Here is a 57,671-nt window from a genome sequence, read left to right as displayed (position 1 = left end):
CTGTGTAAATGGACCGTGTTCTGTATGAAATTCGGTTGATGTATTTTGATGAGAAAACTCATGAGAAAAGTTGAGAACAAGTGCTTTTTGTGGATAATTCCACTGTTTGACACTTATCCCTGCTGCGGCACGTGTAAGAGAGTGACGTCCATCAGCTGCAATAACAAGTGGTGCTTGAATGACTCTACAATCAGCAAGAGTAATACATACATGTTTTTTTGTGTGATGAACAGATTTGGCTGCAGAAACAAATCTTGTAATATTGGGCGTATGTGTAACAGCATCGACTAAAGCACTGTTCAATTTTACATTAGGTATATTATAGCCAAAAGCTTTTTCACCAATTTCAGCAGAAGAAAAATGCACCGTAGGAGCATGCACAATTCTAGAAGTTATATCTATAATTCTCATGGAAGATAAAGCTGCTGCATGTTTTTGAAGATTATCCCAAATATTGAGTTTTTGAAGCATGCGTATTGCAGGCATCATAAGAGCAGTTGTCCGTAACTCATCTGTATGAGCAGGGGGCCCAACAAGAAAAACAGAAAGCCCCTCATGTGCAAGACTCAGCGCCGCTAACATTCCGACAGGGCCTGCACCAATAACAGCAATATCTTTATGCTCTTCCTTTTCAAATATCACAATGACTTGAACCTTTCTCCATTGAGAAAATATTTTAACATTTCCAAATGATCGCTCTCTTTTTATTATATGAAGCTCTTCTATTATAGTATGTAATAAATAATGCGATATAAAAAAGTAACCTTTTTATGATTTTTTAAAATGCTGAGTTATATCATCGGTAAAAAATGGCGTATTGATAGATGGTTGAAGACTTTAAAAACGAGGATAAGAAAAACTTGAAACGTAAACTAACAAAGAAAATCAAAACAAATGCTAAATTATTACGCCATAAAAAAGTAACAATGCCACAAGCAAAGGCCTTTTCTGTTCATTTACTAACAGCTTCGGGATCATTTTTAGCGTTTCTTTCTCTTATATCAGCCTCTCAAAAAGAATGGACAGCTATGTTCTGTTGGCTTGGGCTTGCTCTTCTCGTTGATGGTATAGATGGACCAATTGCACGTAAACTTGATGTTAAATACGTTCTTCCAACATGGTCTGGAGAGCTGTTAGATAATATTATTGATTACGTGACTTATGTCTTAATTCCTGCCTTTGCACTCTATCAAAGTGGTTTTATGGGGGTAGGGTTATCATTTTCATTGAGTGCAATTATTGTTATTTCATCTGCTATTTATTATGCAGATACTAGTATGAAAACCAAAGAAAATTTTTTTAAAGGATTTCCTGTTGTTTGGAATATGATGATTTTTACGCTTTTTGTCGTCAGACCAGGAGAGTGGATTACTTTTATCATTATTGTTTTATCGGCGATTATATCTTTTTTGCCAATTTATTTTATTCATCCAGTAAGAGTCCTTCGTTTACGTAGGGTTAATTTTCCCATTTTTCTCTTATGGTGTTTTTTTGGTATTTCTGCCTTCTTTTATCAACTAGAGGCTCCCTATTGGATTAAAATAGGAATTTCGGTAACAGGAATTTATATATATTGTATTGGTGCAATCATGCAAATATTTCCTCAACTTGGGGCAAAAAATATAAAAAAACAATGAAATAGTTGTTTTAAGAAGGGTGTGAGATGCAAATTAATTTTGGAGCAGATGATGATATTTCTTTTACGAAAGAAGGGCGGGCTGGTATTATAAAGCTCACACGTTCTTCAGCATTAAACGCTCTTAATCAACGAATGGTTTCAGCTTTAAAAAAAGCTCTCAGAACATGGGAAACAGATGATAATGTTTCTTGTGTCTTAATTGAAGGGGAGGGGCGTGCTTTTTGTGCTGGTGGAGATGTTGTAGAAATCTATCATATGGGGAAAAGTGTTGCTGCTTGTCAATACTTTAGGGATGAATATAGCTTAAATGCTTATATCAAACATTTTTCAAAGCCCTACATTTCTTTCTTAAACGGTATTTGGATGGGAGGAGGGGTCGGTATTTCTCTCTATGGTTCGCATCGAATTGTTACAGAAAATACAGTTTTTGCTATGCCAGAAGGTGCGATTGGATTTTTCCCAGATGTAGGTGCAAGTTTTTTCTTACCATCTCTTCCCAATCATTTTGGCATCTATCTTGCATTAACGGGCGCACGCATAAAGTGGGGAGATTGCTTAAATTTAGGATTAGCAACACACGCCGTTGCTGAAACTGAATTCGATATGATTAGAAAAGCTGTTATTGAGCAAGGAGATCCCACTTTAGCTTTAAACGAGCGAGCAATTACAAAAGACTATGAAACAAGTCATGAAATACGTTGTATTATTAACAGTTGTTTTAGTGCCCATAGCTTAGAAGAATGTCTTGAGTTGCTACATAAAAAAAGCAATGAAGATGTTTTATTTGCTAAAGAATGTTATGATATTTTGCAGTCACGTTCCCCGACAAGTTTAAAAGTTATCTGGAAACAAATGAAACAAAATTCATCTCAAACGTTGGAAGATTGTATGAAAATTGAAAACCGCATAGCGCATCATATGATTCATTCACATGATTTTTATGAAGGTATACGTGCTATGTTAATCGATAAGGATAAAAGACCTCAATGGCAGCCAGATAAACTTTCAAATGTGACAGATGAAATGGTAGATTCTTACTTCCAACCTGTTGAACAAGAGTTATTATTGTGAAAAATAATTCTCACAAACATATTTCAAAAATCAATTTAATCTATAACTGTTACTTACGGTTTTTGGCACTTATTTGCTTAGTTCTAGGTATTTGTTATTGGATACGCCTTGTTGGTGTTTTTCCAGGTATTCTATGGCGTTTTGATCTTATGCCTTGGCAGTGGCAATTTGCATCAGCTATATTGGCTATTCTCTATCCTATTGCCTTAGTTGGACTTTGGATGTATTCACTATGGGGCATCATTGTGTGGTGTATTGCAGCATTGATTGAAGCAATAACAATGTATTATTCCGATTTTATTTATCAGCCATTTGTACCATTATTTCATGGAATATTGTTTTTAGCTTTTATAGCACTACAAATTGTGATGATTTTTTTTAAAAGAGTAAAAAATAAAAAAACATTGTGATTGAAATTTTCGAGCCAGAATAACAGGCTCGATTTTCAATCTTAGCTAATTTAAGTAGCTCATTTTAAAGATTCATTCTTCAAAGCGCTGATGCTAGATATACTATTTCTATAAAGTTCCATAATATATATTATGCGATAACATGATACAGAAGATAAATCCTTTATCCCAAAAGAAAACCCTCCTTTAAAACATCATCATATTTATATCATACAATTTACTTTTAAAATAAAATTTGGTCTTTAAAGTACATTCCTTAAAGACCAAAAAATGAAATTACGTATAATAAAACTAAGAAAAATTATTGTGCTATTTGACAACGTTTCGTACGTGCAAGATCATTCAAAACAGCATTACGGTTATTTAAAGCTGAAATTTCATTACTTTCACTGGATTTAGGATCTATAAAAAACAAAGCAGGAAGAAATACAAGACTTGTTGCTGCTAAAGCCGCATTTTTATTTCTTGCTTTATAACGCTCTCTAATTGTAGCATCGATTTGGCGCTTATTAGCAAAAAATTCCCGTTGAATATCAGAACAACTCATTGTTCCATCATGTAATGTGGTAACTGGAATATTTTTTTCTAAACGCCCCCCACATGCTGTCAAAAAAAACGCTAAAACGACAATACATACACCCCATTTAAAATTTTCTTTATACATAAAAACCTCACTTTTAACACAAAATGTTTTTAATGAGATTTAAATAGAGCAAAAGTAAGATTAAAATTTTAACAAATATACTATCAACAAAAATATATTTCGTTAATAAGTTCACGCATCTGTTTAAAAAGTAAGACCTTGATATGCAGGTTTTACATAGGATGGGACGTAATTTGCGACCACATTGTAATCCAGCGATCTATCCATATGTGTGAGTATTGCTTGTTTTGGCTTTAAATATTCTATCCATTGTAATGCTTGATCAACAGAAAAATGACTTGGGTGAGATTTAAATTGAAGAGCTTCAATGATGAGAACATCCAAACCCATTAATTTGGATAACGTTTTTTCAGGAAACTCACTAACATCTGTGCAATTGGTCTTTAAAGTACATTCCTTAAAGACCAAAAATAGTGATAATGAAATTACGTATAATAAAATAAGGAAAATTATTGCATTATTTTACAACGTTTCATACGTGCAAGATCACTCAAAACAGCATTACGATTGTTTAAAGCCGAAATTTCATTACTTTCACTGGATTTAGTATCCATAAAAAACAAAGCAGGTACAAATACAACACTTGCTGCTGCTAAAGCCACGTTCTTATTTCTTGCTTTAGAACGCTCTGCAATTGTATCATTAATCTGACGTTTATTAGCAAAAAACTCCCGTTGAATATCGGCACAACTCATTGATCCGTCATGTAATGTTGTCGTTGCAATATTTTTTTCTAAACGCCCCCCACATGCTGTTAAGGAAACCGCTAAAACCACAATACATACACCCCGCTTAAAATTCTTATACATAAAAGCCTCATTTTTGACATAAAAAACACTAAATATGTCAGAAATGAAATAAAATAAAGGATAAATTTAAAAGTATTTTATTTAACTTAAAATATTGCGCATAATAAGCTTATGCATCTGTTTCAAAAGTAAGACCTTGATATGCAGGTTTTACATAGGATGGAACGTAATTTATAACCTTATTGTAATCCAGCGATCTGTCCATATGTGTGAGTATTGCTTGTTTTGGCTTTAAATATTCTATCCACTGTAATGCTTGATCAACAGAAAAATGACTCGGATGGGATTTAAATTGAAGAGCTTCAATGATGAGAACATCCAAATCCATTAATTTGGATAAAGTTTTTTCAGGAAATTTACTAACATCCGTACAATAGGCAACATTCCCAATCCGAAAACCTAAGGAATGAATGTTTCCGTGGTGTTGTAAATGTGTATTGACGCTTATTTCTCCGCCCTGCCCCTGAATAATAAATTGGCTATCTTCATTGATAAGATGCTCTTTTAAAATGGGAGAATAAGATGAATCTTTTGGAGTTTGAAAACAATATCCGAAAGCACTTTTGAGATGCTCTAGTGTAAATCTGTCGGCATAGATATCTATTAAACATTTTTGTGCAAGTGCATAGCTGCGTAAATCATCAATACCGTGGATATGGTCTGCATGAGAATGCGTGTAAAGAGCAGCATCAAGATGGCTTACACGCGCATCGATCATTTGTGAGCGAAAATCTGGACCTGTATCAATAACGATCGTTGTTTTGCCTCCTGAAGGTTTAATACGTTCAACTAATAAAGAACTTCTGTAGCGTTTATTTTTAGGGTTATTCGGATCACATGTTCCCCAATCACCATTAGGTCTTGGCACTCCTGGAGAAGGACCACAACCTAATATTGTAAATCGGTATTGATCACACATATCTTTTGCCTTATTTCATTTTGCTAAATAAACGAAAAGCATTACGCGTTGTTATTTGAGCTGTTTCTTCAATGCTTAAGCCAATTGTTTCAGCCAAAACAGCTGCTGTATAACATACAAAAGATGGTTCATTTGTTTTGCCCCGATGGGGACTAGGTGCTAAAAATGGAGCATCTGTTTCCACTAACAAATGCTCATGGGGCACAATTTTTGCTATTTCACGGATTTCAAATGCGTTTTTAAAAGTAAGAATACCTGAAAAAGAAATATAACCACCAAGTTCAATTCCAGCACGAGCAAGTTGCATTCCAGACGAATAACAATGAAGGATAAAGGGAAAAGCTCCTTCTTTTGTCTGTTCACGTAATATTTTCTCCATATCGATATCGGCATTGCGTGAATGTATAACAAGAGGAATCTGTGTTTCTCGAGAAGCAATGATATGTTCATGAAAAACTTTCTTTTGCTCTTCTGGAGTAGAATAATCATAATGATAATCAAGTCCCCCTTCCCCAAACGCAACAATTTTAGGGTGATTCGAGAGCTGTATAAGCTCTTCCGCTGTAATATTTTGTTCTTCATGCGCATGATTGGGGTGTGTTCCAACGGAACAAAAGACTTGATCATAGCTTTGCGCAATGGCTAACAGCTTATCTAACTTATAAACATGGGTTGAAATTGTTATCATACGTTTAACGTCAGCATCTAAAGCCCGTTGGATAACATTATCCAAATCTTGTGAAAAATCTTCAAAATCAAGATGACAATGTGTATCAATCAACATGATGAGTATCTTCTTTCTTCAAGATATAACGAGGAAAAATTGGTTCTGGTGGTGGAAGATCAAGCCCTTCTTGAATTTTTGAATGACTTATATGATACAATAACCGATCATCTTCAGCAACCGCAAGGCTATCAAGAAGTTTCGCTGCTGATTGGGGTATGAAAGGCAAAAGCATAATTCCTATTCTCCGCAAGATTTCTACAGTTATATAAAGAACTGTAGAAAATCGCTCTCGATCATTTTTACGTAAACTCCAAGGTTGTTCGTTGGCAAAATAGCGATTGGCATCTGCTACAATTGAAAAAATAGCTGAAAGTGCTAAATGCATACTATAAGAAGACATAGCTTGGTGTACAGTTTCAAGTACTTGAAGAGATTGTTCTAAAAGCTGTTTATCTTGAGCTGAAAATGAAGCTGGTTTCGGGACTTGTGCATTACAATTTTTGGCAATCATAGACAAACAGCGCTGTGCTAAATTACCAAGATCATTAGCAAGATCAGCATTAATACGGTTCACAAGGCTTTCATGACTATAACTACCATCTTGTCCGAATGGCACTTCACGGAGAAGGAAATAACGGACCTGATCAAGACCATAGTGTTCAACCATTTCAAAAGGATCAACGACATTTCCAATAGATTTTGACATTTTTGCACCACGATTAAGTAAAAAACCATGTGCAAAAATATTTTTAGGCAATTCAATTCCAGCAGACATTAAAAATGCCGGCCAATAGACTGCATGAAAACGAATAATATCCTTACCAATAATATGCGTATTTGCAGGCCAAAAATCACGTTTTTTTGAATTTTCATTGAAAAAACCTATTGCTGATAGATAATTTGTAAGCGCATCAACCCAGACATACATCACGTGCTTTGGATTCTCAGGAACAGCAATTCCCCAGTTAAAACTTGCGCGTGAAATAGAGATATCTTTTAAACCTGATTTGATAAAACTTATAATTTCATTACGCCGCTCAAATGGAGCAATAAAATCAGGATGTTTTTCATAATATTCAAGAAGAGCCTTTTCATAATGAGAAAGTCTAAAAAAATAACTTTCTTCTTCATTCCATTCAACTGGAGAGCCTAATTCCTTCTCACGACGGATGTTGTCTGGTCCAACTTCCGTATCTTTTTCTTCATAATAGGCTTCTTGGCGAACCGAATACCACCCCGTATAACGACCGAGATAAATATCGCCATTTGCTTCCATCTTTTTCCAAATTTCTTGACAAGCTTGATAATGGCGTTCTTCTGTCGTACGGATAAAATCATCGTTAGAACAATTTAATACTGCAAGCATTTTTTGAAACACCGCACTATTACGATCTGCAAGCTGCTGAGGTGTCATGCCTAATGCAGCTGCTGTTTGTTGCATCTTGAGACCATGCTCATCTGTACCAGAAAGAAAAAATACATTTTTTCCGTTTAACCGTTGAAAGCGGGCTAAAACATCGCTTGCAATTGCACTATAAGCATGTCCAATATGTGGAGCACCATTAGGATAAAAAATGGGAGTTGTTATGTAATATGTGTCACGCATGTCATACTCGTTGTAAAACGCTATAAATAAAAGATATTATGACATAACGTTTGTTTATCGCATTGTCACGGAAAAACTAATCCTCATGAATGATCTTATGAACTTTAAAAAGCAAGTTAATAACAAACTGCTTTTTATCGAGATTAAACAGTTGTATTTCCTCTATTTCTTGATGAATCTCCCGCCATTTTTCCGCATATTTTTTTGAGAGAAATAAGTCTCCCTTTTCAACGAGCATGATAGCTTTTTTTTGAATTTTATTAAGAATTTCATCACAAAATTGTTGAAATTGGAATGTAGAAGAAACAGATGAAAATGTTTGTGCAAGAGTATGTACAATCATTGCGTTACAAACAGGTTTCTCTAGGAGAGCATCAATTGTTTTAATAATTTCAAAACCGCCATGGCAAACAAGTAAAGCAGCTTTTCGAGGACTTCCTTTAGATTTTTCAATAATCATTTCAATTGTTTTCTCATCAGGTAAATCCTGATTGGCGAAAATATGTGTAATAACTTTTTTCATTTCATCGTTATTCAAGGGACGAAAAGAGATTTTTTGACACCGTGAATGGATTGTTGGAAGCAATTTGCCAGAAGAATGCGCGATAATAACAAATAACGTTTTTGTAGGTGGTTCTTCAAGTATTTTAAGAATTGCATTTGATGCATTTCTATTCATATCATCTGCAGAATCAACAATAACTATACGCCATCCATTTTCTTGTGATGTTCGGCTTAAAAAATGCATAATATCACGGATATCATCAACGAGTATTCCTGTTTTAAACTTTTGCGTTTTCACATCAAATCGACGTGAAATATACAAAAGACCAGGGTGACTTCCTTGTGTAATTTGGCGCCATGGGGTAGAATAAGGATCGGGTTTCAAGAAAGCACTCTGTTGAAAACTTAAAATGTTCCAAGCAAGATGAAAGGCTAATGTAGCCTTTCCAATCCCATATTCTCCTTCAAATAATAATGCATGATGTAAACGCTCTTCTTTAAGCATTTGTGTCAAAAAATGACGCACATCCTCATGACCAAAGATAACATTGTTCTGGGATGGTGATAAAATTGTATCAATATCATCATATTGGCGTAAGGTATTTACATTACTCATGAAAGCTGATCCAACAATACCTGATGACAAATATTTTTTATTTGATGAGCAATGGCTTCCACTGAGCCAGTGGCATCAATAACTCGAAATCTATGGGGTTCCTGTTTGGCCAATTGAAGAAAAGCCTGACGCCTTTGTTCTTGAATTTCCAACAGATCTTTTTCAAAATAATCAATTTCTTCTGTTTTTTTTCTTCGCAAATTTGCACGCTTCATACCACACATTGCAGGCATATCTAATAAAAATGTTAAATGAGGCAAAATACCATTGAGCGCAATACACTCTAAAACAGAAAGAAGAGAAGAACTGACGGTATCATTGAGTCCTTGATAAACGCGTGTAGAATCAATAAAGCGGTCACATAAAACGATTTTACCTTTTTGCAAAGAAGGTGCGATAACCTCAGTAACATGGTCGACACGTGCAGCTGTAAACAAAACAGCTTCAATCAACGGTCCATACTGTCGCGCCTGCCCCGACAACAAAATATGCCGGATTGCTTCTGCTCCTGGTGTTCCTCCTGGTTCTCGTGTTGTGACAACATCATAACCTTGGTGTGAGAGAGACTCAGCAAGTAAAGAAATCTGCACCGTTTTCCCTACCCCGTCCCCTCCTTCAAATGTAATAAAATAACCTGACACGTATGATCTTAACCTTATTAGCGCGTAACTACAAATATTTTCGTAACCATCCAATTGTTATTTCATAGAATGCATTTTTTACTTTTGCAAAGAAACTTCCTTCCTGAACATTCATTCCGGCAAAAACTGGTTTTTCCAGAAGAACCTTTTTATCTTCTAAAATTTGAATAACGCCAACTGATTGCCCAGAAACGATGGGAGCTTTCAATGGACCATGATATTTAATTTTTGCTTTAACATTTACTTTTTTTTCATTCGAAAGCATAAAACTTATTGGTGTTTTAACAATGAGTGGAACAAAATTTTGTTTACCACCATAAACAGAAGCACGACCAACCGTTTCTTCTTTTGTAAAAATCGTTTTGAGATCAAAAGCCGTCATTCCCCATTGAAGAATGCGTTCTATTTCTTTTGTATATTTTTTACCATCTTGCAAACCATTGATTGCTAAAAAAAGACGTCGATGATTTTTAGAAATGGTGGTAACCATTGAAAAACCTTCTTTTTCACTGTAGCCAAAACCAAATCCTTCTACACCAATTTCCTTAGAAATAAGAGGATTTTTATTACGTTGAAAAATATTATTCCATGTAAAATGAGGCTCACAATAAAGTGCATAATAGTCCGGATATTCCTGAACAATATGACGTGCTAATATAATCATATCACGCACAGTTACAAATTGTCCCTCTTCGGGTAACCCTGTTGCATTAACAAAATGACTCTGAGATAATCCGATTATTTTTGCGCGCTGATTCATCAACTTTGTGAAATGAGCTTCATCTCCCGATATTCCTTCAGCAAGAATAATAGCAGCATCATTTCCATTCACAATAATTAAACCACGCAACAGATCAGAAACACTGATTTCTGTTTTTATCTTTGCAAACATAGTGGTTGTACCGGAAGGTGCTCCACCCTTGCGCCAAGCATTTTCACTGACCTTAAATTTCTGCGTACTTTTTAATAATCCTTTTTTTAATTGATGAAATACAACTTCTGCTGTCATCAATTTTACTAATGAAGCAGGAAAAAAAGGAATAGCACTTTGTTTTTCATAAAGTATTGTCTCTGTATCATCATCGAGTAATAACAATTGTGAAGCAGAAATTTGAAAATCTTCTGCTTTCCCCCACATGACAAATACCAATATCCCCCATAAGGTCAATAAGATCCTTAATATTGTGTACATAGCTGCTCCTCCCATCCCAAAGATCAACATAAAGAATCTTATATAGGAAAAAACTTTTTTATTTCCGCAAATTGAGGAATTATTGATGACTCAAGAAAAGATTTTATTTTTATTCAGCGTTAGTAAAAGTAAAATGATGCACTTCTTATCTTCCACCTAGATTCAATTTTATGTTTTAAAGCATGAGAGACAAAAAATTTTTTTTATTTGTTGTTTTATATTGATAGTATATTGATTTATTATGATAAATTATAATCTTTTAACGTGGATCTGATTCAAAATACTGTAAGATTCTTTCGTTATATTTCCTCTCATATTGAATTCAATAAAATCGCTTGCTTACGCATCATAAGTAGGGTTCGTATATAGATAAAAATTATTAAAAAAGAGAGTAAAAATACTTCTTATCAACCTCTCAAGTGTTAAGAATTATCGCATAAAACATTGGGGCTTGCAAAGTGTATGACGGTGTCGGTTTATATCTTCATAAGTGTGAAGATGGTGATATCTAAAGGCGTTACAGTTATGCCATTCACAGGCGCTGTCGTAAAATAGACCTGTAGCGTGTTGAAGTATGTCTCTTTTAAATAAGTCCGTGAATTGGCAATGTAAGCGTATTTTGTTTGAGACGCTCTGTTTTTCGTGAGGGAACTTACTCCATTAAAGAACATGATAAACAAAAGCATGAGGTAATATATAATCTCTTCATAAGATATTACCGTGGATACTTTGGAAAGATGCAAGGCCGAATCAAAAGAAAATATTTTTTTACTTGTTAAGCTTTTTATTCCTCTCAAATCGATTGTACAGTTGTTTTGGAGATTACACAAACAGACTGATACAATAATCTACCTTCGTCTAGCAAAAGCTATTACAGTAAGAAAAGTACGCGCTTTATTAAGCAAGCAATATCATAAAACGACGAATAGACCAGCAATGGAGTAGAAAGGCCGTACTGAATTTATAATAATAGCACCCCACCACGCTTTTTGAAAAGGACAACGCGCTTTAAGATGAAAATCTTACACTAAATCCGTAAGTTCTTACCTTTTTTACTAGAAAATTATATAGATAAAAAATCAATGCATTTTTTCTTAAAACAGTTGTAGCCAATTGACCTTTGTTTTTTTGTTTAGCTTATTTATAGAAGCAACTTGATCAAATGGTATCGGCTTATCAACCATGATAGGACCAATTTCTGGCAATTTAACTGCAACAGTTTTATTACGTTGTTCTTGTTCAACAGCAGCTGCTTTAGCTAATTCTTTTTTGTTTCCTGTATTGCGCTGCTCTTTTAACAAAACAGTTTCTCTTTTTTTCGCAATATTTTCCGACGCTAATGAATATGGGGCAGCATTTCCAGGAGTATAAGAGGACATTAAATATGCACCATCATAATAGCCAACAGGTGCTTCAGCAATATATTCTACTTTAACATCTGCAACACCCCTATCTACATACCCCAGTATTGTCGCAGCTTGCCTTGATAAATCAATGATTCTGTCTTTCATAAAAGGTCCGCGATCATTCACTCTAACAACGATTGAAGATCCATTTTTCAAATTAGTAACACGAGCATAGCTAGGTAAAGGCATTGTAGGATGAGCAGCAGTCAAAAGATTCATGTCATAAATTTCACCGTTGGCAGTTAAACGTCCATGAAAATCTGAACCATACCATGATGCTTCGCCAACACGTTTATAAGTTGGATCACTTTGAGGATAATACCACTTTCCTTTTATTTGATAAGGTTTACCAACAATCGCTCGTCCACGCTTTTTTTCTTCCGATTGATTCTTCTTATTAGATACTTGTTGAGGTAGTACAGAAGTGTTTACGTTAATTGGTTTATTATGATAGGAATCTTTTATTGAAAAATTCATAGTTTGGCTTGCGCAACAAGATACCAGTGACTGAGAAATGACGATCATAGAAAACAATTGAAGTGTTGGTTTAATCATAAAAGTAAATTTCTTTTTTCTATTTGAAGGCATCTATTCAGTCCACTTATTTCTGTTAAGTACTACTGTAAAAACCACGTCACGCTTTTTGTACGCAACGGAAGAATTTACGTTTTTAAATGATTCCCCTCGCGCATATACCACTCTTGAATTGGCCCCTTCTATCAAGAAATTAACGTATTGTTAACCTTTTTATGATCTTCATAAGAAATAAATGTACTATAGTAGATGTTAAAAAGAGTAAAAATTAAATAAATCAACATCTTATAGAAAAGTCATTTCATAATATAAAGTGTGAATAAGTGGTGATTTTAGCAACTTGTTTTGCGAATCATGTAATGCAGTGGGTATTAAAAAATCAACCTATAGATTGAGAAAATTAGAAACCACATGTGCTGCCAACGCAGGTACAATCCTATCGTAATCTTAAAGCTCTTTTTTGTTGGACAGGAGACAGCATAGCATCGCTCTATTTCAAAACAGCTGATAGAAAATGACAGGTTATAGAATCAACAAAAAACTTCAAAAAGAATAAAAACAAGAAAGATTCTTAAATTTTTTATAGCCTATTGATATTAATTTAAATTTGGTGAGCGCGCAGGGATTCGAACCCTGGACCTACTGATTAAAAGTCAGTTGCTCTACCAGCTGAGCTACGCGCTCTCATACAAGCTATCTAGTTTGCACACTATCTAATTTGTAGAAAGTGAAGGGAACATACGGTTGACTTTCCATTTGGTCAACACCTTTTGGAGAAAAATATTATTATTTTCTTCAATTATCAATAATTTTTCGTTTTCACCCCTTTACTTCATCATTGTATAAGTACTCTTTAATCTTATTTTTGAAGTTTCAATAAAGGAAAAATTTCACTGCAAAATATTGCATAGATTCGAAGCGTTAAAATTATGAGAAATTACCCCCTTCCCCTCACATGGGTTGTTGAGCATAATGGGTAGAGAAGAAAAAATACCTTTTATTATAATATTATTTTTTATATCTTTATATCTTAGTGTTCAATTTTCAAATATAAATACAGATTTATAAGATAATATATTGATTTATAATAATTTATCATTTTTTCACTTGAGTGATAAGTCTCAAATACTGTAAGCTTATCTCATTTCAAATCTTTTTTATATTGAAACAATAAAAAGCATTTTCTTGACCAATATAAGTGAGAGAATAAAACTATAAAAAAGAAATGAAAATACCTTTTATGCCTCCTTTCAATAATCAAAATTTATCGTAACATTAGGGTTCATGAAAATAGTATATAGCAGTTGACACGTGAGACCTGAAAATGGAACAATGAGCAACAATGGCATTTTGAGAGTATAATTTTATTTATGCATAATGAATATATAACGAAAGCCAGTTTATCCTATAGAATAAAGTAGATATGAAGCAAAAATTTAGTCTCATTGAAAATATCCCGAATGACTATAAATTGTGTTCACTATTAGAGCTGTAGATAATTTTACTAAGAATAAAAAAGCAGAAATAATATGCAGTATGTAAAATGATTTTAAATACCCATAGAGAGTTCTAAATATATAGAATGCCTTCTATTTAACTTTTTTATATCAGAAATTACAAAACATGTAGATATATTTTTAGAAGAAAAGGATAATACTGGTCATAAAATTTGGTGTTAGATAATTCAGTCAGAACTATAAAGTATTTTATACATTATTTAATATTAATGTAGCTATATAGTATATAAATAATAATTTAAATATATCTATAAATAAACATATTGCTTTATTAAAATATAAGATCAAAAACAAAGAAAATAATTTTGATTTGGCGATAAAAATTGTAAAAATGTTATATATACATGTATTTTTACTTTACTAATTTTTATTATTTTGATTGGAATATTGAATGCTAACATGTAAACAGTATGAGCTACTCTTGTTTATTCATAACCATATAAAAGAAACTGGTGTTCCTCCTTCTTTTGAAGAAATGAAAAATGCATTAGAACTTTCTTCAAAGTCTGGTATTCATAAGCTCATTATAGCCTTAGAACAAAGAGGTTTTATACGTCGTTTGCCCAATCGTGCTCGTGCTGTGGAGGTAATTCGACTTCCTGAGAAAATAACATTTAACCTTTCTTTAGCACGTAAAATTTCTCCCAGTATAATAGAAAGAAATAAAAGGGAAATATCAAAAAGCTTGAGTCCCTTTGATGAAGAAGAAAAAAAAAATATCACCATTCCTATTATGGGACGTATTTCTGCAAGCGTACCCGCCTCTGCTATACTGCAGCAAATAAACAGCCTTTCTCTTCCACTCGATATGGTTAATACAGGTGAGCACTACGCATTAGAAGTTAAAGATGATTCTATGATGGAGGCTGGTATCTTTGATAAAGATACGATCATTGTGAAACGTCAAAATACAGCAATAACAGGTGAAATTATTGTTGCGTTTATTGATAAAAAAGAAGCAACATTAAAACGTTATCGACGCAAAGGAGCTTCTATTGCATTAGAAGCTGCAAATCCTCATTATGAAGTACGGACATACGAATCCGAGCGTGTAGAAATACAAGGCAAACTTACCGGACTTATTCGCAAATATTAAAAAATAAACCTTATAGTACGCGATATATATCGCAATAAGAAGCTGTTGAGTATTTTTTTATTGTGCCACACGCAATTGACTTCTTCTCCACAGCCAAAGGATGCCCCCAATTCGGTTTATAAACAATCCAGATCCTTATCGAGCGGATTTCACTTTCCCTTCCCTCCATGTTCTTCACTTATGCAAGGCTTGGCAAGTAAGCTTTAAAATATTCACCACGTACTTTGAAAAGAACTTGAATGCTTTTAAGAAAGCAGCCTTATATCCTCGTCCTCAATGATGGAATTTTACGATATAATAAGACAAAATTGTATGCATGCATAAAAACACATAAAATTTTGTAGAAAAAAATCAAATAACTTTGTAACAGACTGTATTGCATAGGTATAAAAATAAAGAACATTATTTTTAAGTTAATAAAAACGTAACTGAATCATTCATAGTAATTGTAGGATCATCATGGTAGCACCTCGTATTAGTTTTGTCTCCCTCGGATGCCCAAAAGCACTCGTAGATTCTGAGCGAATTATTACACGCCTTCGCTCTGAAGGGTATGAGATTTCACGTCAACATCAAGGAGCTGATGTCGTTATTGTGAATACCTGTGGTTTTCTTGACTCGGCAAGGAGAGAATCATTAGCCAATATTGATGAAGCTCTTAAAAAAAACGGAAAAGTTATTGTAACAGGGTGTCTTGGTGCTGATCCTGATGCTATTCGCCAAACATATCCTAATGTATTGGCTATTACAAAACCGCAAGCTTATGAAAGCGTTATAGAAGCTGTTCATACAGCAATTCCTCCTGTTCATGATCCTTTTCTTGATTTAGTTCCTCCCCAAGGTATTCGTTTAACACCTCGCCATTACGCCTACTTAAAGATTTCTGAAGGATGCTCTAACCAGTGTAGTTTTTGTATCATCCCTACTCTGCGTGGTGATCTCACTTCACGTCCCATCAGCGATGTTCTTCGTGAAGCTGAAAAACTCGTGCAAGCGGGTGTAAAAGAACTTTTGGTTATTTCACAAGATACGAGTGCTTATGGTGTTGATCTTAAATATCTCGAAAATTCTTGGAAAGATCGTACAATCAAAACGAAATTCTTTGATCTTTGTCGCGAACTAGGCGATATGGGTATTTGGATACGTATGCATTACGTTTATCCTTATCCCCATGTTGATGAAGTTATCGAACTTATGGCTGCAAAAAAAATTCTTCCTTATCTGGATATTCCTTTTCAGCATGCATCACCGGCTGTTTTGCGTCACATGAAGCGTCCCGCACTTATGGAAAAAACAAACCGTAGAATTGAAAAATGGCGGAAAATCTGTCCAGATCTTACTTTGCGATCAACATTTATTGTTGGTTTTCCTGGTGAAACGAATGAAGATTTTAATATACTTCTAGAATGGCTAGAAGAAGCAAAAATTGAACGCGCTGGGTGCTTTAAATATGAAGAAGTAAAAGGAGCTGCCGCAAATGATTTGGGATTAGAAAATATTCCTGAAGAGGTGAAAGAAAACCGCTGGCATCGTTTTATGGCAAAACAACAACAAATTTCTACATATCTTTTAAAGAAAAAAATTGGAAAAAGACTCCAAGTTCTTATTGATGAAAGTCAAGGAAAAGTTGCCAAAGGACGTAGTCAGTACGATGCGCCAGAAATAGATGGTGTTGTCCATATATCATCACGACGCCCACTGCGTGTTGGTGAATTTGTCACCGTTAAAATCGAACAATCGGATGCCTATGACCTTTATGGTATAGCCGTTTAAAAATTTAACTCCTTCTCTGTCCTCAATGATGAAGATTTCTATCAGCATTGGTTTATAAAAGGTCGGCTACTCACAATCGAACTTGATCACTTATGTAACTCACTTCATGAGAATTTACGAGCAATTCTTGCCCTGAGTGTTGCTATACACTCCCAAAATATCAAGCAGTTATATATTCTCTTAATTTAATGCCTTAAATGACGGTGACGGCGGCGCAACAGAATAAAATAAAATCCACAAGGTTCACCATTTTTAATTAACAAAAGAGAAAATCAACAACCGTACTATTTTCCTATTTTTGATATTGCGACAGTCATTGGTTAGTGAAAGGAAAATTTTTTCAAGAGAGTTTGATGCACACGAGAATTTCCTTTGTGATATGCAGGCAGATGTTTTTTATAGATGCAATATAAGAGAATTTGAAACAAAACAATCTGACGTATCTAAATTAAAAAAACAATAAATTATCATTATAAATAAGTATCTTATCTTAAACTCTTTGAACGTATTTTTTTTAAATATCTAATTATTATTAACACGTTTTAAAATCAAAGAATTTCTTATCAAGCAAATGACTTGGGCGTACATTTGTTAAAGCGCGAATCATCGTATCTTTACGTCCTGGCATTTGTCTTTCTATATTTTTCAGCATTTCTTTCATGGCATTACGTTGCAAACCATCTTGACTACCGCAAAGATTACAAGGAATAATCGGAAATTGCATTGCTTGAGAAAATTTTTCCATATCTTCCTCAGCAGCATAAACAAGAGGACGTAACACAAAAAGATCTCCTTCATCATTTTTAAGTTTTCCAGGCATGGCAGCTAATCGGCCACCGTGAAACAAATTCATAAAAAATGTTTCTAAAACATCATCACGATGATGACCTAAAACTAATGCAGAACATCCCTCTTCACGTGCAATACGATAGAGATTACCACGTCGTAATCGAGAACAAAGTGAACAATATGTCTGCGACTCTGCCAATTTATCTGTAACAATGGAATAAGTATCCTGATATTCAATACGATATGGAATTTTATAAGAACTTAAAAAGTCTGGAAGAATATGCTTAGGGAATCCTGGTTGCCCTTGATCAAGATTACAGGCAAGAATTTCAACGGATAAAAGACCTCGCCACTTTAAGTCTAAAAGAAGCGCTAATAAACCATAAGAGTCTTTTCCACCCGATAAAGCAACAAGCCATTTTTCTCCTGTAGAGAGCATAGAAAAATCATCCAAAGCTTGTCGCATATGACGTAAAAGTCGTTTGCGTAATTTATTAAATTTTACGCTTGAAGGAGCAACACGAAACATTGGATGACAATTATCTGCTTCGCTTATTAAAGGATCATCTCTCCCTTCGTTTTCTTCTATTACTTGATATTCAACTGGAACATCATTCATAATACCATATCCTGCACAATAAACAGCTCGTTTTGCAAAGATAAAAAAATATTAAAGCAAGCTTACATTTATGTTTTTTGAATTTATAAATTAGATACACAAAAAAGAAATGGAACTATACAAATTTATGACTATAAAACATAGCAATAAACTTAATATAGAACCATTTACAAAAAGAACTTATTAACTTCAAATATTGTAAGAATAACACAATATTTTGAAGTTATCATACTAGAAGAGAGAAACAATTTCTCTTACAGAAAAATTATCGAGAATAAAATTCAACAACCAAATTAGGTTCCATTTGCACAGCATAAGGAACATCTGCAAAAGCAGGAATACGCGTAAAGGTTGCTTTCATCTGTTTATGATCTGCTTCAATATAATCAGGGACATCACGTTCTGCCAATTGCACTGATTCTAACACTAAAACAAGTTGTTTCGATTTTTCCCGAACCTCAATAACATCACCTGGTTTACAACGATAAGATTGAATGTTTGTGCGCCGCCCATTGACATTAACATGACCGTGATTGATAAATTGGCGAGAAGCAAAAATCGTAGGTACGAATTTTGCACGATAAACAACAGCATCCAAACGTGATTCTAACAGACCGATAAGATTTTCGCCAGTATCGCCCCGTCGACGAGCTGCCTCTTCATAGGTTTTATGAAATTGTTTTTCTGAAATATCTCCATAAAACCCTTTCAATTTCTGTTTAGCGCGCAACTGCACCCCATAGTCAGAAAGTTTTCCTTTACGACGCTGTCCATGCTGACCTGGACCATAATCACGACGATTGACAGGAGATTTTGGACGCCCCCAAATATTTTCTCCCATACGACGGTCAATTTTATACTTTGTTGTTTCGCGTTTACTCATCGCATTTCCTTATAAAATAAAACACGAGATCTTAAGACCCCAAGGAAACGCGCCCTCCTCTGCCTTTAAATACTATAAAGACTGACAGAATACCTTAACATATCAATATGCAAAGTTATCCACGGGACACGTCAATTAATGCTATTTTCTTGAAAAAATAGCTAGATCATCATTATTGGTCTCGTAACCCAAAGTCAACTCCTTTCATGAGTTTTAAGCCAAATCCTTTAAACAAATTCTCCGTTAAAGAAGTGATATTTTTCGATGTCAACAACGCAAAATCTTGATATTTCTTTATATATTGATGGTGTATTTCTCCCGACAATGGTAATAAAGATCTGATATGTTTGGCGATCGCTTTCGCCGGATCAATCCACTCAACGGACCATAAAGCATGTTCACGAAAGAAATTAATCAAAAAAGGATAATGTGTGCAGGCTAAAACAATAACATCCGTATATTGTCCATTTTTTTCCACAAAACATGGCAGGATTTCTTTTCTTAACTCTTCTGAATCGATAGATTTTCCCCGTAAATAATCTTCAGCAAGTCCAGCCAGCTTTTTACTTCCCACAAGCTGAACATGACACTGTCCAGCAAAAGAGTTAATTAATTCATTTGTATAAGCACGTTTAACTGTTCCAGGAGTCGCTAATACGGAAATAAAACCAGATTTTGTTTGTTCTGCAGCTGATTTAATTGCAGGAACCGTTCCTACAAAAGGGACATGAGGAAAATTCTGTCGTAAATCTGCTATCATCAGTGTAGAAACAGTGTTGCAAGCAATCACACATAAAGCTGGATTGTAGCGTGTTAAAAGATTTGTAAAAATCTTCAAAATACGCTCTTTCAAAATATTTTCTTTCCAATTTCCATAAGGAAATCCTGCATCATCAGCAACATAGATAAATTGCATTTCAGGAATAAGAATACGCGCTTCCCTAAACACTGTTAAACCACCAATACCGCTATCAAAAAAAAGAACAGGTCGTTCATCCATTAGTTTTCACACTTATTTTTAATTTTTTTACGATCACGTTCTTCAGGTGCTCTACTCCCTCGTGGATATTGTGGCGAAAAATGATCCAAAGAAGATATAATGCCTCGCAATAAACGAACCTCAGGTTCACTAAAGTTAGCGCGCGTAAAAACAGAGCGCAAATTTGCAATCATTACTTCTTTGCGTTCTGGGGGTCTAAAATACCCACGGATATTCAAAGCCTCTTCTAACTGAGATAAAAAACCATGAAATATTGTTTTATTTGCAGGTTCCATCTCTGCGGCACGAAATGCCGTATCGCTGACATTCTCTAAACCAGTTTTCATCCATTCGTAAGACATTAAAAGAACCGCTTGCGCAATATTAAGTGACGCAAAAGCAGGATTAACTGGAAAAGTAATAATTTCATCAACAAGGCTGATTTCATCATTTTCTAGTCCCCATCTCTCTCTTCCAAAGACAATACCTGTCTTATGTCCGATACTTTCACGCTGACGTAATACGCTTGCTGCTTCGACAGCACTTTTTACAGTTTTAAATCCACATCTTTCACGTGCTGTTGTGGCAAAAACATAGTGTAAATCTGCAATTGAATCACGCAATGTGTTAAAAATCACAGCATTGTTAATGACATGATCAGCTTTACTTGCAGCAGCTCTAGCTTTTTCATTTGGAAACATTTCTCGAGGATTGACTAATCGAAGCTTAGAAAGCCCAAAATTTGCCATTGCCCTTGCGACCATACCAATGTTTTCAGGAAGCTGCGGTTCAACTAAAATAATAATGGGACCATTTGTTAAATTTTCACGATTCTTATTCGTTCCTGCCATCAATCTTACCTAGTTTCACTTAAACTATCTCCCTCTCCACTATTTTTTACGAAACCTTTTTCACAATACTCTAATGCTGTTTAATAATAAATTATAGACAATGTTATCTTTTCATTCAAAGATAATAGTTTCTAAACCTAATAATAAATTTTAAAAGCCATTAAAGTGAACGATATCGTAGCGTTTTTTACATCAATTTTATCTACTTTTAATAGGAAACAGCCCCTGCAAATCATAATCTCAGTTGAATTATGAAATCATAAATCCTAAAAAGGGATATGCACTTTATTCCCAAACTTTTTCCTGCAAAGCTTATCCGTCGTTATAAACGTTTCCTTGCAGATGTTCAACAAGATGATCAGCATGTCCTCACCGTGTCTGTACCTAATACAGGATCAATGCTTGGATTAACAGCTTTCAACTCCAATATTTGGCTTTCTTATCATAACGACATCAAACGAAAATATGCCTATCAATTAGAAATTATTGAAGCCGATAATACTTTGGTTGGCATTAATACTTCTTTACCCAATAAGCTTGCGTTAGAGGCAATTCAAAACGGATTACTACCAGAATTAAGTGGATATAAAACAATTTTAAAAGAACAACGCTATGGGACACAATCACGAATTGACTTTCTTTTACAAGATGACATTCTTCCTGATTGTTACCTAGAAGTCAAAAATGTTCATTTTATTCGTCAGAAAGGATTAGCAGAATTTCCTGATAGCGAAACAAAACGTGGTGCACGTCACCTTGATGAGCTCATAGAAGTTGTACAACAAGGAAAACGAGCTGCTATGCTTTATATTATTCAACGAGAAGATTGCACAGCTTTTACAATTTGTCATGATCTTGATCCACTCTATGGACGTAAGTTTGATTTAGCATTAAAATCAGGGGTAGAATGTTATGCTGTAAAGTGTCATGTAAGTGTAGAAGGCATTTTTCCGATTCAGAGAGTAAAAATAGAAAATAGAAGAAACAATGACTGAGTATATCGAATATAATAAAATCCCTTTAAAATTTAATGGAAAAATCCGCATTTTCGATGATTATGCTTTTGCTAAAATGCGTGAAGTTGGTCGTATTGCTGCAGAATGCCTTGATGCGCTTACGGATATTATTAAGCCGGGCATTACTACGCAAGAAATTGATGATTTTGTATTCGTTTTTGGAGCTAAGCGAGGAGCACTTCCTGCTGATCTAAATTATCATGGATACAGCCATTCATGCTGTACATCTATCAATCACGTTGTCTGCCATGGCATTCCCAATAAAAGACCTTTGCAAGAAGGTGATATTGTAAATGTTGATGTAACCTTTATCCTTGATGGTTGGCATGGGGATTCAAGCCGAATGTATCCTGTTGGAAAAATTAGGCGTGCAGCAGAACGCTTGCTAAAAATAACCTATGAAAGTCTTATGAGAGGAATCGCTGTCGTTAAGCCTGGAGCAACGACAGGTGATATCGGGGCAGCCATTCAACAGTATGCAGAATCCGAACGCTGTTCAATTGTGAGAGACTTTTGCGGACATGGTATCGGCCAGCTTTTTCATGATGCTCCCAATATCCTCCATTATGGAAACCCTGGAGAAGGAGTCGAATTAAAACAAGGTATGATGTTTACAATTGAGCCTATGATTAACCTTGGTAAACCACAAGTTAAGATTTTATCTGACGGTTGGACTGCTGTTACCCGTGACCGTTCTCTGACAGCACAATATGAACATACAATTGGTGTGACAAATGAAGGATATGAAATATTTACGCAATCTCCTAAAAATATTTTTTATATTCCAAATTCGCATACCTAACGCAACGTAGAGATGTTATGGCTAAAAAATTAAATCAAAAGGAAGGTACTCAAAGTAATCACTTTGCATTAACATCGAGTTCTCCACTCACCCCAGTATCAGAAAGAAAAAGTGAAGAGCCTCAGAAAAACGCACAGCTTCATAAACATTATCAAGGACATCGTGAACGTCTTCGGAAGCGCTATTTAAAGTCAAAAGGAAATGCAATTGAAGATTATGAGTATCTTGAATTATTGCTTTTTCGTACAATACCCCGTGCAAACACAAAACCCATAGCTAAAAATTTGATAGCGCGTTTTGGTTCATTAGCTGATGTGTTGGGAGCGGATATTCACCGACTTCAAGAAATTCCAGGATGTGGTCCCGCCACTGCAATTGATTTAAAAATTATTTCAGATGTTGCTGGACGTCTTGCTCGTGCGCAATTGTTTAAACGCGATATTTTTTCATCATGGGATAAAGTTTTAGCTTATTGTAAAGCTGTTATGGCTCACGAAACACGTGAACAATTTCGTATTTTGTTTCTTGATAAGAAAAACGGCTTGCTTGCTGATGAGGTGCAACAAACTGGAACCATTGATCATACCCCTGTTTATCCTCGTGAAGTTATTTCTCGCGCTTTAGAGTTATCCGCCTCAGGACTTATCTTAGTCCACAATCACCCTTCTGGCGATTCGACCCCCTCTGATGCAGATATAACAATGACATATAGATTAAAAGATGCAGCAAATGCATTAGGCATTATTATCCATGACCATCTTATTATTGCACGAAATAACCATACGAGCTTTAAAGCGTTAAAACTTATATAAATCTTATGGGATAAAAAAGACTTCATTCAACTATGAATAACGAATCAATTTTCTAAATCAATATCTAATATAGCCATTGAGAAATTATAGGAGAGCTCTTCTTCATCTTCATCTCGATAGATAATGCCTAAAAACTCATCTCCCATATAAACCTCACAAGAATCACTCTTTTTAGGCCGTGCTCTGACTTGCAATGCTGAGTTTTGGAATATATTTTTAAAATAATTATCAAGTTTTTTTATTTCATCAGCATTCACTATGCTCTCCTGTTTTTTGAAACGATTAAAATAATTGCGTGTCGCGCAAATAAGACACTCTTATGATTCTGTAAAGTCAGTAAAAAAGCATAATCTGAATATTTACTTAATGTTACATATATTTACAACGTTCTTTATAAATTCATAAAGAACGTTTACAAAAAGAGTCTATCATTATTAAATATACCCGTATAGATTAAAAAATGGCAAAAAAACTGTATATTTTTAATAATTTTACTTTATCTCCAATTTTAGCATCTGTATTTAGAATGCATATTCGTAAGAATAAATTGATCAATAATTTATAATTTTGTTCCTTTTATAAAAAATATAAATAACAATATTTTTTTATTTAAAACTACATTTTTTAGCAAAAAATATTTATTACATCATTCAAAAATAATTCTTTTTAATAACTTTTAAAGTATAATTATCTAATCTTAGAAGAGTTACATCTCTGAAAAATATACAAAATAAGCTAATAAGAGTTTATTTTTCTTTTCATTCTTTATAAAAACTTATGTCACAAAAGAAAGATTTTTAAATAAGCTTTTTTAATTTATACGAGATAAAAATATTGGGTATTTCTGTAAATTCTAAAAGCTATGAAGAATTCTTATTTTATAGGATAACGAGAAAGAAAATCGATAACACCTTTTTTATAAACTTTATCGCCTACAGCAAGCATATGATCTCGATCAGGAATTGATATAGCTTCACCACAAGGCAACAAGGCTGCCAATGGCTCTGCAGCACCGCCAATTTCATCTAATGAACCAACAGCAACAAGTGCTGGTTGTTTGATTTTGTAAACTTCAGACGCCGTTAACTCCTGTTTTGATGTAATGATACAAGCAGCAAGAGCACGTCTATCGCTTTTCGTTTGATCTGCAAATTTACGGAACATTAAACCGCGTGCATTGGTAATGGTGGAAATATCTTCTGCTAAAAGGGCCTCAGCAACGGGCTCCCAATTTCCTGCTCCCGTCACCATACCAATACCTAAACCACCAAAAATAACACTGTGTACATATGTTGGATGCAAAAGAGCCATAAAAGCACTAATACGAGCCCCCATAGAATATCCCATAACATGAGCTTTAGATAACTCTAAATGCTGTAGTAACTTTACAGCGTCGCCAGCCATAGCTTGAGGTGTATAAAAGACAGGATCATAACTTTTAACTGAATCTCCGTGACCGCGATTATCAAGAGCAATAACACGATATCCTGCTTCAGTGAGAATACGAAACCAACCCGTTGCATACCAATTCACCCGTGCAGAAGATCCAAAACCATGGATCAACAAAATAGGCGCGCCCTGCCCTTCTTCTCGATAAGCAAATCGCAAACCATTATATTCAAAAAAACGAATATCTTCAGCGGTCATTTTTTATTGCACTTTCCACAAAGCACAGGATGAATAACACGTTGCCCTTTTTGTATCTTTTTTTCAGAAATTTCACCAGCGTTAATCTCAAGTGCAAAAGCTGCAGGAACTTCTGATGAAATGGTCTTTGTTGAAAATGGAGAAGTATTTTCAACAATCGATACAATAATTCCCTCAGAGTTTAAAAAAATCATATCTAAAGGTAAAGGGGTATTTGCCATCCACATAAAAATTTTCTGCTCATCTCCCGATTGAGAACTTTTTAGCTGCTTAAAGAGCATTGCACGATCGCGTGGAAAATCAGTTCGATACATTAAACCAGCTGCTGCTTGAGATGGCGTAAAAGCAATCTCTACCTTATAAAAAACCGGACCTTGCTTTGTATGTATTTCTAAAGGAATCGGATGCACAGGAATCTCTATGGGCTCCTTTGCTACAACAACACGCATATCTAGCATAAAAAGCATCACCAATAAAACAATATGCCCCTTTTTAAAAGGCTTTAACATTCTTGTCTCCACCACAGAAAAATTTTAAATTTTGTTTATAAAATAAAAAGTACCAGAGTTTAAAAGTCAAAAAACAAGAGAATTGCTTCCTTGTTATTTTCTAGTTTCTTTCAACGTAATATGCACAATTTCCTTCATTTGGTTTATAGATTCACGAGAGCTATATTTTCTTTAAAAATCTACTTCTATAGCAATTTATGAAACAATCACCTTTAAAAATACAGAAAACATACTGATTTCACTCGTGAAATTTAATGCGTAGCTAAAGGAATGCCTATATCCGGATAAATCTCTGCTGTCATTAAACCTTTTTCTCCTTTACCAAAACGTACAAGAACAACTTGACCGGAACGAAGCTCTGCTAAACCAAAACGGCGCAATGTTTCCATATGAATAAAAATATCTTCCGTTCCTTGCCCACGGCTAAGAAAACCGTATCCTTTGTCACGATTAAACCATTTAACAATTGCTCGTTCTAGTCCACTTTCTGGAGTAACAACAACATGGGTACGGGCTGGAACTTCTGATGGATGAATTGCTGAAGAACAATCTATGGATTTCACCTGAACGCACTTTAATCCTCGTTCAGTTTTTTCCACAGCACAAATGACTTTAGCTCCCTCCAAAGCTGTTTGAAAACCATCCCTTCGCATTACTGTAACATGCAATAATATATCGGGGAAATGAGGTAAATCAGGTACAATAAATCCATACCCCTTACTACCATCAAACCACTTAATGACACCACTGATTTCGATAATCTCCCCACAAGCACCTATACTATCCTCAGATGGGGAACAATCCTTTAATGCATCCTTACTCGTCATAATAACGTGATCCTGTAGCTTATAAATTGTACGATATTGATTCTCTAGGTTTAAGTAAACATTGCTCTTGTATCAACACGCAAGCCCCAAGATAAGATTTCCCCACATTGTCGTATCTTCTATGTTAATGTCAGAGAATATCAACATGAATATTTATAAAACTATTTGATTGTACACTTTACATACCTTACAAGAAGTGCCCTACAAAAGAGGTCATATAAAAGTTTTTTTACATAATGATATTTTGATTAATGTGTAACTTGCATGATGAAGAAGTTCAATATAAGGTGAAAAAACGACAATTCAATTAAGGAAAATGCGCAATGCAATTGAAGAAAATCCTTACGATAATCGCAGCATTTATGGCATTTACAGCAAATGTTTATGCGAGTGAACCTATTAAGATTGGTGTTTATCTTCCATTAAGTGGTCAAAATGCATTTGGAGGTCAGCTTGAAATTAGAGGTATAGAATTAGCCCATAAAAAAGTTCCAGAAATTTTAGGACGTAAAGTAGAACTTGTTATTATTGATAATAAGTCTGATAAAGTAGAAGCGGCTAATGCTGTCATGCGTTTAACAGCAAGTGAAAAAGTGAGTGGAATCATTGGTAGCTATGGTTCTTCGCTCTCGTTAGCAGGTGGTGAAATATCTGAAAAGGCAAAGACTCCAACCATTGCAACGTCCTCAACAAGTCCCCTTGTTACACAGGGTAAAAAATATTACTTTCGTGCTTGCTTTATTGATTCCTATCAAGGAGTAGGAATCGCAACTTATGTAAGCCAAACTTTACATGCAAAAAAGGCTGCTATCCTTAAAGATATTTCAAGCGATTATGCTATTGGTCTTGCAAGTTATTTTACGCGTGCTTTCAAAAAATTAGGTGGTGAAGTTATCTCAAATTTAAATTATAATTCTGGAGATCAGGACTTTTCAGCTGTTCTCACGCAAATTATCGCCCAGAAACCTGATATCTTATTCATTCCATCTTACTTTTCTGAAGGTGCTATCATCATGAAACAAGCACGAGAATTAGGGGCTAAGTTTCAAATTATGGGTGGAGATGCTATGGATAATCCAGAAACCATTACGATTGCAGGAAAAGCTGCAGAAGGTTTCTTACATACGACACTTCCCTATAGTGAGGATATGCCAAATATGTCAGTAGCTGCGCAAGAATTCACAAAAGAATGGAAAAAAGCTTACCCTGACAAAGAACCAAATATCAATTCTGTTTTGGGATACACGAGTTATATGATGTTCATGAAGGCTATTGAAAATGCTGGTAGCACTGATCGTGAAAAAATTACTATCGCACTTAGCCAATTAAAAGATTTTCCTACCCCCTTTGGGGATATGTCAATGGATGAAAATCATAATCCTAAAATTCCTATTGGTATCATTAAAATACAGGATGGAAAACGTGTTTATTTAGAAGAAGTTAAACCTGCTTTTTAATTAAAAAGTTGTACTTATTAAAATGCAAGAATTGGTTGAGGATCTTTTTCTCAACCAAAAACTTAGAAATTTCTTATTGTCCTATGTAAATTAACAAATGTGGAAGGATGAGAGATGAGCACTGAAATGTTCATCCAGTACTTTTTTAATGCACTGGCATTGGGATCTCTTTATGGGCTTATTGCTATTGGCTACACCATGGTCTACGGTATACTGAGACTCATTAATTTTGCTCACGGTGATATCTTTATGCTGGGAGCATATTTTGTTTTCTTTTCCACAATTGGCTTTATGCCTGCTTGGGCAGCTTTTCTTCTTTTGTTCCTTGCTGCTCTTGTTTATTATTCGGTCTTTATAGGCTTTAAAAGGCGTCCTCCAATTTATTGGATTGCTACTTTTTTAATTCTTGCGCTAGGATTTGTTTATTATTTTAAAATTTCCCCACAAGATTTTACACCGATTTGGGTTTTAGCTCTTTGTTTTTCCATTTTTATTACAAGTGCTGTGGGTGTTGCTGTTGATCAATTTGCTTATAAACCTCTACGCCATGCTCCGCGCATTTCGGCACTTATCGGTGCAATCGGTGTTTCTTTTTTTATTGAAAATCTTGCTACTGTACTCTTTAGTGGTGTTCCGAAAGGTGTACAACAGCCAGATTTTCTTGTAACACCATTTTTATGGCATCTAGGATCAGGAGCAGATGGTATCATCAGAATTGCTCCCATGTCTTTGATCGTTCCCTTTGTGTCATTAATTCTTATTTTATTACTATTATGGATTATCCATAAAACAAAACCGGGTCTTGCTATGCGCGCAATCTCCCATGATATTGAAACAACACGTTTGATGGGTGTATCTGTCAATAAAGTTATTGCGTTTACATTTGGAATAGGCTCAGCTCTTGCCGCCATAGCAGGCATTATGTGGTCTTTACGTTATCCTCAAATTCAGCCTTATATGGGTGTTCTTCCTGGTCTCAAAGCATTTATCGCTGCTGTTATCGGAGGTATTGGTTCGATACCAGGTGCAATGTTGGGAGGATTGTTATTAGGGTTTATTGAAATTATGATTATCGCATTTTTTCCCGCGCTATCTGGATATCGAGATGCCTTCGCTTTCATTTTATTGATTCTGATTTTATTGATATTGCCCACAGGATTAATGGGTAAAAGAAGTCAGGAGAAAATCTAATGGCGAAGTCAGCGACAACTGTTTTATCGTGTATAAGTATTTTCGTTTTTATAGGTTTTTTATTTTATGCTGATAGCCATTTTAATGACTATACGCTTCGTATCATAAATCTGATTGCTATTAATGCGATATTGGCAATTTCGCTTAATTTGATTTACGGTTTCACAGGTATGTTTTCTCTTGGACATGCTGGATTTATGGCTATTGGTGCTTATGTTTGCGCAATTTTACTTCTTTCCCCTGAACAAAAAGAAATGATGTGGATTCTTGATCCTATTGCTGAACCATTATACCATTTACAGTTACCTTTTTTTATAGCTGTTGTTATAAGTGGTTTGTGTGCTGCAGTTGTAGGTTTATTAATTGCTTTACCAATATTGCGTCTTGGTGGTGATTATCTTGGAATTGCAACATTAGGTTTTGCAGAAATTATTCGCATTGTCATTACGAACGCAACATCGCTCACAAATGGCTCTTTGGGAATCAAAGGAATACCTCAAAATGCAACATTATGGTGGAACTACGGTTGGCTAGCATTTACTGTTCTCTTTATTGTCCTCTTACTGCAAAGCAATACTGGTAACGTATTACGTGCTATCCGTGATGATGAAATAGCTGCGAAAACTATGGGAATTAACGCTTTTTTCTACCGTAGTTTTTCTTTTACTGTTGGAGCGTTTTTTGCAGGTATAGGTGGCGCATTAATGGCGGCTCTTATTTCAACCATTGATCCAAAAATGTTTAATTTTCTTTTGACTTTTAATATTTTGATGATTGTTGTTGCTGGTGGTCTCGGTTCAATTACAGGGAGCATTATTGGCAGCATTATTATTACAGTAATGCTTGAATGGCTTCGTATTATTGAAAGTCCATTTGACTTAGGTTTTATACATATTCCAGAAACCCCAGGACTTCGTATGGTTGTTTTTTCTCTTTTATTGCTGGTAATTATCTTGTTTTGGAGAAAAGGGTTAATGGGACAACGAGAATTCTCATGGAATGGAATTTATAGCTTTTTGACACGCAAAAAGCTTTCTAATACTGAGGGAAAGCTATGAACGACAACATCCTTTCACTCAATAATATTGTAATGCGTTTTGGCGGATTAGTTGCTGTAAATAATGTTAATATGGCAATTAAACGAGGAAGTATTACTGGGTTAATTGGTCCCAATGGTGCTGGAAAAACAACAGTTTTCAATATGATTTCTGGATTTTATGCTCCTACAAGCGGCATCATTCTTTTTGATGAGAAAAAAATTTCTGGAGCGTCTCCTTATATTATCTGTAGAAGCCATATTGCCAGAACATTTCAAAATATTCGTCTTTTTTCAGGGTTAACGGTTTTGCAGAATGTTATGGTAGGAGCGCATGTTCGACAAAAATATCCTTGGTTTTCTTCAGCTCTATTTTTTTCAAAAGCAATGAAAGAAAAGAAGGAAGTTTATAAAAATTCCTTGGAGCTCCTTGAACAGCTACAACTTGATCACCTTGCCAATCAATCGGCAACAGCTTTACCTTATGGTGTGCAACGACGTCTAGAAATTGCACGCGCGTTAGCCACAAAGCCCAAATTGCTTCTTCTTGATGAACCTGTTGCTGGCATGAATCCACAAGAAAGTGAAGATCTTAGAAAATTCATCGCAAAAGTGCAAAAAGACTTTGATCTTACAATTCTTCTTATTGAGCACGATATGAAAGTGGTTATGGGGCTTTGCCAACATATTTTGGTTATGGAATATGGCTGTTGCATTGCCAATGGTACACCAGATGAAATTCGTAATAACCCTAAAGTTATTGAAGCTTATCTTGGCGGAGATGTTTATGGATATTCTTAAAATAAAAAATCTTTACGTTCATTATGGCGCCATTAAAGCTGTCCAAAATCTTTCTATGTCCATAAAGCGGGGCAGTATTGTCACTTTAATTGGAGCCAATGGTGCAGGAAAAAGCAGTATTGTACGTTCTATTACAGGACTTAATCGCTCTGTTTATGGAGAAATTACCTATAATGGCAAATCTATTATTAAAAAATCACCAGAAGAGATTTTGCGATTAGGGATTGCTCTAAGTCCTGAAGGACGACGTATCATGCCCCATCTCACTGTTTTAGAGAATCTTCATCTAGGTGCTTATATTCGTCACGATAAGCAGGGAATTTCCCGTGATATTGAATGGATATTTGACCTTTTTCCGCGCCTACGTGAAAGAGCAAAACAGTTGGGAGGAACAATGTCAGGTGGTGAACAACAGATGGTTGCTGTGGGCCGTGCACTCATGAGCAATCCTGATATGGTCATATTAGATGAACCCTCGTTGGGGTTAGCGCCACTTCTCGTTCGAGAAATTTTTTCTATTATTCGAAAAATTAATGATATGGGAAAAACTGTTCTTCTTATTGAACAAAATGCATTTGCGGCACTTTCCATAGCTGACTATGCTTATATTTTAGAGGTAGGACATATTTTATTTCACGGTGAAGGAAAAACTATGCTCTCTGATTCGCGTGTTAAAGAAGCCTATCTTGGTGGATAAAGACTACGAATTAAGGAAATAGAGCTCATTCCCTCCACCTTCTAAAAAAGCATTTCTCATTAAGGATGAGAAATGCTCCTTTGTGAATTTTGACTATTACATCCACCATTTTTCTGCACTGAATATTCCTGCTTCTTGTTCAATAATATGCGCTATCTGAAAAATGACTTCTTCAGAAAAAGGTTTACCAATCAATTGCAATCCTAGAGGTAAACCATTTGATGACAGACCAGCAGGAACAGAAATTCCTGGTAAACCAGCCATATTGACTGGTACCGTAAAAATATCATTAAGATACATTGCTACAGCATCAGTTTTTATTTTTTCATCAGCAATACCAAAAGCAGGTGTTGGTGTTGCTGGTGTCAAAATAGCATCAATGCCCGAAGCAAAACATTGATCAAAATCACGTTTTACGAGTGTTCTTACTTTTTGAGCTCTTAGATAACAGGCATCATAATAACCAGATGAAAGGACATAAGTCCCAACCAAAATACGCCGCTTAACTTCATTACCAAAACCAACAGAACGTGTATTTTCATACATCTCAATGATGTCTTTTCCAGGCATGCGCAAACCAAAACGCACACCATCATAACGCGCTAAATTAGAAGAAGCTTCTGCAGGAGCTATAATGTAATAAGAAGGTAGAGCATATTTTGTATGAGGCAAAGAAATATCCTTAATCTCAGCACCTGCTTCTTTTAACCAATTTATTCCTTTTTGCCAAAGCTCAATAATTTCTGGAGACATTCCATCCACATGATATTCTTTTGGAATACCTATTTTCATTCCTTTGATTGATTGACCAAGATAACTTTCATAATCAGGAACTGGTAAATTGACGGAAGTAGAATCTTTTTCATCAAAAGAGGCCATTGATCTGAGTAAGATAGCACAATCACGAACATCTCTGGCAACAGGTCCAGCTTGATCAAGAGATGAAGCAAACGCGACAACGCCCCATCGCGAACAACGTCCATAAGTTGGCTTTATTCCTACAGTTCCAGTAAAAGCTGCTGGTTGACGTATTGAGCCACCTGTATCTGTTGCTGTTGCCCCAGCACAAATTTGTGCAGCAACAGCGGCAGAAGATCCTCCCGATGAACCACCGGGTACGAGTTTTTCATTCGAGCCTTTTTTTCTCCATGGACTAATAACGGGGCCATAATATGATGTTTCGTTGGATGAGCCCATAGCAAACTCATCCATATTAAGTTTTCCTAACATCACAGCACCGTCTTGCCATAAATTAGCTGTGACAGTTGATTCATAGTGCGGTTTAAAACCATCAAGGATATGTGAACAGGCTTGAGTATGAACACCATAGGTTGCAAAAAGATCTTTAATCCCCAAGGGGATTCCTTCTAAAAGCCCTCCCTGCCCTTTCGCTAAGCGACTGTCTGATTCAGCAGCCATTTTCATTGCCTGTTCTGCTGTTATTGTTACATAAGCATTCAAAATTGGATTAGCTAATTCTATTGCTTGTAAATAAGCTTCCGTTAATTCTGTTGCTTTGAGATTTTTCTTTGTTAAAGCATCACGAGCTTGCGCAATTGTGAGGGTTGTTAAATCAGTCATATTGGTTCTCAAATTTCAAAAATATAAAAAATTACTCAACAATTTTTGAGACAAGAAAAAAATTTTCTTCTGTAACAGGAGCATTGGCTACAATATCTGCTGCTTTATCACCATCTGTAACACTATCTTCACGCATTCGTAGAGTCATCGGCATCACAGATGTTAATGGCTCAATTCCACTGACATCAACTTCATTCAATTGTTCTACAAAACCTAAAATAGCATTGAATTTTTTTGTCACAGGTTCTATCTCATCATCGTGGAGGGCAATCCTTGCTAAATGTGCTATCCGCTTGACTGTCTCTTGATCAACAGACATACTCTTTACGCCTTTCTGCTTTTTTGTTTATTTATTGATCTTTATTCTGGCTATACAAGGCTGCACTTGTAAGTGCAAGAATATTAGATAACATGAATAAAGAATATAACTATAGATCTGAAACATTAAAAAACGTATTATACCCTTATGACTGTTATTAATATAGATGAAGTTATAACACATCTTTTGCCTAGACAAACAATAGCAGGCTTAGATTTAGGGACAAAAACTATCGGAATTGCCATTTCTGATATGGGGCTGACTGTCTCAAATCCGCGTCCTGTACTACAGCGAAAAAAATTTACAGAAGATGCTTACACACTTATTAAAATTTTTGACCGTGAAAATGTAGGCGTTATTATCATTGGCTTACCTCTTAACATGAATGGAAGCAGTGGCTCTCGTGTTCAAGCAACCAGAGCTTTTGTGAGCAATATGAAAGCTTATACAAAAATTCCATTTGTTTTTTGGGACGAACGTTTATCAACAATTGCTGCGGAACGGTCTCTTTTAGAAATGAATGTATCGCGCGCTAAAAGAGCAAGCCGTATTGATTCGGCAGCCGCCGCTTTTATATTGCAAGGTGCTCTCAATAGAATTCAACACTTTCATCATATGGAAGGATAGAGGACATTGAGCAAATGCCCTGCATTATATCGTGCAATGAGCATCCCGTAAGAAGATCTCCATTGTCCCCCAAGGCGGCTTTCCATATAGGCATTTGCAACATGTTCTATGTCTGTAGAACGTAATGCTGCTGCTGCTGCTGCATAAGCTACCTGTTCAACAAAAAACCTTCCTGCACCTTCATTTGCTGATGCCATATCACCTGCTGACTTAATGATTTCAATTGCTCGGGGTCCCGCTGGCCCAATATCAAGAGCAATTTTTTCCAACAATTTCTGAAACAATCCCGGTGCTTTTTCAGCAATAAGAATGGCATCCTTTACCAATTGATTAGCAGAACTATTTCTCACAATTCGCGCAGGCCCATTATGCAACATTTGTGATAATGGATTATTCTCTATAAAACTTTCAATACCAAGTTGTGCAATAATTTCACCAATAATAGGCACAACCAATTGACTTACATGATAAGCAATAATAGGTGTCATAATACGGGCAAAAGCGGCTTCAGAACGGTCATTTGCTGCATTGTCAAATGCTCTCGCTAAACGCAAAACCAATGCTTGTGAGGCAGCTATATCTAATGCAATATCTGCAAAAATACGTTCTGTCAGTGGAGGTAAAGGCTGATTGGGCATTTTTTTCCGGAAAAAATCTATACCAAATTGAAGAGCCGCTCGTAAAACACCTGCCGATATGACAGATTGATCGAAACGCATCATCGTCTCGATATCTTTAATAACTTTAAGCCCTTCTCCAGCATTTCCCAAAAGCCAGCCATAACTGCCTTGGAAATCGACAACCCCCTCTGGTGTTAAAAGTTCTCCAGAACGCTGAATTAAATGACGAATCGATATAGATCCATTTAATGCGCCATTTTCTTGTATGCGTGGAATAAAAAAACAACTTAAATGACCATTTAAATCTGCACTAACAAGATATCCGTCAGCGGTAGGATTAATAACATTGGTTTTTACAACATTTAAACGATATAGATCACGTTCCATACTTTCATCGAAAGAAATTTTCTTAACACTTGGAAAATTGAAAGCGTATTTTTCAATATCGTCAAATGCACAAGTTAGAGAAGCAGCCTTTTTATGATGAATAGGCTTTGATGAAGAATCATATTGGCGTGATAAAAGTACATTTTGCCATTTTTTGAAGAGCTCAATATCACTAATTAAAACAGCAATAGCTGCACTCGTTATGATAACTTCATTCAAATGTCCTGTTTCTAAACCAGCAGATAAAGCTAAACGAATCGCACGCGCTTGATAGCGTACTCCATTTTCTGAACTCGCATTTTCCCAAAGTGAGGTAACCAAACCTGCTTGTCTAGAATATTGTTGAAGAGCTTGATAGGAAGAATGGATCTCTAATTTTTCCGTTGGTTGCCCCCATTCATCATTATAGCATAATAAAGGCTTATAATGATTCGCTAAGCAAGAAAGTTTCCATGCTTCTCGACTCGCGGCAAAATCCCCTATTTCTTCAAAACTTGCTAACAAAAACTTAGGCAAAGTAGAAGCAATACGAAACATAAGCGTATCACTAAGAAATGTATTTTTTCGACGAGTATTTTGCGCAGATACAGCACTCATAGGTATATTCCTACATTCAAATCATTCATATCATAGACTATTTGTCTTTTTAGAGTTAAGAAACATTTATCATATTCAAACAAATGCTTGTTTAACCTGTTTAGAGAGAGATAAAGAAGAATGCTATGATTCAAGATAATTTTTTTCCACTTTTCCCTCATCAACATCTTTTAGCTATTAAAGATCTGAGTGTACAAGATCTTAATACATTGCTTGATCGTGCAGAAGCAAATGTTATCCTTTCTAACAAAATTGATAAAATAAAATCTACTTTGCATGGACGGACTCAAATTAATCTCTTTTTTGAAGCCTCTACGCGAACACAATCTTCTTTTGAATTAGCGGGTAAAAGGCTAGGTGCACATGTGATGAGTCTTGCGATCGGCAACTCATCTGTAAAAAAGGGAGAAACATTACTTGATACAGCTACAACTCTCAATGCAATGAAGCCAGATATACTGGTTTTTCGCCATAACAGTGCAGGAGCGGCAGCTTTATTAGCGCAAAAAGTTGATTGTTGTGTTATTAATGCAGGTGATGGTGCTCATGAACATCCAACCCAAGCTTTATTAGATGCTCTAACCATTAAAAGGGCAAAAGGTCGTATTGAAGGATTAACTGTTGCGATTTGCGGAGATATCTTACACTCACGTGTTGCCCGTTCCAATATCTTGTGTCTTAATGCTTTGGGTGCTCGTGTTCGTGCTGTTGCTCCCTCAACACTCTTACCCGCAGAAATCGCTCATATGAGTGTTGAGGTTTTTAACACGATGAAAGAAGGTCTTAAAAATGCTGACGTTATCATGATGTTGCGCTTACAGCATGAACGGATGACAGGCTCTTTTATTCCCTCTACGCGTGAATATTTCCATTATTTTGGCTTACATAAAGAAAATTTAGCCTATGCCAAAAATGATTCTATTATTCTGCATCCTGGCCCATTAAACCGTGGTGTAGAGATTGCATCCGACATAGCAGATGGACCACAAAGTATGATTCATACACAAGTAGAAATGGGAATTGCAGTGCGTATGGCTGTCATGGAGGCTTTATTAGATTCACGCGCAAAGATCAGTGGAGAAAAAAAATGATAAAACCAATTGTTTTTCAAAATGCTCGTATTATTGATCCTTCGCGCACAATCGATGAAATTGGTACAGTTATTGTTGAAAATGGACGAATTATAGCCGCTGGAAAAGAAGCTCTGAATCAGGGATTCCCTGAAGAAGCAGAAGTTATTAACGCACAAAACAAAGCAATTCTCCCTGGACTCGTTGATGCGCGCGTTTTTGTTGGAGAATTAGGGAATGAGCATTGTGAAACAATTGCATCAGCAAGTCAAGCGGCCGCAGCAGGTGGTATTACTTCCTTTCTTATGATGCCAAACACGCATCCAGTTATTGATAATATTGCTCTGATTAAATTTATTACGCATACAGCACAGGAAATCTCATTGGTCAATATTTATCCCGTTGCTTCAATCACACAAGGTTTCAACGGACAAGAAATAACCGAATTTGGTTTGCTCAAAGATGCAGGAGCCGTTGCTTTTAGTGAAGGCAAAAAAACACTTCAAAATTCATCTGTTATGCGGCGTGCAATGACTTATGCACGCGATTTTGATGTTCCATTGATGCATGAAACGCAAGATAAAGATCTTACAGGGCAAGGTGTGATGAATGAAGGACTGCTTGCCAGTTGGCTTGGTCTTTCTGGCATCCCTCGCGAAGCAGAAGTTATTCCACTTGAAAGAGATCTGCGATTAGCAGTATTAACGCAAACACGCTATCATGCCGCTCAAATATCGACAGCACTCTCTGCTGATGCACTTCGTTTAGGTAAAAAACGCAGTGAGAAAATTTCAGCGGGTGTATCTATTAATCATTTATCTTTCAATGAAAATGACATTGGTGAATATCGCACCTCTTTTCGCTTAATGCCCCCATTGCGTACAGAAGAAGACCGTATAGCAATGATTGAAGCAATAAAGGATGGGACTGTAGATGTTATTGTCTCTTCTCATGATCCTCAGAGTATCGACAAAAAACATTTACCATTTAATGACGCGGCAGTTGGCGCTATTGGTATGGAGACCTTATTGAGCGCAGCCTTACGCCTTTATCATGATGATAGCCTATCTCTTCTACGGATAACGGAACTTTTGTCAACGGCGCCTGCAAAGCTCTTTGGACTCAATGCAGGAACACTCAAAAAAGGTGCTCATGCAGACTTTATTGTGGTTGATCTTGAAGAACCATGGGTTGTTTCGAAAGAGAAGCTCTATTCACGTTCAAAAAATACCCCTTTTGATAATGCACGTTTTCAAGGACGTGTGCTCCAGACCTTTGTGAAAGGGAAATCCGTTTTTAAACTTGATCAACAAACTTAATGAGATTCTTAATGAATGAAGCAGAAATATTTTTTCAGTCCACTCCATGGTTTATTTTCCTCATATCTTATCTCATTGGCTCGATTCCATTTGGTCTTCTTTTTACGAGATTGTTCAAAATTGGTGATATAAGAACAATCGGTTCCGGCAATATTGGAGCAACAAATGTTTTACGAACAGGAAATAAAAAGCTTGCTGCTCTAACACTTCTTTGTGATATGTTAAAAGGAACTATCGTTGTTTTGATTATAAAGTTTTTTAGTAATCCGCTAGACAATAGTATACTTGTTTCTCTAGCGGGTTTTTTTACTTTCTTAGGACATCTTTTCCCCGTATGGCTTAAATTTAAAGGTGGCAAAGGTGTTGCTACCTATCTAGGGGTCTGTTTAGGAATCTATTGGCCCGCAGCAATTATTTTTATTATTGTATGGAGTGCGATTTTTCTTCTCATGCGTTATTCTTCATTATCTGCGCTTATTGCTGTTACGATCACACCGATATTTGTTTTTTATTTTTCCGCTTCTTATTTCTATTGTATGCTGATTGTGATGAGCGTATTTGTGTTTATAAAACATTCTGCAAATATCAGTAGATTATTAATTGGGGAAGAAAGTAAGATTGGTACGCAACACGGAGATAAATAAAGGAATCCTGCTTACTGATCGTCAACGTCTAAGCTGGTTACGGTTATTGCGCAGTGAAAATATTGGAGCTGTTAGTTTTCGTAATCTCATTGATCATTATAAAACAGCAGAAAATGCTCTGGCAGCGCTGCCAGAGCTTAGTAGAAAAGGTGGTGGTTCTGTATCTATAAAAATAGCAAGCTTAGAAGATGCAGAAAAAGAAATGCAAGAAGCTGAAAGATTAGATATTCGGTTCATCGGTGTGGGCGAACCAGACTATCCAGCTTTTCTTAAGGTTACAGAAGCCCCTCCGCCGCTTATTGCTATCAAAGGTAATATTTCAATTTTTCAAAAAACTTCTATTGGAATTATAGGTTCTCGAAATGCTTCAGCTGCTGGGAAAAAGCTTACGGCTCAATTTGCGCGTTTTCTCGGAGAAGCAGACTTTGTAACAATTTCTGGTCTCGCTCGTGGAATTGATAGCGTTGCGCATCAAGCAAGTTTAAAAACAGGAACTGTTGCAGTCATGGCTGGAGGAATTGATCATATCTATCCTCCTGAAAATAAAAAGTTGCACGAAGATATTATCGCCAACGGTGGGGCCATCATCAGCGAAATGCCCATTTCTTGGAAGCCGCGTGCTATCGATTTTCCAAGAAGAAACCGTATTATTGCAGCTCTATCACTTGGTCTCTTGGTTGTAGAGGCAGCCCTGCGCTCAGGGTCCTTAATTACCGCACGTCAAGCAGCTGAAATGGGACGGTTAATTTTTGCCATTCCCGGTTCTCCACTTGATCCAAGATCTGTTGGTACAAACAATCTTATCAAAGACGGTGCTCTACTCACCACACATCCTTCTGACATTATAGAAACACTTACGCCATTAATTTCACCGCTTCCAAATTCGCAACTCAATTTTTTTGAGGAACCATCCTCTTTACAACTTGAAAAGGAGAATTTTAATTTAGCAGATGAAAAAAACAGCGGTCTCTCTTCAGCAGATGACAATGCAGCACGTGCAGCAGTTCTCTCCGCTCTTTCAACAACGCCAATCGATTTAGACACACTTAGTATCCACTCAGGTGTTTCACTCCCAGCTCTCTACCTCTTGTTGGTAGAACTCGACCTTGCTGGAAAGCTTATTCGACACTCTGGTGGTTGTGTGTCATTGTCGAATCTTGATCTTCCCCAAGAGCCTCAGCACTATTAATAATGCTTTGCCCTTCTTTGGCAACCATATCCAAAAGCAATGCTAAAAGCGGACTATGCGCCTGACGCGCCATCTGATTCATTTGCTTTGACATGTCTGTAATATATTGGATAACTTTTAAATGATTTATAAACATAATCCTCTATCCTTGAGCATTTCCCCTCCTACCTCTCAATAGACGTCTTAGTATTTCGCCGTATGTTTTTGTAATAACAGTGGAAAATAAATCGTGTAATTCTATATAGGGTGTATTCTAATAATGACAATCATAAGTTGTACAATATTCATGTTTTTTATATGGCTAATATTTTTTTATGTGCTCTTAAGCAATTGGCATTAGCTATTCGCGTAAAAGGCGTTTATAAAAAAATTTTTATTTCAATATTTGGGTAAAATTATGAATATCGTTATCGTTGAATCTCCAGCAAAAGCAAAAACAATTAATAAATATCTTGGATCTCAATACAAAGTTGTCGCATCATTTGGACATGTTCGTGATTTGCCTGCAAAAGATGGTTCTGTTTTACCGGATCAAGATTTTTCTATGAAATGGGATATAGATTCTGCTGCCGCTAAACGTTTAAATGAAATAGCAAAAGCCGTTAAAGAAGCCGATAGCCTTATATTAGCAACAGACCCTGATCGTGAAGGGGAAGCTATTTCATGGCATATTCTGGATGTTCTCCGTCAAAAAAAAGTTTTAAAAGATAAACCTATTAAAAGAGTTGTCTTCAATGCCATCACCAAAAAGTCTGTGCTTGATGCTATGAACAATCCACGTGATATTGATACATCACTTGTAGATGCTTATCTTGCACGTCGCGCTCTTGATTATCTCGTTGGTTTTACACTTTCACCTGTTTTATGGCGGAAACTTCCTGGTGCCCGTTCAGCAGGACGCGTTCAATCGGTTGCTTTGCGTATTATTTGTGATCGTGAATCAGAAATAGAACATTTTATCAAAGAAGATTATTGGTCCATTACAACACAGTTAAAAACCATCCGAAATGATAGTTTCCAAGCAAGATTGACAATGTTTAATCAAAGAAAAATAGGCAAGCTTGATATTCAATCTCAAGAACAAGCAGACCAAATTCGCCTTATGTTGGAGCAAGCCCAATATCATACACTCAGTGTTGAAGCAAAACCTACAAAGAGAAATCCTTTTCCTCCATTTACAACCTCCACACTACAACAAGCAGCTTCTTCAAAATTAGGATTTTCAGCTTCTCGCACTATGCAAATTGCCCAAAAGCTTTATGAAGGCATTGAAATTAATGGTGAAACGGCAGGGCTGATTACTTATATGCGTACCGATGGTGTGCAAATAGCACCAGAAGCTATTGATTCAGCACGAAAAGTTATTCATGAAACTTTCGGTAAAGACTATATTCCTGAAAAACCACGTTTTTATTCAACAAAGGCAAAAAATGCACAAGAAGCACACGAAGCGATCCGTCCAACAGATTTTCAACGCAATCCTAGTCAAGTCCGTAATTTTCTCGATAGCGATCAAGCAAAGCTCTATGAGCTGATATGGAAGCGTGCTATTGCCAGCCAAATGCGTTCTGCTGACATTGAACGTACAACCGTTGAAATTGAAGCACAGCAAGGAGAAAACCGTGCAAATCTACGAGCAACAGGATCTGTTATTCGCTTTGATGGCTTTATTTCCGTCTACACGGATCAACGAGACGAAGAAAATAATGAAGAAAATGAAACAACACGTTTACCACAAATAAACACTGGTGAAGCACTTAAAAAAGAAAAAGTTGAATCCGTACAACATACCACAGAGCCCCCTTCTCGTTATTCTGAAGCTTCATTAATTAAAAAGCTTGAGGAGTTAGGAATTGGTCGTCCTTCGACTTATGCCTCCACATTGGCGACATTGTGTGACCGTGGATATATTGTCATTGATAAACGAAAGCTTATTCCCGATGCTAAGGGACGTATTGTTACGGCCTTTCTTGAAAATTTCTTTAATCGCTATGTAGAATATGGTTTCACAGCAGATCTTGAAGAAAAGCTGGATCTTATATCTGACGGCAAACTTTCTTGGAAAGACGTCTTAAGGGATTTTTGGGATGGATTTAATGCATCTATTAGCAATATCCAAGAACTCCGTATAACCAATGTCCTTGATGTTTTAAATGTAACATTAGCACCTCTCGCCTTTCCTGAACGCGAAGATGGAAGTGATGTGCGTTCCTGTCCTCTTTGTAAAAATGGTCAATTATCATTAAAACTCGGTCGTTATGGTGCTTTTGTTGGCTGTTCCAATTATCCCGAATGTAAATACACACGCCAACTTGGTACAGATACTGGAGAAGATAATGAAGCTGTACGCAATGATGAACCTGTTATACTTGGTATTGACCCTGAAACAGGAAAAGATATCTCTCTTCGCAATGGCCGGTTTGGACCCTATATTCAACTTGGTGAAAGCAAAGAAGTTAAGCGTGCAGGACTACCAAAAGAGTGGCAGGCAGAAAATGTAACCCTTGATAAAGCCTTGGCTTTACTATCCCTTCCCCGTGAAATTGGCATTCATCCTGAAACTGGAAAAATAATCACGGCTACGATTGGACGATATGGTCCCTATCTTAGCCATAACGGAAAATCTGCGCGCCTTCTTCATGCAGATGAAGTTTTTGATATTGGTATCAATCGCGCTGTTACAGTATTGGCAGAACAACAAGAAAACAAAACCAAGCAAAGCAGAACAACACCTGAAGCATTGGCAACATTAGGAGAGCATCCAGAAGGAGGAACCATTACCGTGCGCAACGGGCGTTATGGTCCTTATGTCAATTGGGGTAAAATTAATGCAACATTGCCAAAAGATAAAGATCCCATTAGTGTAACACTTCCAGAGGCACTAGAACTTATATCGGCTAAAGCATCGAGTAAAAAAACAACTTCAAAAAGAGCTTCTTCTAAAACAAAAGCAAAAATAAAAGAGACATAAATTTTGGCTAAAGGTGAAAAAAACATAAAATATCTCTCTTCATTCAAGGGGAAAACTTTTCCCAATAAGGAAGCAATCCTTTCCTTTATAATTGAGAATCCTAACCACTCAAGTAAACGAGAAATCGCTAAAGCTTTTAACTTAAAAGGCGATTCTCGTATCTGGCTTAGAGATATGTTACGTGAGTTAAAGGATCAAAATCTCATATCTAAACACCACAAAAGAGCAATAAACAAAGGAAAATTACCCCCTGTTTCTTTAGTAAAAATTAGCGGACGTGATAAAGATGGAAGTTTTATTGCACAACCTCTTGAATGGGAAGATTCTCCAAAGCCCAATATTGAAATACACTCTTTTCATCACATAACAGGAAGTAATATTGGTGTTGGAGATCATATTCTTGTAAAAGTTTTTCGAAATAAAAATTCTGAAAGCTCAAGCCATCCTTATACGGGACGAATTATTCGTAAAATTGATGTATCTCCCAAAAGCGCATTTGCTGTTGTACAAAAATTTGAAAATAATCAATGGCGCCTTGATCCTATAGACCGCAAAACCAATGAACTCATTGTTGAAATGTCTCCAGAAATGAAGATTCAAATTGGTGACCTCGTTGAAGTCGAAATTAAAAAAAATACTGGTTACGGATTAAAGAGCGCAAAAATAAAGAATGTTTTAGGGCACATTAAGAGTGAGAAAACACTCTCAATGATAGCGCTTCTTTCGAAAGGAATTCCTTATATTTTTCCTGAAAGTGTTCTTGAGCAAGCCAAACATATCAAAGCTGCCAATATGGATAATCGTGAAGATTGGCGACAATTACCCTTTATTACAATTGATCCACCAGATGCAAAAGACCATGATGATGCAGTTTATGCAACCAAGGATAAAGACCCAGCAAATAATGATGGTTGGATTATTATTGTGGCCATTGCAGATGTTTCTTACTATATCAAAACAGGAAGCGCTTTAGATAAAGAAGCATTGAAACGTGGAAATTCTGTTTATTTTCCCGATACCGTTGTGCCAATGTTACCTGAACGCCTTTCTCATGATTTATGTTCTCTTCGTGAAGGAAAAGAAAGACCAGCTTTAGCCGTTCGTATGATTTTTGATGCAAACGGTAATAAACGAAAACATAGTTTTCATCGTATTATGATTCGTGTAAGAGCCAAACTTTCTTATCAAGAAGTACAATTGGCAATTGAAGGTAATATAAATGAAAAAATAACCCCTCTTTTTGAGAGCATTTTGCACCCCTTATGGGAAGCCTATGCATGCCTTAAAGCTGCGAGAAATCGTCGCCAACCACTAGAATTAGAAATTGCAGAAAAAAAGATTATTCTTGATCAAAATGGATGCATAAAAGATGTTGTGAGTGAAACACAATTAGAAGCGCATCGTTTAATTGAAGAGTTTATGATACAAGCTAATATTGCAGCTTCTGAAACATTAAAACAACATCACCAGCCGCTCATTTATCGTATTCATGAAAAACCTTCTCTTGCTAAGCAAGAAATACTTCGGAGCTTTCTTCAAAGTTTGGGGATACCACTCTCCCGCGGAAGCGAACTTACCTCAGCGCGCCTTAATAGAATTTTAGAAAAGGTCGCTCATACTCAACAACAAGAACTAGTCAATCAAGTTATTTTGCGTTCACAATCACAAGCAGAGTACAACCCTAAAAATAGTGGCCATTTTGGTTTGAATTTGCAGAACTATACACATTTTACATCACCAATCCGTCGTTATGCTGATCTCATTATTCATCGAGCACTCATTAAAGCTCTCAAATTAGGAAATGATCAATTAACAGATACACAAGAACAAAATCTTGCAGAAATTGCTACGCAAGTTTCTTTATACGAACGCCGTGCAATGATGGCTGAAAGAGAAACGATTGATCGGCTTGTTGCTCACTATTTAACGAATAAAATCGGTCGTATTTTTACAGGCCGCATTTCCGGAGTTACAAAAGCAGGTCTTTTTATCTCACTTGATAAACTCAATACAGATGGTTTTGTCCATATTTCTACACTTAAAAATGATTATTATCATTTTGATGAAGCACAACATGTTCTTGTAGGACAGCGTAGCCATAAAGGCTATCAGCTCAGTGATGTTGTAGAAGTAAAACTTATAACGGTACAACCTTTTGCTGGCGCTTTATGCTTTGAACTGTTAACAAAACCTCGTCCAATAAAATTTTCACCGACATCCTACCATAAAAACAAATTAAAAAAACAAAAGTATACTTTTTATGGGAAAAGAAAAAATTAAGCTTCTTGCCCTCCATTGAATATAATATGAATAATAAATTCAATTTAAGAAATGACTTATATTATATAATATTTATATGTACAATCTTCTTTCTTTAGTATACAAGAGGATAAATTTTATTGTTAAGTCTATAATAACCATATAAAAATCTTGCAGTTTTTTATACTTAGAAAATGAGAGAAACTGCAAAGGATAGTTTTGGCTCCCTTTCATTTCAGCTCATCTTTTCATTGTTTAAATAAACAAGAGTACCTTAAGCCATTCTCATGAAAAAAAAACCTTTTGACTCTCAAAATAATTCTTTGCGTGCAATTATTGCCGCTATTGCAACCATTGGCACTGTTGGAACAGCATTGGCAATGGGAACACAACTTGTCTCTCTTCTTATGGCAGAGAAAGGACTTTCCAACAGTACAATCGGCTATAGTGGAACAGTTGGTGGAATCGCCACAATTATTGCAGCTATTTTTACGTCTCGAATTGCCTTATGCTTAGGAATCGCTCAAACAATATTGCTTATGATGGCGATAGGATCTTTAAGTTTTTTAGGATTCTATTTTTTTGATCCCATATGGATTTGGTTTATTTTAAAGTTTATATTACATTTCAGCATGACAGTTATGTTTATCCTATCAGAGTTTTGGATCAACAGTTATGCTCCCCCAAAAAAACGCGGTTTGATCCTTTCTATTTATGCTATTGTCTTAGGATTAGGGTTTATAATAGGTCTAACGCTGCTAGCAAAAGTGGGAACACAAGGATTTATTCCTTTTGCTGTTGGATATAGCCTTATTATACTTGCTACTATACCAATTCTTACCGCTTGGAAATTAAGTCCAGAATTTCAAAAAAATCAATATATGCCATTTTTTCGTTATCTTTTTCACGTTCCAAGTGCAATGATGGCGGTCCTTGTTTACGGGGCCATTCAAATGGGCGTATTAACTCTTATAATACCCTTTAGTTTATCCATTGGTTATAATGAGAATGAAGCAGCACATTTTATGGCAACCCTTGCACTTGGGAATATTTTCCTCTTAATTCCTATCAGCATTATAAGCGACTACGCCAAAGATCGACGCTACCCGCTGATGAGTTGCGCTATTTTAGGTTTTTTAGGAACTTTTATAGTACCATGGATTCTTCAATATCCATGGATTCTGATGCTTGATTTGTTTTTTCTGGGTGGTGTATCAGCGAGCCTTTATACAATTAGTCTTGCACATTTAGGAGCCCGTCTCAAGGGGCAAGAGCTTGCTGCTGCTAATTCTGCTTTTATTTTTTGTTATGGAATTGGTATGCTCATCGGACCGACCTTTATCGGAAAATCCATGGATATCTTTAAACACTTTGGTTTTTCAATAGCCATGGCTGTTTTTTTCGGTTTATATGTCATTTTGGTGTTTGTCCAACTTATGAGAAAATTAATCAGCTCTTGACTTTTTTGAGAACATCCGTAGTGTTGCCGGAAAATCTGATGATGTCGGAAATAAGTTTTGACAGAAATAATATTTTTTCAGTATAAATAGGGTATTTACATTATGGCTAAAGCAGCAACCATTAAGATCAAGCTTTTATCAACTGCAGATACTGGTTTTTTCTATGTAACAAAGAAAAACAGCCGTACAATGACAGATAAAATGAGCAAGCGTAAATATGATCCAGTTGTAAAAAAGCACGTTGAATTTAAAGAAACAAAAATTAAATAAATAAAATTATTATTAAATTGATAGATTTTATACTCCAAAAGAAATGTTGGAGTATTGCTCTTCAAAGTTATTTTTTGAGGGGTGTTTTTTTATTTCCTTAAGTTTAAAAAGTTTACTTTAAACTTTGTATGTTTTGTACGGATTTGGATAAGTTGATTTATTATTTAAGTTGCTTACATATATTCTGTATGAGTATTTGATTATTGTGATATCTAATGAAAATTTTGTCATTAAAACGAAACACTGTTTCGTCATATGAATAAAGTTTCTCGGGTCAATTATAAACAATACTAAAATAGAGTTATAATAATGTTAGCAGTTTCTTTATTTCATGAAAAAATCTTTTTCTCATTTTAATCTAAGAAGCTTTAATCTAAAAGTTATCGGTTTCAGTATTTTTGTCGCTGCTAGCATTCTTATCATTATGTCAACTTATTTTAAGAAAACTCAGCTGTTGCCTCAAAAAGAAAAATTTTCTTCTCAAAACACTGTTGAAGGAAATGCATTAATCATTGATGGCGATACCATTATGATTTCTTCAATTAAGATTCGACTAGCTGGAATTGATGCTCCTGAACTCCACCAATTTTGTGGAAAAAAAGAAGCACGCTACCCTTGTGGGCTTGAGGCAAAGAAATATTTAGAAAAACTATTAAAAAATCAAACTGTTACATGTCACTGGCAAAAAACAGATAAATATCGCCGTATTCTTGCAACATGTAAAACAAAACAAGTTAGCAATATCAACGCAACACTTGTACATAATGGTTGGGCTGTAAATTATTATGAATACCCCAAAGAAGAGCAAGAAGCTAGAAAGAAAAAGAAAGGAATATGGGCATCAAGTTTTCAACGACCAAAAGAATGGCGCAAAGCAAATCCTCGCACAGAATAAGAAAAATATTTTTTAATTTTATTTACCAATGAAACAATGTAGCCAAATTATCAAACTTGAAAAAGAGATCTATTCCTGTCGTGTTTGCGTCCAACAACCCCATTATTTTCCTCCTCTTCCTCATGAACCAAACCCTGTCGTTTATTTATCCGATACCGCTTCGATTGCAATTGCAGGCCAAGCACCAGGGTTGCGTGTCCATGAAACTTCTATCCCTTTTAATGATCGTTCTGGCGAAAAATTGCGTAATTGGCTGGGTGTCACGAAAGAAGAATTTTATAATAGATCTCTTTTTGCTATTGTTCCTATGGGATTTTGTTTTCCAGGCTATGACAAAAATAAAGCTGATTTACCACCAAGACGTGAATGTCGAGAAATATGGCATGAAAAGATATTTCAAGCGATGCCTCAAATAAAGCTTGTTCTTGCTATTGGCAGTTATGCGCAAAAGTGGCACATTACAGAATTAAAATATAAAACCGTTTCTGCAACTGTTGGTGATTGGAGAAATATTCTTTCCATTCCCCAACCTCGAGGCTATAATGTTATGCCTTTGCCTCATCCATCATGGCGAAATACTTCTTGGTTACAGAAAAATCCATGGTTTAATGATGAGCTTATTGTATATCTGCGTTGTTTAGTGCGTAAATTTTTATAAATTAAAATATTGAGAATAAATATGGATCGTCTTGACCGAAAAATTTTACATCTTTTGCAAGAAAATGCGACACTTTCTGTTGCTGATATTGCTAAAAAAGTGGGACTTTCGACCACTCCTTGCTGGCGTAGAATTCAAAAACTTGAAGAAGATGGCGTCATTCAGCGTCGTGTTGCTGTTCTTTCTCCTGAAAAAGTAAACGCACACGTCACTGTTTTTGTGTCTATTCGCACAAACACACATAGTCATGAATGGTTTAAGCGTTTTTCAAAAATTGTGCAAGAATTCCGTGAAGTCATTGAATTTTATCGAATGAGTGGAGATATTGACTATTTATTGCGTGTTGTTGTGCCCAACATTGAAGCTTATGATCTTTTTTATAAAAAATTAATTTCTAAAATTGACATCCGTGATGTCTCATCTTCTTTCGCAATGGAACAGATTAAATATACAACGGAACTTCCACTTAATTATATTAAATTACACGACAAGACGCATGAACAAAACTCTTAAGATTTTTATATCCGTCTCATGATCTTTTAGGCATTCAAACTTTCTTGTTGAAAAACGACCATTTGTGCATGTGTTAAAACAGCAGCTTTGACAATACCAGCTGCCATAGCTGCTCCTGTCCCTTCACCAAGACGCATCCCCAAATCTAGAAGTGGTTCTTTGCCAATTTTTTTTAAAAGTTTACGATGAGCTGTCTCAGAAGAAACATGTCCAACAAGGGTATGATCAAGAGCTTTTGGATGCATTTTATAAAGGACCGCTGCAGCTGCTGTTGCCACAAAACCATCTAAAATAACGGGTATTTTTTCTATTCTTGCTGCTAAAATAGCACCAACCATAGCAGCAATTTCACGTCCTCCTAAGCGACGCATTATCTCAAAAGGATCATTGAAATAATCCTTGTGCAAAGAAATAGCTGTCTTAACCGCTGCAATTTTACGCTGATAAAAATCACCTTCTGATTCCATAGCATTTCCTGTCCATTCTTCCACTTCCCCTCCAAACAATGCTAAGCATAAAGCTGAAGCTATTGCTGTGTTTCCAATTCCCATTTCTCCAATACATAAAAGATCTGTTCCACCCGCAATGGATTCCATTCCAAATGCCATTGTAGCAGCCGCACTCCGCTCATCCATTGCGGCATCCTTCGTAATATTCATTGTTGGATATTCTAATGCTAAATCAAATATTTTTAATCCAAGATCATAAGCAATACAAATTTGATTGATAGCAGCTCCACCAGAGGCAAAATTTTCTACCATTTTTTGTGTCATAGATTGTGGAAATGGTGTAATATTCTCCTCTACAATACCATGATTTCCAGAAAAAATAGCGACCAAAGGTCTCGTTACGATAGGTTTTTCTGTACCCCTCCACCCCGCATACCAAACAGCAATATCTCCTAGTTTTCCTAATGTTCCTTGCTCTTTTGTTAAGTCTTTTTGCCGTTTTTTTGCCAAAATTATAGAAAACTCATCAGCAACAGGTAAATTTGTAAGCAAAGCACGAAAATCATCAAATGGACTAGCGGTCATAAGGATACCTTTTAAAATCTACAATGTTTATGAAAATCCCGTCATATATACAGGATATGAATAATTTATTGTTTTTTTAACAGTGCTTTAAAAATGTTAAATACTATGAAAGCAATAATTTCTACATTCTATTTTCAACCCTAATAACAAACGTGTAAGATTCAAAATGTTATTAATATCTTATGATTACCTTTACAGTGATACCCTTAACCTATTTTTATTTAATAGGCATAATCAGCATGCCGTTTAATATATACATTCCAACAATTCTTATGCATAATAAAAGTTATAAACTTTCAAAAACTTATAAAATTGAAGAGATCAAAATTATCGCAAAGACATCCAAACGCAAAGGATCTCAACTTTAATATATTGTTAATTATTAGGCTATTATTAAATGAGAGCATAAAAAGCTTCTTTTAAAATACATATATCTGCATTTGGTTTTGTCGCATCATTTGATAATATTTGCCTCCATCGACGTGCCCCACCCCGCCCATGAAATAAACCAATCATGTGACGTGTCACATGAGAAAGCCGCCCCCCCGATACAATATGTCGAGCTGCATAATCACACATAACCTCAATAAGATCACTCTCACTCAGATTATTTTGCGTCTCACCATAGAGTTCAAAATCAATATGTTTTAACAAAGCTGGATTATGATAAACTTGGCGACCAACCATGACAGCATCACAGAAAGTTAAGTGTTCTTTGATCTCATCAATCGATTTAATTCCACCATTTATCCCAATGAATTTATGAGGATATTTGCGTTTTAATTTGTAAACTCTTTCATAATTAAGGGGCGGAATATTACGGTTTTCTTTCGGACTCAATCCTTGCAGCCATGCCTTGCGTGCATGTATCCAGAGCGCATCACATCCAGCATTCCAAACCTGATTAGCCAAAAGATCTAACGCTAACTCTTCATCTTGTTCGTCCACTCCAATCCGACATTTGACAGTTACAGGTATAGTAACCTCTCGTTTCATCGCTTCCACGGCATTTGCCACAATGTCTGGATGTAACATCAAACAAGCCCCAAAGACACCTGCTTGAACACGATTTGATGGGCACCCGACATTAAGATTTATTTCGTTGTAGCCAAAATCCTCAGCAATTCGTGCAGCTTCTGCTAACTTTTTCGGATCAGCCCCCCCTAGTTGTAATGCAACTGGACATTCTTTATCGCTAAAAGCCAACAATTGTTCGCGAACACCATGAATGACAGCATCTGCTACCATCATTTCCGTATAAAGGAGAGCTTTTTTCGTTAAAAGACGATAAAAAAACCTGCAATGTCGGTCTGTCCAGTCCAACATTGGTGCTACTGCAAATTTTATAGTCGATGGAAGGTTGTAAAATATCATGAGGGTATTACTCTCATGTCCCTATAGCTCTCTCTTTATACATAGAAAAATACTTACTTTTAGTTTACGGAAAATTTTATTCTCTTATACTATCATGAGTATAATAACAGTTCATTATTTTCAATTGATATCAAGGTTTACTACAATCAATCATGATAAAACACAATTTTGCATTTCTCATAGATTAGTGTTCAGGTATATAAACATGAAAAAAGAAGATTTTCACCATAATATAAAAAACTCATTTACAAGTTCTTCTTACGCTCATCAAGCCTCCATCCTTACATGATTTAGCACAGCATTTAAGATAATAAATGCTAAACTAACACATTATACAATTTTTTATAATAGATTTAATTTTCTTTAGATTTTTTTTAACTTATTGTGCAAATAAATGCTACAGAAAGTATCTTTATCTTCTCCTAAAGAAAGAATAAAAATCCTTATTTCACATGAATCTAATTATAAATCATTTTTTTCAATGAGTTATTCTCGGTAACATTCTTGAATTTCACTTTATAAGATAGACAAATTTCATCCTAAATATTCTATCTAATTTTGCCATTTTATGATTCTTGCAAAAAAAAACTAAAATCAGGGTATAGACAGCCATTGCCTTTTTAATATCTATGATTGATATCAGTATCTCTTTAAGGAAAATATTTTACAATATTGCAGATAAAATCTGTAAAATGAAATGATCATAAAAGTTGTTCAATCTCTTGTTGGCTTTGCATATAGGAAGAAAGAGTATCAACCTCTTGTTCATTAAATAGGAGACCCAGTTTTGAACGACGCCATAACACATCTTCACATACTTTAGCCCATTCTTTTTCCATCAACCATTTTACTTCTACTTCATAAAGCCCATGTCCAAAATTTTTTCCTTTATTTGCCTTACCATGTGCAAAGATCACCAATGCTTCCGTACCGTAGGAGCGTGCAAGCCTGCGATGTGTAAAAGCATCTAAATCTGGCATCAAAAGAGCAATCCTATTTTCGATTGTATCTAATTTGTTATAGGGAAAATCACCCCCTGGAAGTACTGCCTTAGCCGTCCATGATGCTCCCTTTTTACCAAGCTCTTTTTCAACAAATTTCATCGCATCTTCAGCCAACTTACGATAAGTTGTAATCTTTCCACCATAAAGATTAAGAATCTTTGGTGTTGTTCCTGTTCCCATTTCTTTTAAAACATAATCGCGCGTAATTTCTTGTGCTTTTGAAGCTCCATCATCATAGAGTGGACGAACTCCAGAGTAAGACCAGACAATCGTTTCAGGCAACACTGGTTGTATGAAATATTCACTGGCTGCTGCACAAATATAATCAATTTCTGTCTCAGTAATATGAACGTCAGCCGGATCTCCTTGATAATTACAATCTGTTGTTCCAAGCAAGGTAAACTCTTCTTGATACGGAATAGCAAATATAATACGCCCATCACCATTTTGAAAAATATAAGCACGATCATGAGTATAAAGCTTGGGAACCAAAATATGAGAACCTCTAACAAGCCGTACTGGTGGATGTTCTTTACAATCTAATATGCTTGCCAAAACATGATCAATCCAAGGTCCTGTCATATTCGCGACATAAGAAGCTGTGACACTATATTCTTTGCTACTTAACTTGTCTTGAAGAAAGATACGCCATTTATTGTCTTCTTTTTTTAAAGAGAGAACTTCTGTTCGTACTTTTATATCAGCTCCCCTCTTTTCTGCATCACGCGCATTGCCAATAACTAAACGCGCATCATCTACTCTTGCATCAGAATATTCAAAACCTCTCTGATATTCTTTCTTCAGTGTAGAGCAAAATTTTTGTGAAAAATTAATCGTTTTACTGCGCCACAATTTCTGATTCCAATTCCCTAAATAATCATAAATAAAAAGTCCAAAACGCAACATCCAAGCAGGGCGCAATTCTTTATGATAAGGAAGGAGAAAACGCAAAGGACGCACAATATGTGGAGCCATGCGTAAAATGATCTCGCGTTCTTTCAATGCTTCACGAACAAGTTTGAACTCATAGTGTTCAAGATAACGAAGCCCACCATGAATAAGCTTTGTTGACGCACTTGAGGTCCCAGATGCAAGATCGTTCATTTCAGCCAATCCCACTTTAAAACCGCGTCCTGCTGCATCTCTTGCCAATCCACACCCGTTTATCCCTCCCCCAATGATAAACAGCTCATAATGTGTTGTGGTTTTCATAATTTCACTTTTCATTATTTAATTTTTTTCTCAGTACTCAATAAAGCAACAGGAAAAAAATAATACAAGTGTTCTTCATTGTATTATCAACGTACTTTTTCCTAAAATAAACACGCACAAAAAGCTTTTGATATCCTTATACATCAAAACAACATTTGACAAATTAAAGAGATTTTTTTTATCTTTTACAAAACATAATCCTTGCCAAACCAAGGTTCATCATATGAAATCTTTTTAGAGAAAAATTGATGTTTTTTCTCATTCTTAAAGACACACTATAGCTAAATGCTTATTGCACATAGAGAGCGCTTTTCATATAGTTCACTCAATGACACCCTAGAAAATGTGAAGGTATACAGATGAATTATCACTCTCAAAACTCGAAAATAACACTTCTTTCAAAAATTTTAGTCCCAGTTATGTCGAGTATTTTAATCTTTTTACCTTCTTTATCAAACGCAACATCACACTCAAAAACAGCAAATAATTTAAGCTTAGAAAAGCTTAAAACACAACTTTTGGAAGATTCTAGCTTTTTATCTAAGCTTAAAGAAAAAATGATACCACATACTGATTCTCATCATATTCAACAAATTGTCAGAGAGTACCTTCTTACTCATCCAGAAATTATGATTGAAATGCAGCTTATTCTTCAAGATAAGCTGGAAAAACAGAATGAATACGAAAACCAAAAACAAACTTCTGTCATTCATTTGTTAGAAAAAGAAATTTTTCATTCTCCTCATGACGCTGTTTTGGGAAACCCAAATGGTAAAAGAGTGCTTGTCAATTTTTTTGATTACAACTGTGGATATTGTAAAATTTCCTATTCAAATATAGAAGACTTGATAAAAGAATACCCAGATTTAAAGGTTATTATCAAGGATTTACCAATTTTAAGCTCTGATTCTATGGCAGCCCATACTGTTGCCTACGCATTTCGAAAACAATTTCCAGAGAAATATCCTCAGTTTCACAAAACGCTTTTAATGTATCAGGGTCGTGCAAATGAAGCTAAAGCTATTAAAGTAGCTGTTTCATTAGGAGCAGATGAAAAAAAACTACGTAATGCAATAAAAGATCCCACTCTGCAAAACGCTTTTAAAGAAAATATTCAAATTGCCTCTACACTTCATATTACGGGAACACCTTCTTACATCATTGGTAATAAAATATTCATTGGCGCAGCCAAACAAGATATTCTAAAACAAGCGATAGACAATACACAGTGAATTCCTGATCCGTTTTAGAAAGAATACTGTAAATGAGGTAATTTTATGCTTTCTCTTTTTTGACAACAGGCTTATAAGTGCAATTTTGCGTAAAGCAGATACGAGTTTTAAATTGCAAAGTATAATAATTTAAAGGAAATAAAAATCTTTAAAGCCTCAAAAGATGTCATCCCTAATCTAGAGATATTCGGTCATAAAATGAGATAATGACGATCTTCATTGATCAAGGAGTTAGAAATAAAATGACAACAAAAAAAATGGATTCGGCAAAAACCGCAATTGATACGAAAATTATTCGTGATCTTGCTGAAATTTTGAATGATACAAATTTAACGAACATTGAAGTTGAACAAGGGGAGCTTCGTATTTGTGTCTCACGCCAAAATACCTTAATTTCTTCTGAGCAAGCAATCTATGCTCCTGTTTCTACTCCTACTTTTTCTGTAACATCTTCTCCAGTTCCAACAGCTGAAGCTCCTATACAATCTATCCAAGAAGATAAATCAAAAAACACAATAACCTCTCCCATGGTTGGAACAGCTTATCTTGCACCTTCACCAGGCGCGCAACCTTTTGTAGAAGTAGGACAAAATGTTTCTGAAGGGGAGACATTACTTATTATTGAAGCCATGAAAACAATGAATCAAATTTCATCACCACGCTCAGGCACAGTAACCACTGTTCTTGTCAAAGATGGTCAACCTGTTGAATTTGGTGAACCACTTATTATTGTTGAATAAAGCGAGGGGCAACCATGATTCGAAAAATCCTCATTGCTAATCGGGGAGAAATTGCTCTTCGCGTTTTACGTGCATGTAAAGAACTTGGCATAAAAACCGTGGCTGTTCACTCTACCGCTGATGCAGATGCAATGCATGTTCGTCTTGCTGACGAAAGTGTTTGTATTGGACCTCCTCCCGCTCGCGATTCTTATTTGAGTATTCAGCAAATTATTGCTGCTTGTGAAATTACAGGAGCTGATGCTGTTCATCCAGGTTATGGCTTTCTTTCTGAAAATGCAAAATTTGCGGATGTTCTAGAAGCCCATGATATTACATTCATCGGTCCAACAGCTACTCATATCCGAATCATGGGAGATAAAATCGAAGCAAAGAAAACCGCCCAAAAACTTGGTATTCCTGTAGTTCCCGGTTCAGATGGGGCCGTCACTGAAGAATCAGATGCTTTACGCACTGCTCGTGAAATTGGTTATCCAGTTATTATCAAAGCTTCTGCCGGTGGTGGTGGACGTGGTATGAAGGTTGTTCATTCTGAACAAGAATTTTCTATAGCTCTCAAAACAACACGTTCAGAAGCGAAAGCTGCTTTTGGTGATGACGCTGTTTACATAGAAAAATATTTAGAAAAACCCCGTCATATTGAAATTCAAGTCATAGGTGATGGTGCGGGAAATGCTATTCATTTAGGAGAACGCGATTGTTCACTTCAACGACGGCATCAAAAAGTATGGGAAGAAGCTACATCACCTGCACTTAATGAAACAGAACGGAAAAAAATTGGAAGTATTGTTGCAAATGCCTGTGCCAAACTTGGATATCGTGGAGCTGGTACTATTGAATTTCTTTATGAAAATGGCGAATTTTATTTTATTGAAATGAATACACGTTTACAAGTAGAACATCCTGTAACTGAAGCAATTACAGGTATAGATTTAGTCCATGAACAAATCCATATTGCATCAGGCTGTAAGCTTTCAGTGACACAAGATGAAGTCTGTTTTTCTGGTCATGCCATTGAATGCCGTATTAATGCAGAAGATCCTATTAACTTTACGCCATCACCTGGAACCATTACACATTTTCATACACCTGGAGGTTTAGGGATTCGTGTTGATTCAGGCGCTTATTCAGGTTATCGTATCCCTCCTTACTATGATAGCATGATTGGAAAGCTGATTGTTCATGGACGTACCCGTTTAGAATGTATGATGCGTTTACGGCGTGCTTTAGATGAATTTGTCGTCGATGGGATAAAAACTACACTACCTCTTTTTCGCGATCTTATTAATAATCAAGATGTTGCTGATGGTAATTATAATATTCACTGGCTTGAAAAATACCTTTCTCATCAATCAAAGTCTTCAGATTCGTAATTTGATAGCAAAATAGTGCATTCTTATAAAAGATTCTATAAGATATCAACATAAGGATAGTGCCAACCTTGCTGTAAAAAGTGGTAAAAGAGGAAATAAGTTAGTTATTTTTATTTATTATATAGTTTTCACTTAATATGCACAAAATTTGATAATTTTCTGTTTTCCTTTTTGTGAGTTTGTGCTAATCCCTACATGGTTACGCCCTTATAGCTCAGTTGGTAGAGCACCTGATTTGTAATCAGGGGGTCGGGAGTTCGAGTCTCTCTGGGGGCACCATTTT

52 protein-coding genes, 2 tRNA genes and 3 pseudogenes (1 of these 57 running past the window's edge) are annotated in these 57,671 nt (G+C 35.7%); 30 read left to right on the top strand and 27 right to left on the bottom strand.

The genetic code is table 11. The features are described from left to right. Positions 1 to 642 carry the 5' portion of a UbiH/UbiF family hydroxylase gene (locus tag ACFILH_RS01225; protein ID WP_375637628.1) on the bottom strand. The gene continues 585 nt to the left of window position 1, outside the view, so the window shows 642 of its 1,227 coding nt (coding positions 1-642); it begins with the start codon at positions 640 to 642; the stop codon falls past the left edge of the window. A gap of 182 nt (positions 643 to 824) precedes the next feature. Here ACFILH_RS01225 and pcsA point away from each other — a divergent pair, with 182 nt between their 5' ends. The 3 genes from pcsA to ACFILH_RS01210 are packed head-to-tail and all read left to right on the top strand — an operon-like array spanning position 825 to position 3,120. Next, positions 825 to 1,637 (top strand): phosphatidylcholine synthase, encoded by an 813-nt coding sequence (gene pcsA / locus ACFILH_RS01220; protein WP_375657780.1) that lies wholly within the window; start codon positions 825 to 827, stop codon positions 1,635 to 1,637. Positions 1,638 to 1,663: 26 nt separating this feature from the next. Further along, a complete protein-coding gene (locus ACFILH_RS01215; RefSeq protein ID WP_375657781.1) occupies positions 1,664 to 2,710 on the top strand; it encodes an enoyl-CoA hydratase/isomerase family protein in 1,047 nt (348 codons plus the stop codon). Beyond that, positions 2,707 to 3,120 (top strand): DUF6163 family protein, encoded by a 414-nt coding sequence (locus ACFILH_RS01210; protein WP_375667249.1) that lies wholly within the window; start codon positions 2,707 to 2,709, stop codon positions 3,118 to 3,120. The genes ACFILH_RS01215 and ACFILH_RS01210 overlap by 4 nt, the downstream gene beginning before the upstream one ends. Positions 3,121 to 3,421: 301 nt before the next feature. On the opposite strand, the gene ACFILH_RS01205 is transcribed toward ACFILH_RS01210, so the two are convergent. The 10 genes and pseudogenes from ACFILH_RS01205 to ACFILH_RS01160 all read right to left on the bottom strand — a co-directional run bounded on the left by ACFILH_RS01205 (position 3,422) and on the right by ACFILH_RS01160 (position 12,792). Then, positions 3,422 to 3,784 (bottom strand): hypothetical protein, encoded by a 363-nt coding sequence (locus ACFILH_RS01205; RefSeq protein WP_375637625.1) that lies wholly within the window; start codon positions 3,782 to 3,784, stop codon positions 3,422 to 3,424. 123 nt (positions 3,785 to 3,907) lie between these two features. Beyond that, positions 3,908 to 4,159: pseudogene (locus ACFILH_RS01200) on the bottom strand (MBL fold metallo-hydrolase); the annotation flags it as partial. A 74-nt stretch (positions 4,160 to 4,233) separates the two neighbouring features. Continuing rightward, positions 4,234 to 4,593: a hypothetical protein gene (locus tag ACFILH_RS01195; RefSeq protein WP_375613428.1), complete on the bottom strand. Its 360-nt coding sequence runs from the start codon at positions 4,591 to 4,593 to the stop codon at positions 4,234 to 4,236. A 109-nt stretch (positions 4,594 to 4,702) separates the two neighbouring features. After that, the gene (locus ACFILH_RS01190; protein WP_375631133.1) at positions 4,703 to 5,512 is read right to left on the bottom strand and encodes an MBL fold metallo-hydrolase; all 810 of its coding nucleotides are present in this window, start codon (positions 5,510 to 5,512) and stop codon (positions 4,703 to 4,705) included. Between the two features lie 10 nt (positions 5,513 to 5,522). Then, positions 5,523 to 6,296: a TatD family hydrolase gene (locus ACFILH_RS01185; protein ID WP_273791049.1), complete on the bottom strand. Its 774-nt coding sequence runs from the start codon at positions 6,294 to 6,296 to the stop codon at positions 5,523 to 5,525. Further along, a complete protein-coding gene (metG, locus tag ACFILH_RS01180) occupies positions 6,286 to 7,845 on the bottom strand; it encodes a methionine--tRNA ligase (RefSeq protein WP_375637624.1) in 1,560 nt (519 codons plus the stop codon). Before metG ends, ACFILH_RS01185 begins: the two co-directional genes overlap by 11 nt. Positions 7,846 to 7,921: 76 nt before the next feature. After that, the gene (locus tag ACFILH_RS01175) at positions 7,922 to 8,965 is read right to left on the bottom strand and encodes a DNA polymerase III subunit delta' (RefSeq protein ID WP_375663058.1); all 1,044 of its coding nucleotides are present in this window, start codon (positions 8,963 to 8,965) and stop codon (positions 7,922 to 7,924) included. Continuing rightward, entirely contained in the window at positions 8,962 to 9,606 is a 645-nt protein-coding gene (gene tmk, locus ACFILH_RS01170) for a dTMP kinase (RefSeq protein ID WP_273791046.1), read from the bottom strand. Before tmk ends, ACFILH_RS01175 begins: the two co-directional genes overlap by 4 nt. 28 nt (positions 9,607 to 9,634) lie before the next feature. After that, the gene (locus ACFILH_RS01165) at positions 9,635 to 10,798 is read right to left on the bottom strand and encodes a D-alanyl-D-alanine carboxypeptidase family protein (protein ID WP_375667248.1); all 1,164 of its coding nucleotides are present in this window, start codon (positions 10,796 to 10,798) and stop codon (positions 9,635 to 9,637) included. A 1,094-nt stretch (positions 10,799 to 11,892) separates the two neighbouring features. Next, positions 11,893 to 12,792, bottom strand: a complete 900-nt coding sequence (locus ACFILH_RS01160; RefSeq protein WP_375631127.1) for a septal ring lytic transglycosylase RlpA family protein — start codon at positions 12,790 to 12,792, stop codon at positions 11,893 to 11,895. 277 nt (positions 12,793 to 13,069) lie between these two features. Here ACFILH_RS01160 and ACFILH_RS01155 point away from each other — a divergent pair. Next, positions 13,070 to 13,256 (top strand): annotated as a pseudogene (locus tag ACFILH_RS01155) (hypothetical protein); the annotation flags it as partial. A 90-nt stretch (positions 13,257 to 13,346) separates the two neighbouring features. Here the strand turns inward: ACFILH_RS01155 and ACFILH_RS01150 are convergent. Next, positions 13,347 to 13,422: transfer RNA gene (locus ACFILH_RS01150), tRNA-Lys, on the bottom strand. Positions 13,423 to 14,646: 1,224 nt separating this feature from the next. Here ACFILH_RS01150 and lexA point away from each other — a divergent pair. Together lexA and rimO are read left to right on the top strand one after the other, a co-directional pair. Beyond that, positions 14,647 to 15,351 carry a transcriptional repressor LexA gene (gene lexA, locus ACFILH_RS01145; RefSeq protein ID WP_273791042.1) on the top strand — a complete coding sequence of 235 codons (705 nt, stop codon included), beginning with the start codon at positions 14,647 to 14,649 and terminating at the stop codon, positions 15,349 to 15,351. 459 nt (positions 15,352 to 15,810) lie between these two features. Further along, a complete protein-coding gene (gene rimO, locus ACFILH_RS01140) occupies positions 15,811 to 17,124 on the top strand; it encodes a 30S ribosomal protein S12 methylthiotransferase RimO (protein WP_375667247.1) in 1,314 nt (437 codons plus the stop codon). A 532-nt stretch (positions 17,125 to 17,656) separates the two neighbouring features. On the opposite strand, the gene ttcA is transcribed toward rimO, so the two are convergent. From ttcA to ACFILH_RS01120, 4 genes and pseudogenes are all read right to left on the bottom strand, one after another. Further along, positions 17,657 to 18,532, bottom strand: a complete 876-nt coding sequence (gene ttcA, locus ACFILH_RS01135) for a tRNA 2-thiocytidine(32) synthetase TtcA (RefSeq protein WP_375667246.1) — start codon at positions 18,530 to 18,532, stop codon at positions 17,657 to 17,659. A gap of 265 nt (positions 18,533 to 18,797) precedes the next feature. After that, entirely contained in the window at positions 18,798 to 19,415 is a 618-nt protein-coding gene (gene rpsD / locus ACFILH_RS01130) for a 30S ribosomal protein S4 (protein ID WP_273722651.1), read from the bottom strand. A gap of 172 nt (positions 19,416 to 19,587) precedes the next feature. After that, positions 19,588 to 20,415 (bottom strand): glutamate racemase, encoded by an 828-nt coding sequence (murI, locus tag ACFILH_RS01125; RefSeq protein ID WP_273791039.1) that lies wholly within the window; start codon positions 20,413 to 20,415, stop codon positions 19,588 to 19,590. Then, positions 20,408 to 21,245 (bottom strand): annotated as a pseudogene (locus ACFILH_RS01120) (RNA methyltransferase). The gene murI and the pseudogene ACFILH_RS01120 overlap by 8 nt, the downstream one beginning before the upstream one ends. Before the next feature lie 278 nt (positions 21,246 to 21,523). Between ACFILH_RS01120 and sfsA the strand changes: the two are divergent. Genes sfsA through radC form a run of 3 tightly spaced genes read left to right on the top strand, consistent with a single transcriptional unit; the run spans position 21,524 to position 23,875 of the window. Next, a complete protein-coding gene (sfsA, locus tag ACFILH_RS01115; protein ID WP_375643423.1) occupies positions 21,524 to 22,240 on the top strand; it encodes a DNA/RNA nuclease SfsA in 717 nt (238 codons plus the stop codon). Further along, entirely contained in the window at positions 22,233 to 23,063 is an 831-nt protein-coding gene (map, locus tag ACFILH_RS01110) for a type I methionyl aminopeptidase (RefSeq protein WP_375643422.1), read from the top strand. The genes sfsA and map overlap by 8 nt, the downstream gene beginning before the upstream one ends. A 17-nt stretch (positions 23,064 to 23,080) precedes the next feature. Continuing rightward, complete coding sequence (gene radC, locus ACFILH_RS01105) at positions 23,081 to 23,875, top strand: DNA repair protein RadC (protein ID WP_273791035.1); 795 nt, start codon at positions 23,081 to 23,083, stop codon at positions 23,873 to 23,875. 44 nt (positions 23,876 to 23,919) lie between these two features. On the opposite strand, the gene ACFILH_RS01100 is transcribed toward radC, so the two are convergent. The 4 genes from ACFILH_RS01100 to ACFILH_RS01085 all read right to left on the bottom strand — a co-directional run bounded on the left by ACFILH_RS01100 (position 23,920) and on the right by ACFILH_RS01085 (position 26,858). Continuing rightward, positions 23,920 to 24,132: a DUF3126 family protein gene (locus ACFILH_RS01100; RefSeq protein ID WP_375643421.1), complete on the bottom strand. Its 213-nt coding sequence runs from the start codon at positions 24,130 to 24,132 to the stop codon at positions 23,920 to 23,922. 616 nt (positions 24,133 to 24,748) lie between these two features. Next, the gene (locus ACFILH_RS01095; protein ID WP_273791033.1) at positions 24,749 to 25,522 is read right to left on the bottom strand and encodes an alpha/beta fold hydrolase; all 774 of its coding nucleotides are present in this window, start codon (positions 25,520 to 25,522) and stop codon (positions 24,749 to 24,751) included. Next, the gene (locus ACFILH_RS01090; RefSeq protein WP_273791032.1) at positions 25,519 to 26,031 is read right to left on the bottom strand and encodes a DUF192 domain-containing protein; all 513 of its coding nucleotides are present in this window, start codon (positions 26,029 to 26,031) and stop codon (positions 25,519 to 25,521) included. Before ACFILH_RS01090 ends, ACFILH_RS01095 begins: the two co-directional genes overlap by 4 nt. A 251-nt stretch (positions 26,032 to 26,282) precedes the next feature. Beyond that, the gene (locus tag ACFILH_RS01085) at positions 26,283 to 26,858 is read right to left on the bottom strand and encodes a cold-shock protein (protein ID WP_273791031.1); all 576 of its coding nucleotides are present in this window, start codon (positions 26,856 to 26,858) and stop codon (positions 26,283 to 26,285) included. Positions 26,859 to 27,181: 323 nt separating this feature from the next. Between ACFILH_RS01085 and ACFILH_RS01080 the strand changes: the two genes are divergently transcribed. The 5 genes from ACFILH_RS01080 to ACFILH_RS01060 all read left to right on the top strand — a co-directional run bounded on the left by ACFILH_RS01080 (position 27,182) and on the right by ACFILH_RS01060 (position 32,040). Then, positions 27,182 to 28,315 carry an ABC transporter substrate-binding protein gene (locus ACFILH_RS01080; protein WP_273791030.1) on the top strand — a complete coding sequence of 378 codons (1,134 nt, stop codon included), beginning with the start codon at positions 27,182 to 27,184 and terminating at the stop codon, positions 28,313 to 28,315. 114 nt (positions 28,316 to 28,429) lie between these two features. After that, entirely contained in the window at positions 28,430 to 29,506 is a 1,077-nt protein-coding gene (locus tag ACFILH_RS01075) for a branched-chain amino acid ABC transporter permease (RefSeq protein WP_273791029.1), read from the top strand. Beyond that, a complete protein-coding gene (locus ACFILH_RS01070) occupies positions 29,506 to 30,564 on the top strand; it encodes a branched-chain amino acid ABC transporter permease (RefSeq protein ID WP_375657787.1) in 1,059 nt (352 codons plus the stop codon). Before ACFILH_RS01075 ends, ACFILH_RS01070 begins: the two co-directional genes overlap by 1 nt. Further along, on the top strand, positions 30,561 to 31,343 hold the full coding sequence (locus ACFILH_RS01065; RefSeq protein WP_273791027.1) for an ABC transporter ATP-binding protein: 783 nt from the start codon (positions 30,561 to 30,563) through the stop codon (positions 31,341 to 31,343). Before ACFILH_RS01070 ends, ACFILH_RS01065 begins: the two co-directional genes overlap by 4 nt. Further along, on the top strand, positions 31,330 to 32,040 hold the full coding sequence (locus ACFILH_RS01060; protein WP_273791026.1) for an ABC transporter ATP-binding protein: 711 nt from the start codon (positions 31,330 to 31,332) through the stop codon (positions 32,038 to 32,040). The genes ACFILH_RS01065 and ACFILH_RS01060 overlap by 14 nt, the downstream gene beginning before the upstream one ends. Positions 32,041 to 32,136: 96 nt before the next feature. Here the strand turns inward: ACFILH_RS01060 and gatA are convergent, their stop codons facing one another. Together gatA and gatC are read right to left on the bottom strand one after the other, a co-directional pair. Continuing rightward, the gene (gene gatA, locus ACFILH_RS01055; RefSeq protein WP_375631121.1) at positions 32,137 to 33,621 is read right to left on the bottom strand and encodes an Asp-tRNA(Asn)/Glu-tRNA(Gln) amidotransferase subunit GatA; all 1,485 of its coding nucleotides are present in this window, start codon (positions 33,619 to 33,621) and stop codon (positions 32,137 to 32,139) included. A gap of 31 nt (positions 33,622 to 33,652) precedes the next feature. Beyond that, positions 33,653 to 33,940, bottom strand: coding sequence for an Asp-tRNA(Asn)/Glu-tRNA(Gln) amidotransferase subunit GatC (gene gatC / locus ACFILH_RS01050; RefSeq protein WP_273791024.1), 288 nt, complete (start codon positions 33,938 to 33,940; stop codon positions 33,653 to 33,655). A 147-nt stretch (positions 33,941 to 34,087) separates the two neighbouring features. On the opposite strand from gatC, the gene ruvX reads away from it, so the two are divergent. Continuing rightward, positions 34,088 to 34,567, top strand: coding sequence for a Holliday junction resolvase RuvX (gene ruvX, locus ACFILH_RS01045; protein ID WP_273791023.1), 480 nt, complete (start codon positions 34,088 to 34,090; stop codon positions 34,565 to 34,567). Here the strand turns inward: ruvX and ACFILH_RS01040 are convergent. Further along, complete coding sequence (locus ACFILH_RS01040) at positions 34,552 to 36,171, bottom strand: acyl-CoA dehydrogenase family protein (protein ID WP_273791022.1); 1,620 nt, start codon at positions 36,169 to 36,171, stop codon at positions 34,552 to 34,554. The two genes, ruvX and ACFILH_RS01040, sit on opposite strands and share 16 nt — an antisense overlap. A gap of 125 nt (positions 36,172 to 36,296) precedes the next feature. Between ACFILH_RS01040 and ACFILH_RS01035 the strand changes: the two genes are divergently transcribed. Genes ACFILH_RS01035 through dprA form a run of 4 tightly spaced genes read left to right on the top strand, consistent with a single transcriptional unit; the run spans position 36,297 to position 40,393 of the window. Then, a complete protein-coding gene (locus ACFILH_RS01035) occupies positions 36,297 to 37,262 on the top strand; it encodes an aspartate carbamoyltransferase catalytic subunit (RefSeq protein ID WP_375631119.1) in 966 nt (321 codons plus the stop codon). After that, positions 37,259 to 38,560, top strand: a complete 1,302-nt coding sequence (locus ACFILH_RS01030; protein WP_375631118.1) for a dihydroorotase — start codon at positions 37,259 to 37,261, stop codon at positions 38,558 to 38,560. Before ACFILH_RS01035 ends, ACFILH_RS01030 begins: the two co-directional genes overlap by 4 nt. An 11-nt stretch (positions 38,561 to 38,571) precedes the next feature. After that, positions 38,572 to 39,204: a glycerol-3-phosphate 1-O-acyltransferase PlsY gene (plsY, locus tag ACFILH_RS01025; RefSeq protein WP_273791019.1), complete on the top strand. Its 633-nt coding sequence runs from the start codon at positions 38,572 to 38,574 to the stop codon at positions 39,202 to 39,204. Beyond that, positions 39,161 to 40,393, top strand: a complete 1,233-nt coding sequence (dprA, locus tag ACFILH_RS01020) for a DNA-processing protein DprA (RefSeq protein WP_375631117.1) — start codon at positions 39,161 to 39,163, stop codon at positions 40,391 to 40,393. Before plsY ends, dprA begins: the two co-directional genes overlap by 44 nt. Here the strand turns inward: dprA and ACFILH_RS01015 are convergent. After that, the gene (locus ACFILH_RS01015; protein ID WP_005773510.1) at positions 40,323 to 40,529 is read right to left on the bottom strand and encodes a hypothetical protein; all 207 of its coding nucleotides are present in this window, start codon (positions 40,527 to 40,529) and stop codon (positions 40,323 to 40,325) included. The genes dprA and ACFILH_RS01015 overlap by 71 nt on opposite strands. Before the next feature lie 261 nt (positions 40,530 to 40,790). Here ACFILH_RS01015 and topA point away from each other — a divergent pair, with 261 nt between their 5' ends. From topA to ACFILH_RS00980, 7 genes are all read left to right on the top strand, one after another. After that, complete coding sequence (gene topA, locus ACFILH_RS01010) at positions 40,791 to 43,364, top strand: type I DNA topoisomerase (RefSeq protein ID WP_375664664.1); 2,574 nt, start codon at positions 40,791 to 40,793, stop codon at positions 43,362 to 43,364. Between the two features lie 3 nt (positions 43,365 to 43,367). Continuing rightward, positions 43,368 to 45,644 (top strand): ribonuclease R, encoded by a 2,277-nt coding sequence (gene rnr, locus ACFILH_RS01005; RefSeq protein ID WP_375664663.1) that lies wholly within the window; start codon positions 43,368 to 43,370, stop codon positions 45,642 to 45,644. A gap of 266 nt (positions 45,645 to 45,910) precedes the next feature. Further along, positions 45,911 to 47,083, top strand: a complete 1,173-nt coding sequence (locus ACFILH_RS01000) for an MFS transporter (RefSeq protein ID WP_375637614.1) — start codon at positions 45,911 to 45,913, stop codon at positions 47,081 to 47,083. A 102-nt stretch (positions 47,084 to 47,185) separates the two neighbouring features. Next, the gene (gene rpmG / locus ACFILH_RS00995; RefSeq protein WP_004864083.1) at positions 47,186 to 47,353 is read left to right on the top strand and encodes a 50S ribosomal protein L33; all 168 of its coding nucleotides are present in this window, start codon (positions 47,186 to 47,188) and stop codon (positions 47,351 to 47,353) included. 331 nt (positions 47,354 to 47,684) lie between these two features. Further along, positions 47,685 to 48,248, top strand: a complete 564-nt coding sequence (locus ACFILH_RS00990) for a thermonuclease family protein (RefSeq protein WP_375611942.1) — start codon at positions 47,685 to 47,687, stop codon at positions 48,246 to 48,248. Between the two features lie 28 nt (positions 48,249 to 48,276). Continuing rightward, positions 48,277 to 48,906, top strand: a complete 630-nt coding sequence (locus ACFILH_RS00985) for a uracil-DNA glycosylase family protein (RefSeq protein WP_375637613.1) — start codon at positions 48,277 to 48,279, stop codon at positions 48,904 to 48,906. Positions 48,907 to 48,927: 21 nt separating this feature from the next. Continuing rightward, complete coding sequence (locus tag ACFILH_RS00980; RefSeq protein WP_015856433.1) at positions 48,928 to 49,419, top strand: Lrp/AsnC family transcriptional regulator; 492 nt, start codon at positions 48,928 to 48,930, stop codon at positions 49,417 to 49,419. Between the two features lie 26 nt (positions 49,420 to 49,445). Here the strand turns inward: ACFILH_RS00980 and cobT are convergent, their stop codons facing one another. The 3 genes from cobT to glpD all read right to left on the bottom strand — a co-directional run bounded on the left by cobT (position 49,446) and on the right by glpD (position 54,058). Then, on the bottom strand, positions 49,446 to 50,453 hold the full coding sequence (gene cobT / locus ACFILH_RS00975) for a nicotinate-nucleotide--dimethylbenzimidazole phosphoribosyltransferase (RefSeq protein ID WP_375637612.1): 1,008 nt from the start codon (positions 50,451 to 50,453) through the stop codon (positions 49,446 to 49,448). Between the two features lie 393 nt (positions 50,454 to 50,846). Then, entirely contained in the window at positions 50,847 to 51,827 is a 981-nt protein-coding gene (gene dusA / locus ACFILH_RS00970) for a tRNA dihydrouridine(20/20a) synthase DusA (RefSeq protein ID WP_375643409.1), read from the bottom strand. Between the two features lie 701 nt (positions 51,828 to 52,528). After that, the gene (glpD, locus tag ACFILH_RS00965) at positions 52,529 to 54,058 is read right to left on the bottom strand and encodes a glycerol-3-phosphate dehydrogenase (RefSeq protein WP_375659985.1); all 1,530 of its coding nucleotides are present in this window, start codon (positions 54,056 to 54,058) and stop codon (positions 52,529 to 52,531) included. A gap of 344 nt (positions 54,059 to 54,402) precedes the next feature. On the opposite strand from glpD, the gene ACFILH_RS00960 reads away from it, so the two are divergent. The 4 genes from ACFILH_RS00960 to ACFILH_RS00945 all read left to right on the top strand — a co-directional run bounded on the left by ACFILH_RS00960 (position 54,403) and on the right by ACFILH_RS00945 (position 57,667). Then, positions 54,403 to 55,275: a DsbA family protein gene (locus tag ACFILH_RS00960; protein ID WP_273791009.1), complete on the top strand. Its 873-nt coding sequence runs from the start codon at positions 54,403 to 54,405 to the stop codon at positions 55,273 to 55,275. 242 nt (positions 55,276 to 55,517) lie between these two features. Beyond that, complete coding sequence (gene accB, locus ACFILH_RS00955) at positions 55,518 to 56,015, top strand: acetyl-CoA carboxylase biotin carboxyl carrier protein (protein ID WP_375643407.1); 498 nt, start codon at positions 55,518 to 55,520, stop codon at positions 56,013 to 56,015. A gap of 14 nt (positions 56,016 to 56,029) precedes the next feature. Further along, positions 56,030 to 57,388 carry an acetyl-CoA carboxylase biotin carboxylase subunit gene (accC, locus tag ACFILH_RS00950; RefSeq protein WP_273791007.1) on the top strand — a complete coding sequence of 453 codons (1,359 nt, stop codon included), beginning with the start codon at positions 56,030 to 56,032 and terminating at the stop codon, positions 57,386 to 57,388. Between the two features lie 203 nt (positions 57,389 to 57,591). Then, a tRNA-Thr gene (locus tag ACFILH_RS00945) sits at positions 57,592 to 57,667 on the top strand. The last annotated feature ends 4 nt before the right edge of the window (positions 57,668 to 57,671 follow it).

The organism is Bartonella sp. CL435QHHD, assembly GCF_042195095.1.
Classification (GTDB): domain Bacteria; phylum Pseudomonadota; class Alphaproteobacteria; order Rhizobiales; family Rhizobiaceae; genus Bartonella.
Note: the sequence above shows the minus strand (reverse complement) of the source record. Positions and strands in the feature narration are given on the sequence as shown.

Excerpts from the sequence above, each read along its gene's own strand:
- pcsA (WP_375657780.1), top strand. The coding sequence starts at position 825 with ATGGTTGAAGACTTTAAAAACGAGGATAAGAAAAACTTGAAACGTAAA.
- ACFILH_RS01215 (WP_375657781.1), top strand. The coding sequence starts at position 1,664 with ATGCAAATTAATTTTGGAGCAGATGATGATATTTCTTTTACGAAAGAA.
- ACFILH_RS01205 (WP_375637625.1), bottom strand. The coding sequence starts at position 3,784 with ATGTATAAAGAAAATTTTAAATGGGGTGTATGTATTGTCGTTTTAGCG.
- ACFILH_RS01195 (WP_375613428.1), bottom strand. The coding sequence starts at position 4,593 with ATGTATAAGAATTTTAAGCGGGGTGTATGTATTGTGGTTTTAGCGGTT.
- ACFILH_RS01190 (WP_375631133.1), bottom strand. The coding sequence starts at position 5,512 with ATGTGTGATCAATACCGATTTACAATATTAGGTTGTGGTCCTTCTCCA.
- ACFILH_RS01185 (WP_273791049.1), bottom strand. The coding sequence starts at position 6,296 with ATGTTGATTGATACACATTGTCATCTTGATTTTGAAGATTTTTCACAA.
- metG (WP_375637624.1), bottom strand. The coding sequence starts at position 7,845 with ATGCGTGACACATATTACATAACAACTCCCATTTTTTATCCTAATGGT.
- ACFILH_RS01175 (WP_375663058.1), bottom strand. The coding sequence starts at position 8,965 with ATGAGTAATGTAAATACCTTACGCCAATATGATGATATTGATACAATT.
- ACFILH_RS01165 (WP_375667248.1), bottom strand. The coding sequence starts at position 10,798 with ATGTACACAATATTAAGGATCTTATTGACCTTATGGGGGATATTGGTA.
- ACFILH_RS01160 (WP_375631127.1), bottom strand. The coding sequence starts at position 12,792 with ATGCCTTCAAATAGAAAAAAGAAATTTACTTTTATGATTAAACCAACA.
- lexA (WP_273791042.1), top strand. The coding sequence starts at position 14,647 with ATGCTAACATGTAAACAGTATGAGCTACTCTTGTTTATTCATAACCAT.
- rimO (WP_375667247.1), top strand. The coding sequence starts at position 15,811 with ATGGTAGCACCTCGTATTAGTTTTGTCTCCCTCGGATGCCCAAAAGCA.
- ttcA (WP_375667246.1), bottom strand. The coding sequence starts at position 18,532 with ATGAATGATGTTCCAGTTGAATATCAAGTAATAGAAGAAAACGAAGGG.
- rpsD (WP_273722651.1), bottom strand. The coding sequence starts at position 19,415 with ATGAGTAAACGCGAAACAACAAAGTATAAAATTGACCGTCGTATGGGA.
- murI (WP_273791039.1), bottom strand. The coding sequence starts at position 20,415 with ATGGATGAACGACCTGTTCTTTTTTTTGATAGCGGTATTGGTGGTTTA.
- sfsA (WP_375643423.1), top strand. The coding sequence starts at position 21,524 with ATGCACTTTATTCCCAAACTTTTTCCTGCAAAGCTTATCCGTCGTTAT.
- map (WP_375643422.1), top strand. The coding sequence starts at position 22,233 with ATGACTGAGTATATCGAATATAATAAAATCCCTTTAAAATTTAATGGA.
- radC (WP_273791035.1), top strand. The coding sequence starts at position 23,081 with ATGGCTAAAAAATTAAATCAAAAGGAAGGTACTCAAAGTAATCACTTT.
- ACFILH_RS01095 (WP_273791033.1), bottom strand. The coding sequence starts at position 25,522 with ATGACCGCTGAAGATATTCGTTTTTTTGAATATAATGGTTTGCGATTT.
- ACFILH_RS01090 (WP_273791032.1), bottom strand. The coding sequence starts at position 26,031 with ATGTTAAAGCCTTTTAAAAAGGGGCATATTGTTTTATTGGTGATGCTT.
- ACFILH_RS01085 (WP_273791031.1), bottom strand. The coding sequence starts at position 26,858 with ATGACGAGTAAGGATGCATTAAAGGATTGTTCCCCATCTGAGGATAGT.
- ACFILH_RS01080 (WP_273791030.1), top strand. The coding sequence starts at position 27,182 with ATGCAATTGAAGAAAATCCTTACGATAATCGCAGCATTTATGGCATTT.
- ACFILH_RS01075 (WP_273791029.1), top strand. The coding sequence starts at position 28,430 with ATGAGCACTGAAATGTTCATCCAGTACTTTTTTAATGCACTGGCATTG.
- ACFILH_RS01070 (WP_375657787.1), top strand. The coding sequence starts at position 29,506 with ATGGCGAAGTCAGCGACAACTGTTTTATCGTGTATAAGTATTTTCGTT.
- ACFILH_RS01065 (WP_273791027.1), top strand. The coding sequence starts at position 30,561 with ATGAACGACAACATCCTTTCACTCAATAATATTGTAATGCGTTTTGGC.
- ACFILH_RS01060 (WP_273791026.1), top strand. The coding sequence starts at position 31,330 with ATGGATATTCTTAAAATAAAAAATCTTTACGTTCATTATGGCGCCATT.
- gatA (WP_375631121.1), bottom strand. The coding sequence starts at position 33,621 with ATGACTGATTTAACAACCCTCACAATTGCGCAAGCTCGTGATGCTTTA.
- gatC (WP_273791024.1), bottom strand. The coding sequence starts at position 33,940 with ATGTCTGTTGATCAAGAGACAGTCAAGCGGATAGCACATTTAGCAAGG.
- ruvX (WP_273791023.1), top strand. The coding sequence starts at position 34,088 with ATGACTGTTATTAATATAGATGAAGTTATAACACATCTTTTGCCTAGA.
- ACFILH_RS01040 (WP_273791022.1), bottom strand. The coding sequence starts at position 36,171 with ATGAGTGCTGTATCTGCGCAAAATACTCGTCGAAAAAATACATTTCTT.
- ACFILH_RS01035 (WP_375631119.1), top strand. The coding sequence starts at position 36,297 with ATGATTCAAGATAATTTTTTTCCACTTTTCCCTCATCAACATCTTTTA.
- ACFILH_RS01030 (WP_375631118.1), top strand. The coding sequence starts at position 37,259 with ATGATAAAACCAATTGTTTTTCAAAATGCTCGTATTATTGATCCTTCG.
- plsY (WP_273791019.1), top strand. The coding sequence starts at position 38,572 with ATGAATGAAGCAGAAATATTTTTTCAGTCCACTCCATGGTTTATTTTC.
- ACFILH_RS01015 (WP_005773510.1), bottom strand. The coding sequence starts at position 40,529 with ATGTTTATAAATCATTTAAAAGTTATCCAATATATTACAGACATGTCA.
- topA (WP_375664664.1), top strand. The coding sequence starts at position 40,791 with ATGAATATCGTTATCGTTGAATCTCCAGCAAAAGCAAAAACAATTAAT.
- ACFILH_RS01000 (WP_375637614.1), top strand. The coding sequence starts at position 45,911 with ATGAAAAAAAAACCTTTTGACTCTCAAAATAATTCTTTGCGTGCAATT.
- rpmG (WP_004864083.1), top strand. The coding sequence starts at position 47,186 with ATGGCTAAAGCAGCAACCATTAAGATCAAGCTTTTATCAACTGCAGAT.
- ACFILH_RS00990 (WP_375611942.1), top strand. The coding sequence starts at position 47,685 with ATGAAAAAATCTTTTTCTCATTTTAATCTAAGAAGCTTTAATCTAAAA.
- ACFILH_RS00985 (WP_375637613.1), top strand. The coding sequence starts at position 48,277 with ATGAAACAATGTAGCCAAATTATCAAACTTGAAAAAGAGATCTATTCC.
- ACFILH_RS00980 (WP_015856433.1), top strand. The coding sequence starts at position 48,928 with ATGGATCGTCTTGACCGAAAAATTTTACATCTTTTGCAAGAAAATGCG.
- cobT (WP_375637612.1), bottom strand. The coding sequence starts at position 50,453 with ATGACCGCTAGTCCATTTGATGATTTTCGTGCTTTGCTTACAAATTTA.
- dusA (WP_375643409.1), bottom strand. The coding sequence starts at position 51,827 with ATGATATTTTACAACCTTCCATCGACTATAAAATTTGCAGTAGCACCA.
- glpD (WP_375659985.1), bottom strand. The coding sequence starts at position 54,058 with ATGAAAAGTGAAATTATGAAAACCACAACACATTATGAGCTGTTTATC.
- ACFILH_RS00960 (WP_273791009.1), top strand. The coding sequence starts at position 54,403 with ATGAATTATCACTCTCAAAACTCGAAAATAACACTTCTTTCAAAAATT.
- accB (WP_375643407.1), top strand. The coding sequence starts at position 55,518 with ATGACAACAAAAAAAATGGATTCGGCAAAAACCGCAATTGATACGAAA.
- accC (WP_273791007.1), top strand. The coding sequence starts at position 56,030 with ATGATTCGAAAAATCCTCATTGCTAATCGGGGAGAAATTGCTCTTCGC.